Here is a 54,487-nt window from a genome sequence, read left to right as displayed (position 1 = left end):
GCACGCCCAAGCCGGTGGTGGACAAGCTGTCCGCCGCGCTGCAGAAGGCCGTGACCGACCCCAACTTCCGCGCCAAGATGGCCGAGCTGGGCGCCGAGGCGGTGCCGGCCCAGCGCGCCACGCCGGATTCGCTCAAGACCTTCCTGACCGCCGAAATCGGCAAGTGGACGCCGGTCATCAAGAAGGCCGGGGTGTACGCCGACTGAGCCTCCGGCCAGCCGGAATGAAGAAAAGGCCACGCGCGACGCGTGGCCTTTTTGCTTTTGCGCCGCTTCTGCACCGCTCTTGCGCCGTTCCCGCGCGGCCGGCCGGCATCCCGCCGGGTCTGCCGGGCTGGCCCGTTGGCGGCCCGGCCTGTCCGCTGCGCCGCGCGGCGCTCGTCTATATTGGTCTGGTGCCGCCGTCCGGCAGCCGGTCGGGGCGTCGCCGCCGCGGCCCTTGAATTCGTTGCTACCGTCGCCAAGTAGCCCCCAGACATATTCTCGCGAAGGCATCATGGAACAGTATCACGGCACTACCATCGTCAGCGTGCGGCGCGGCAACCAGGTTGCGCTCGGCGGTGACGGTCAGGTCACTCTCGGCAATGTCGTCATGAAGGGTACGGCGCGCAAGGTGCGCCGCATCTATAACGGCAAGGTCCTGGTCGGCTTCGCCGGCAGCACGGCCGACGCGTTCTCGCTGCTCGACCGCTTCGAGGCCAAGCTCGAGAAATACCAGGGCAACCTGACCCGCGCCGCCGTCGACCTCGCCAAGGACTGGCGCTCGGACCGCGCGCTGCGCCGGCTCGAAGCCATGCTCATCACGGCGGACCGCGACACCACGCTGGTCATCACCGGCAACGGCGACGTGCTCGACCCCGAAGGCGGCATCGCCGCGATCGGCTCGGGTGGCGTCTACGCCCAGTCGGCGGCCAAGGCCCTGGTGGAGAACACCGACCTCGGGCCCAGGGACATCGTGGAAAAGTCGCTCGGCATCGCCGGCGAGCTCTGCATCTACACCAACACCAACTTCGTCATCGAGACGCTGGAATAAGCGTCGGCCGGCCCCCGCGCCGCCGCCGGCGCGAGGCCTGCGCGTCTCCTTTCTTGAACGGATACCATGCCGCATACCATGACCCCGTCGGAAATCGTTTCCGAACTCGACAAGCACATCATCGGCCAGAACAAGGCCAAGAAGGCGGTGGCCGTCGCGCTGCGCAACCGCTGGCGCCGCCAGCAGGTGGAAGAGCCCCTGCGCCAGGAAATCACCCCGAAGAACATCCTCATGATCGGGCCGACCGGCGTCGGCAAGACCGAGATCGCGCGCCGCCTGGCCAAGCTGGCCGACGCGCCCTTCATCAAGATCGAGGCGACCAAGTTCACGGAAGTGGGCTACGTCGGCCGCGACGTGGACACCATCGTGCGCGATCTCGCCGAGATGGCGGTCAAGCAGGCGCGCGAGTCCGAGATGAAGAAGGTGCGCACCAAGGCCGAGGAAGCCGCCGAGGACCGCCTGCTCGACGTGCTGCTGCCGCCGCCGCGCGACATCGGCTTCAACCAGCCCGAGGAAAAGGATTCCAACACCCGCCAGGTGTTCCGCAAGAAGCTGCGCGAAGGCCAGCTCGACGACAAGGAAATCGAGCTCGAGGTCTCCGCCGGCACGCCCAGCATGGACATCATGGGCCCGCCGGGCATGGAAGACATGACCGAGCAGATCCGCACCATGTTCGCGGGCCTGGGCCAGGGCAAGAAGGCGCGCCGCAAGATGAAGGTGGCCGAAGCGTTCAAGCTGCTGATCGACGAGGAAGCCGCCAAGCTGCTCAACGACGAGGAGCTCAAGCACAAGGCGGTGGCCAACGTGGAGCAGAACGGCATCGTGTTCCTGGACGAGATCGACAAGATCGCCAGCCGCAGCGAAGTGGGCGGCGGAGAAGTGTCGCGCCAGGGCGTGCAGCGCGACCTGCTGCCGCTGGTCGAGGGCACCACGGTGAACACCAAGTACGGCATGATCAAGACCGATCACATCCTGTTCATCGCCTCTGGCGCGTTCCACCTGTCCAAGCCGAGCGACCTGATCCCGGAACTGCAGGGCCGCTTCCCGATCCGCGTCGAGCTGGAGTCGCTGTCGGTGTCCGACTTCGAAGCCATCCTGACGCAGACCGACGCCAGCCTGACCAAGCAGTACCAGGCGCTGCTCGGCACCGAGCAGGTCCAGCTCGTGTTCGCGCCGGACGGCATCCGCCGCCTCGCGGAGATCGCGTTCTCGGTCAACGAGAAGGTCGAGAACATCGGCGCGCGCCGCCTGTACACGGTGATGGAGCGGCTGCTGGAGGACCTGTCCTTCCACGCCGCCAGGTCGTCGGGCGAGACCGTCACCATCGACGCCGCCTATGTCGATGAGCGGCTCGGCGACCTCGCCGGCAACGAGGACCTGTCGCGCTACGTGCTGTAAGCCGCCGCCCCGGCAGCCAGCCCCGATCGCCCCGCGTGGACACGCTCCACGCGGGGCGATCCGCATTTGGGGCCTGCCTATGCCAACTGTGGGAATCGTCTGACGCGGCTTTCGGAGCCGCACGCCTGCTTGCGCGCGGGCTTGCTGCGTAACCTGTTCATACGGTGTGGGCCAGAGCGGACCGCAGGCCGGAGCCGCCATCCACGCCATGCCGTCACTGAAAAGGAGCATGACATGATGAAGAAATGGCTGATTGCCACAGCATGTTCGATGATGATCGCCGCCCCCGCCGGTCATGCGCTGGCCCAGGGCGCGCCGGGATCCAGGGCGGACTATGACGCCGCCGTGAAGACGGCCAACGCCGGCTACAAGGCCGCGCGGGCCCGCTGCGACAGCCTCAAGGACAACGCCCGGGACGTGTGCGTGAAGGAGGCCAGGCGCGACCAGGACGTGGCCAAGGCCAACGCCGAAGCCACCCGCGACGGCACCGCGAAGGCCCGCGCCAAGGCCGAGAAGGTCAAGGCCGACGCCGACTACGACGTCGCCAGGGAAAAGTGCGACGACCGCAAGGGCAACGACAAGGACGTGTGCGTGAAGGAAGCCAAGGCCGCCCACGAGCAGGCGCTCGGCGCGGCCAAGGTCGACAAGGCCGCCGCCACCGGCACCAGCACCGACGTGGCCGAGGCGCGCCGCGACGCCAGGAAGGACACCGTCGACGCCAGCTACAAGGCCGACAAGGAAAAGTGCGACGCGCTGTCCGGCGACGCCAAGGACAAGTGCCAGGCCAACGTGCAGGCCAGGTACGCCAAGTAACCTGAAACCAACGCTGAAACCGGCGCCGAAACCAGCACCGAAACCAGCAGCAACCGGGCCGGCCAGCCGCGCCGCGGCGCCCCCGTCCACCGCAATCGCGACCAAGGAGCAACCATGAACTGGGATCAGATCGAAGGCAAGTGGGATCAGGCCAAGGGCAAGATCAAGGAGAAGTGGGGCCAGCTCACCGACGACGACCTCACGCAGATCCAGGGCAAGCGCGACCAGCTTGCCGGCCGCATCCAGGAACGGTACGGCTATACCAAGGAACGTGTCGAGGATGAAATGAAAGCGTGGGAGCGTGACACGCGCTGGTAAGGACCGTAAGCATTGGTAAGCGCGCTGGCAAGCGCTGCCGTGCGATGACAAAGTGGCGGCCGGCTCTCCCCCCTGGGGAGCCGGCTTGCCGCTCTCACCAGCCATCCGCGCCGCGCTCCGGCCGGCGGGAACTTGACGGTGTAGCGGCGCAGGTCATCTCCACGGCCCCGCGGCGGGTCGTTCCACGGAGGCTGCCGGCCATGCCGCCGGCGGCCTTCATGACAACAACCGCAAACCGATCAGGCAGGAGGACCGAAATGAAACGCGAGCTGCTGTCCTATTTCGCCGTGCTGGGCGGCATGGCCGCCGCCACCCTGTTCCTGTGCGCGCGCCCCGATGTCGCGCCGCATGCGGCGCTGGCCACGCCCGCCGCGATCCGCGCCGCCGCCGACACACACACCGGCACGCGCACCGACACGCACACTGAAACACGCACTGAAACGCGCACCGAGACACAAGCCGGCACGCGCGCCGCCGCCGTGCCGCCCGCCGCCGAACTGGCGGTCGAGGCCGGCGACCTCGGCTCGCGCGCCGACCGCCATGCCAGCGACGCGCTGCGCGTGGCGCAGCAGCCGGTGCGGGAAGACGATCTCGACTGGGACTACGTCCAGCTGCGGCTCTGACGATGCCGCGCGCGGCCCGCGCGCCGCGCTAGTGCATCAGCGCGCTAGCGCGAGACCGGCCGCTTGCCCAGCTTGCGCTGCAGCGTGCGCCGGTGCATGTTGAGCGCGCGCGCGGTGGCCGAGATATTGCCGTCGTGCTCGGCCAGCACGCGCTGGATGTGTTCCCACTCCAGGCGCGCCACCGACAGCGGCACCGGCTCTTCCATCGCGGCTTCGGCCGCGTCTTCCGATACCCCCGCCATCAGCGCGGTCAGGATCGAATCCACATTGGCCGGCTTGGCCAGGTACTCGTCGGCGCCATGCTTGACCGCCGCCACCGCGGTGGCGATGCTGGCGTAGCCGGTCAGCACCAGGATGCGCGCGTCCGGCAGGGCCGCGCGCAGCGGCCCGACCAGGTGCAGGCCGGATTCCGCCGGCGCGGTGCTGCCGGCCTCGGGCGGCGCGCTCAGGTGCAGGTCCAGCGTGATGTAGGCGAACGGCGTCTGCGCGGCCAGCGCGAGCGCCTGCGCGCCGGTATGCGCGATCTGCACCGCGTAGCCGCGGCGCGTGAGCGCGCGCGCCAGCGCGCCGGCGAACACGGCATCGTCGTCGATGACCAGGAAGGGGCCGGCATCGCCGGTGCCGGGCTGCTGCGTGGCGGCGGGGTCGTGGGAGGCGTCGGTCATGGCTGGCTCGTTGTCGTGGGTGCGGCCGTGGATGGGGCCGCGGGTGAGGCAATCGGTTGGGCTTCGGGCGGCGCGGCGGCAGGCTCGGGCAGGTGCAGCTCGGCCACGGTGCCGCCTTCGTGGTGGTCGTGCCAGGCCAGCCATCCGCCCATCTGCAGCGCGGCGCTCTGCGCCAGGTAGGCGCCGATGCCCTGGCCGCCGTGCATGCTGCTCATGGGCGCCTCGCCGAGCCGCGCGCGCTGCGCCGGCGGGATGCCGAGGCCGCGGTCGGTGACGCGGAAGGTCAGCGTGGGCTGGCCCTCCTGCTTGTCGAGCACGATGGCCAGGCGCAGCGGCACCTGCGCGTGGCCGGCGGCGAGCTGGCTGCGCGCGGCGTTGTCGAGCAGGATGGTCAGGATCTGGCCCACGCGCGCGGCCTCCACCGGCAGCGCGGCGGCCTCGCCGATGGCGCTGGCTTCCAGGCGCGCATGCGGGTGGCGCAACTGCCAGCGCTCGACGAAGCCGTCCAGCCAGGCGTCCACGCGCTGCGGCGCGGCGGTCTGGTGGTCGTCGCGCAGGCGCGCCAGGATCGACTTGCACAGGTCGAGCTGCTGCTCCACGGTCTGCAGGTCGGGCAGGTAGGCGTTGACCGGGGTGGCGCCCAGGCGCGCGTCGGCGGCATCGGCGCGCAGCTCGCCCGCGATCACCGCGAGCGTGGCCAGCGGCGTGCCGATCTCGTGCGCCACGGCGGCGGCCTGGTCATTGAGCGCCTCGATGCGCGCGTCGCGCAGCAACTGCTCGCGCGCGAGGTTGAGCTCGGCGTCGCGCTGGCGCAGCACGTTGGACAGGCGCGCCACGAACACCGCGATCATGGTGGCGCTGACGACGAAGTTCAGCCACATGCCGGCGAGGTGGTAGGTGATGGCGTTGTCCGGGTTGTGCAGGTTCAGCGGCACGTACTCGATCAGCATCACGCTGTAGCAGGCCATTGCGTAGAAGGCCAGCACCACCACGAGGCGCCACGGCAGCACCGCCCCGGCGATGGCCAGGCCGGGCAGGTAGAACGAGACGAACGGGTTGGTCGCGCCGCCGGTGAAGAACAGCGCGGCCGACAGCGCGGTCAGGTCGACCAGCAGCTGGCCCATCAGCTCGGCGTCGCTGGGCCGCGCGCCGCGCCCGCGCTGGTGGCGCAGGCGCAGCCCGGTCAGCAGGTTGAACAGCGTCTGCAGCGTGAGGATGGCCAGCAGCGGGCTGTAGGGCAGGATCACGCCGGCCACCGCCTCGCACGACACCAGCAGCAGCGCCTGCCCGCCGAGCAGCGCCCAGCGCAGCCAGAACAGGCGGCGCAGGCTCACCAGGTTGTGGCGCAGCGGGCCGGTGCGGGCGGAGGTCGCCGCGGCGGCAGCGGCAGCGGCGGACGCGGCGGCGGGAGAGGCCGGGCCGGGCGGCACGGCGGAGGAGGTATCCATGCCGCGAGTTTAACAATGGCGCGGCGCGGGCCCGCATTATGCGACACCGTGCCGCATTGGCCACCCCGCGGCGCGCTGCCAGACTGGTTCGTTGACCGCCGGCGCCGGCCACGCCGCCCGCGCCGGCATGGTCTAATGGCGCCTTTGCGACGCAAGTGAAGTTCAGTGGAGAAGATTCCCATGCAAGCCAGATTCCTCGCCGCCCTGCCCGCCGCCGCTGCCGTGCTGGCCGCGCTCTGTTCGGGCACGGCCTTCGCGCAGGTCGACGTCAGCAACGCCTGGGCCCGCGGCACCGTGCCGGCGCAGACCGCGACCGGCGTGTTCATGACCCTGCACGCGCACGAGACGGCCAAACTGGTCGGCGTGAGCACGCCCGCCGCGGCCACCGCCGAGGTCCATGAAATGAAGATGGACGGCAACGTCATGCGCATGCGCGCGGTCGGCGCGCTGGACCTGCCGCGCATGCAGGACGTGGAGCTCAAGCCGGGCGGCTACCACGTGATGCTGATGGGCCTCAAGGCGCCGCTCAAGAAGGGCGACACCGTGCCGCTGACGCTCAGGATCGAGCAGGGCGGCAAGGTGATCGAGGAGAAGGTGGACGCCGAGGTGCGCGACCTCGGGGCCGGCGCGCCCGCGGCCGGCGCGCACGGCGACCACAAGCACTGAAATTGAAGTCCCGGCTCCGGCCGGCGGTTGCGCGCTCCGGCGGTCCGGTCAGCGGTCCGGCGCGGCTCAGCGGCGCAGGCTGATCGCGTCGCCGGGCTCGTCGCCGGCCGCCACCGCCTTGACGCGCTCGCGCAGCCAGGTCTGGCCCGGGTCGGCGTCGGTGCGGTCGTGCCAGATCAGGCTGAAGGTGAAGCCCGGCAGCGCGAAGGGCGGCTCGAACACCGCGAAGCGCGCGTCGTCCTCGAACGCGGCCAGGCTGCGGCGCGCCGTGGTCAGGACCAGGTTGGTGCCGGCGATCAGCGCCGGCGCCACGCTCCAGTGGGGCAGCACGCAGGCGATCTTGCGCCGCCCGCCGGCCTTGGCCACCGCGGCGTCGATGGCGTCCACGCGCTCGCCGTGGGCCGACACCAGCACGTGCGAGCGGGCCAGGTAAGCCACCTGGTCCAGCTTGCCCTGGCCGCGCACCGTGGCCGCATCCACCATGCAGGCATAGGCTTCCTCGAACAGCGGCGCGCCGCGCATGCCTTCGGGCGGCGCCTCGAACACGCCCAGCGCGAGGTCGATCTCGCCGTCCGCCACCTTGGCCACCATGCCTTCGCGGCTGGCCTGCGAGACCACCAGGTCGATACCCGGCGCGGCTTTGCGCACCGCGCGCAGCAGGCCGGGCAGCAGCGCCATCGCGCCGTAGTCGGACATGGCCAGGCGGAAGCTGCGGCGCGCCGTGGCGGGCTGGAAGCCCGTCGGCCCGAGCAGGATGCGCACCTGCGCCAGCGCCTCGGCCAGCGGCCCGGCCAGCTCGTGGGCGCGCGGGCTCGGCACCAGCCCGCCCTGGCCGCGCACCAGCAGCGGGTCGTCCAGCAACTGGCGCAGGCGGCCCAGCGCGTGGCTGACGGCCGGCTGGCTCAGGTGCAGGCGCAGCGCCGCGCGCGAGATATGTCGTTCGGCCAGCAGCGCTTCCAGCACCACCAGCAGGTTCAGGTCGATTGCACGTAGATCATTCATGGGGCGAATAGTAGCCGCATGAATGGGAAATGGAAATTCGTTGCGCAATATTTTGCGCGGGGCGCCGCGGCAGGCCCGCCGCTCAGGTGGCGCCGGGTGCCGCTTCGGCGGCCGCGCGGCGCCTGGCCAGGCAAGCCGGGCACAGACAGTGCCGGCCCGGCACGATCAGCCGCGCCGGCAGCAGCGGCTGGCTGGCGCACCAGCACTGCGGCAGGCCGGCCGCGTAGCCGCACACGAAGCCGGCGCCGCAGGCGCTGCAATGCTCGACCGGGCGCAGCTGGCCGGTCAGCACGGTGGCCGGGTCGCTCACGGCGCGGCGCCGGGCTTGCCGGCATTGTCTGCGGTGCCCGGGCGGCGCCTGTCGGTGCGCAGGGCACCGGGTTTGTCAGGGTGCAGGCTCTTTGTCATGCCGCTGTTCTAATGTGTAGCGAGACTTGTGCGCGACCGGCGGGCAGATCGCCGGCTGGACTGTTGCGTGGAGGGGACGTCATGGTGCGCCGCAGGACGCATGTGCCGGCCTTGTGCCCCCGCTGCGCCACGGTCCGCTCGCGTGCGCTCCGGTTTCTTGTAAAATCGGCGCCTGCCGCGGCCGGAGGTGGCTTGTCAGGGGCACGATGCCCATGACGCGCCTGCCTGCCGCCGGCCAGAACCGCCATGATACCTGTTGAATCTCACGGATGTCCCTTGCCATGAACGCCGACAACCCCGGGCCTGCCGCAACTGCGGTGGCCGCCATCGCCCCCGCCCTCAAGGCCGAAATCCTTGCCGAGGCGCTGCCCTATATCCGCAAGTTTCACGGCAAGACCATCGTGGTCAAGTACGGCGGCAATGCCATGACCGAGGAAAAGCTCAAGCACGGCTTCGCGCGCGACGTGATCCTGCTCAAGCTGGTCGGCATGAACCCGGTGGTGGTCCACGGCGGCGGCCCGCAGATCGACGAGGCGCTGAAGAAGGTCGGCAAGGTCGGCACCTTCATCCAGGGCATGCGCGTGACCGATGAAGAAACGATGGAAGTGGTCGAGTGGGTGCTCGGCGGCGAGGTCCAGCAGGACATCGTCATGCTGATCAACCAGTACGGCGGCCAGGCCGTGGGCCTGACCGGCAAGGACGGCGGCCTGATCCGCGCCAAGCGCCTGAAGATGCCGGACCGCGAGAACCCGGGCGCCTTCATCGACATCGGCTACGTGGGCGACATCGAGGCCATCAACCCGGCCGTGGTCAAGGCGCTGCAGGACGACGCCTTCATCCCGGTGATCTCGCCGATCGGCTTCTCCGACGACGGCCAGGCCTACAACATCAACGCCGACGTGGTCGCCGGCAAGATGGCCGAGATCCTCAAGGCCGAAAAGCTGGTCATGATGACCAACATCCCGGGCGTGATGGACAAGGCCGGCAACCTGCTGACCGACCTGTCGGCGCGCGAGATCGAGGAGCTGTTCGCCGACGGCACCATCTCCGGCGGCATGCTGCCCAAGATCTCGTCGGCGCTGGACGCGGCCAAGAGCGGCGTCAACTCGGTGCACATCGTCGATGGCCGCATCGAACACTCGCTGCTGCTCGAAATCCTGACTGAACAGGCGTTCGGCACCATGATCCGCTCGCACTGAGCGGCGTCCGCCGGCCGCGCGCGCCGCGCGCTGCCGGTCCTGCCTTCCTTCCCTTCCCGCGTGCCGACACCAACCCAGACCCCGCGCCCCAGCCTGCGCGGTGCGCGCCGCCGCCGCCCCGCCGGCGACAATTCCGGCCGCACCGTCTGGCTGTTCGATCTCGACAACACGCTGCACGACGCCTCGCACGCGATCTTCCCGGCCATCAACCGGTTGATGACGGCGTACGTGGCGCGCGTGATCGGCTGCGACGAGGCCACCGCCAGCGAGGTGCGGGTGAAGTACTGGCAGCGCTACGGCGCCACGCTGCTCGGCATGATCCGCCACCACGGCGTGGACCCGGCCGACTTCCTGCGCGCCGCGCACGATTTTCCCGAGCTGGCGCAGATGGTGCGCGTGCAGCGCGGGCTGGCCGCGCACCTGATGCGCCTGCCGGGCCGCAAGATCCTCGTCACCAACGCGCCCGCGCAGTACGCGCGCGCGGTGCTGCGCGTGGCCGGCATCGCGCACTGCTTCGAGCGCGTGGTGGCGGTCGAGGACATGTGGGTGCACGGCCATCTGCGGCCCAAGCCCGACCGCCGCATGCTGCGCCGGCTGCTGGCCCAGCACGGCGTGGCGCCGCACCGCGCGGTGCTGGTGGAAGACACGCTGTCCCACCTCAAGCGCTACGCCGGCACCGGCATCCGCACCGCCTGGGTGACGGGCTATCTGCGCACGCTGGCGCCGTCGCGCCCGCACGCGGTGCCGCTGCCGGCCGATGCCGCGGTGGCCGGCGTGAGCGGCGACGCCGTGCTGCGCAGCACGCTCGATGCCGAAGACCGCCAGCGCGCCGGCCACGCCGCGCAGGAGCGCTCGGTGACGCTGGTGGCGGCCGAGACGCAGGACCCGCCGGCCGCGGCCGCGCAGGGCGCGGCGGGCGGCACCGCGCCCCAGGCGCTGCCCGCTTCGGCGCCGCGGGTGCGCGCGCGCATCGTAAATCGTCCCGGCTATGTGGACGTAAAAGTACAATCCATGCATCAACTCAAACAAAGAATGCGGGGAATCGGGTCATGATGCAGAGCAATGGGCGCCCCTCGGGCGCCGCTTCAGGCAGCAATGCCGGCACCACCGCGGGCACCACCGCGGCCGCCGGCGCGCCGGCCGCGGGCGCCGACGGGGCGCCGGTGCGCAAGCGGCCGCGCCCCGGCGAGCGGCGCGTGCAGATCCTGCAGACGCTGGCCGGCATGCTGGAAGTGCCGCGCGGGGAGAAGATCACCACCGCCGCGCTGGCCGCCAAGCTGAGCGTGTCGGAGGCGGCGCTGTACCGCCATTTCGCCAGCAAGGCGCAGATGTTCGAAGGCCTGATCGGCTTCATCGAGCAGACCGTGTTCGGCCTCATCAACCAGATCACCACGCAGGAAGAGAACGGCCTGCGCCAGGCGCACGCCATCGTGCGCATGCTGCTGTCGTTCGCCGAGAAGAACCCCGGCATGACGCGCGTGCTGACCGGCGAGGCGCTGGTCGGCGAGCACGACCGCCTGCAGGAGCGCATCAACCAGCTGGTGGACCGCATCGAGGCCTCGCTGCGGCAGTGCCTGAAGGTCGCCATCAGCCAGGGCGCCTTCCCGGCCGACGCCGACGTGCCGGTGCGCGCCGCGCTGATCGTGGCGGCGGTGCAGGGCCAGTGGCACCGCTACGCCAAGAGCGGCTTCCGCAAGCTGCCCAGCGAGAACGCCGACGCGCAACTGCGCGTGCTGCTGGGCTGAGCCGCCGCGATCAGCGCGGTACGTGGATGCTGGCCTTGATGTGCTTGAGGTTGGCCACGATGGTGAAGGTCATCACGATCAGCAGCGACCACGAGCTCCACTTGCCCACGTGCACCGCCGACCACGCGCCGAGCTGGTCGGGATAGCGCCATACCGAGAAGAAGGTGCTGATGTTCTCGGCGATCCAGACGAACAGCCCGATCAGCACGAAGGCCAGCAGCAGCGGCATGCCGCGCTCGCGGTCGAGCGGGCGGAAGCGCACCGTGGCGCGCGCGTAGAGGCCGCAGATGCCGCAGGCCAGGTACCAGCGGTAGTCGCCGATATAGTGGTGCGTGAAAAAGTTGGCATACACCAGCACCGCCATCGCGGCCGCCATCCAGTGCGGCGGATGGTGCCGCACGCTGACGCCGAGGATGCGCCAGGCCTGGATGATGTAGCTGCCCACCGCCGCGTACATGAACCCCGCGAACAGCGGCACGCCAAGCACCTTGGTGTAGGCGAAGTCGGGATAGCTCCACGACTGGATGCCGCCGGAAGTCTTGAACGCCTCCAGCGCGAAGCCCACCACGTGGAACAGGCTGATGGCCTTGAGCTCGTCCACGGTTTCCAGCCGCGCCCACACCATCGCCGCCTGGATGGCGAGCGCCGCGGCCAGCAGCAGGTCGTAGCGCGGGATGCCCAGCCAGCCGCCGCGCGGCACCGCGAACACCGCCAGGAAGAACAGCCCGGCGAACAGGCAGGCGCGCGCTTCCTTGATGCCGAAGGCGAGCAATTCGCACAGCGCGCGCCGCGTGCCCGCCAGCGCCAGCGCCGGGCGCGGCGCGGTCAGGAAGCGGTCGATGCGGTTGGTGGCGGCCAGGGCCGCGCCGGTGGCCGGTCTCATGCGGGCCTCACTTGGCCAGCGCGGGACGCCGCGCCAGCCCCGCGCGCTCCAGCCACAGCCGCAGGCCGGCGCCGAGCGTGCCCGCCGCCAGCAGCGGCAGGCCGATCCACAGGCATTCGAGCCGTAGGCGCGCCACGCCGAACAGGCCCGCCGCCGACAGCGGCAATGGCCGCCACGGCAGGTTCACGCGCCGGTCCGTCAGCGGGTAGAACAGCGCCGAGCCGATGCCGCGGTCGGTGAGCAGGTCCAGCAGCGGATGCGACACGGCGCTCGCCGCCACGAACAGGAACGCGATGCCGGGCCGCCAGCCGCGGCGCCGCGCCGCCAGCGCGGCCAGCAGGCCGAGTGCCAGCGCGAAGCCGATCGAGTGCGTCAGGCCCCGGTGGCCCAGCACCGTGTCGTAGTGCACGCCGGCGTACCAGACGGTGAGCATGTCCAGGTCCGGCAGCACGCTGGCCGCCACGCCGGCGGCCAGCAGGCCGGCCGGCACGCGGCGCGGGCCGAGCGCGGCCGCGAGGGCCAGCGGCGGGGCGCAATGGAGATAGGTCGGCATGAGCGGCGGTTTCCTTTGGGCTCGGCAATGAGAATGCCGCCAGTGTGCCGCCGCCGTGTGAGGCGCCGCGGAAGCCTGTGTGAAGCGAATGTGTGGCGAGCCGAATGTGTGGCGAACCGGCCGCCGCCGGCGCTATGCCGACGGCAGCGTCAGCGTGGCGCAGGCCCCGCCCCGCGCGCCGTTGGCCAGCGCGATGGCGCCCTGGTGCAGCGTGGCGATCTCGCGCACGAAGCACAGCCCCAGCCCGGTGCTCTTGTCCTGGCCGCCCGGGCGCGGCAGCGAGTAGAAGCGCTCGAACAGGCGCGGCAGCGCGTAGTCCGGGATGCCCGGCCCCTGGTCGGCCACGCGCACGGCGGTGGTGGCGCCGGCCTGCTCCACCGAGATGTCCACCGCGCTGCCCGCCGGCGCGAAATCGAGCGCGTTTTCCAGCAGGTTGGCCAGCGCCTGGCGCAGCAGGAACGGGTCGCCTTCCACGGCCGGGTCCGGCTGCGCGGGTGGCAGCAGGCGCAGCGACAGTTCGCGCTGGCGCGCGCGCGGCTCCAGCTCCTGCAGCAGTTGCCCGATCAGCGGCAGCAGCGCCACGCGCTCGCGTGTCTCCAGGCGCTGGCGCTGCTCCAGCGCGGCCAGCGCCAGCAGCTTGCGGATCATCTGTTCCAGGCGCTGCGCCTGGCGGCCGATGTTGGCGGCGAAGCGGCCGCGGTCCGCCGCCGGCATGTCCTCCTGCAGCAGCTCGGCCGCGCCGCCGATGGCCGCCAGCGGGCTTTTCATCTCGTGCGTGAGAGTGTGGATGTAGTGCTCGACGTACTGCTTGTCCTCCAGCCGCGCGCGCATGCCCTGCACCGCGCGGCCCAGCTCGGCCAGCTCGCTGGCGCCGCGTAGCGGCATCTCGGCGCGCTCGCCGGCCGCCACCGCGCGCGCGTAGCGCTGCAGGCGGCGCAGGCCGTGCACCAGCCACAGCGTGCAGGCCAGGCCGATGGCGAAGGCGCCGCCCATCAGCAGCAGGCCGTTGAGCAGGATCTTGCGCTGGCTGCGCGCGATGAACGGCGCCATCGTCACGTTGGGCTTGGCCACGGTCAGCACGCCGATGATCCGGCCGCCGTCGCGGATCGGCGCGGCCACGTGCATGACGGTGCTGGCGTCGTCGTCCGGGTCGGCGCGCGTGCTGCGCGCGCCGTACTGGCCGCGCAGGGTGCGGTAGACGTCGTTCCAGCGCGAGTAGTCGGCGCCTGTCGCGCTTGTCGCGCTTGTCCCGGCGTCGCCGGAGTCGAAGCGCACGATGCCGCGCTCGTCGGTGACGTAGATGCGGTAGCCGACCGCGTCCTTGTGCATGCCCCACACGTTGGCGTCGACCTTGTCCTCGCGCAGCCGCGCCAGGCGCCGCGCGAAGGCGCCGTCGGCGATATGCCCGCTCTTGAGGTCGTCGGCGGCCAGCACCGCGAGCACGTGGGCAGTGTCGACCAGCGTGTCCTCCATCGCCTGCCGCACGCCCGGCTTGACCTCCTGCACGAACACGCGCAGCGTGAGGAAGGCCGCCAGCCCGACGATCAGGAAGAAGCCGAAGAAGATGCGAAGGCCGATGTGCATGCGTGGGCGCGAAGGAAGAGAGAGCGGGATCAGGCCGCGAGCGAATAGCCCATGCCGCGGTGCGTGCGGATCGGGTCGCAGGCGGGATCGAGCGCGCGCAGCTTGGCGCGCACGGTCTTGACGTGGGTGTCGACGGTGCGGTCGATGGTATCGGCGGCATCGTGCCAGACCAGCGCCATCAGCTGCGCGCGCGAGTAGATGCGCCCCGGGTGCCGCAGCAGCAGCGACAGCAGCAAGTATTCGTAGCGGGTCAGGTCCAGCCACCGGCCGCACCAGGCCACGCGCGCGCCGTCGGCATCGAGCGTGAATCCCTGCGCGGCGGCGGCGGCTGGCGGCGCTGGCGGCGGTGTAGCGCGCGTGCCGGCGCGGCGCAGGATCACGCGCACGCGCGCGGCCAGCTCGCGCGGCGAGAACGGCTTGACCACGTAGTCGTCGGCGCCGATCTCCAGGCCCACGATGCGGTCGATCTCTTCATGGCGCGCGGTCAGGAAGATCACCGGCACGTCGGAGAACGTGCGCAGCGTGCGGCAGACCTCGAAGCCGTTGATGTCCGGCAGGCCCACGTCGAGAATCACCAGGTCGGGCACCTGCGCGCGCAGCCGCGCCAGCGCCGCACCGCCGAGCGCGCAATGCGCCACCGACATGCCGTCGGTGGACAGCGCGTAGAGGATGGTGTCCGCGATCGCGGCTTCGTCTTCGATGACCAGGATGCTGGGCGGGTTCGTCAAGGCAAGGCTCGCTGGCAGTAGGGACAACGGCGCGGGGCAGGCGGCGCCGGCGCCGTTTGCTCTATAATAAGCGCGTCGCGCCGATTTGATGACTGGCTTGCGGGCGCGCGGCAGCCACGGTTCCCTTGTCGGGATGTCGCGGCGGCCAATATAAATGCGGCTAAAGAGGTTGGGCCGGTACCCTGCCACGCAAGGCACCGGCAAGCGGCGACAAGGCCCGCGCAAAACCCGATTGGCTGCGCCACCGTTCGTGCAAATGCAAACCGCAACCGCACGCGACGGCCATGCAAATGCCGGTCGGGTTTTTTTACGCCCGTCTCCCGGCGGGCCCACTTCATGACAGACGTAGCTACGCCTCCTGCCACGCTGGCACCGCCGGCCGATTCGGTCGGCATCGTCACGCCGCGGCGCATGCATTTCCCCGAGCCGCTGAAGCTGCGCAACGGCACCTCGATCGCCGACTACGACCTGATGGTCGAGACCTACGGCACGCTCAACGCCGCGCGCTCCAACGCCGTGCTGGTGTGCCACGCGCTCAACGCCTCGCACCATGTGGCGGGCGTGTCGGCGCACGATCCGCACGACGTGGGCTGGTGGGACAACATGGTCGGCCCCGGCAAGCCGCTCGACACCAACCGCTTCTTCGTCATCGGCGTGAACAACCTCGGCTCGTGCTTCGGCTCGACCGGCCCGATGAGCCCCAACCCGGCCACCGGCAAGCCCTACGGCGCGATGTTCCCGGTGGTGACGGTGGAAGACTGGGTCAACGCGCAGGCGCGCGTGGCCGACCAGTTCGGCATCGCGCAGTTCGCCGCGGTAATGGGCGGCAGCCTCGGCGGCATGCAGGCGCTGGCGTGGAGCCTGATGTACCCGGACCGGCTGCGCCACTGCATCGTGGTGGCCTCCACGCCCAAGCTGTCGGCGCAGAACATCGCCTTCAACGAGGTGGCGCGTAGCGCCATCCTGTCGGACCCGGACTTCCACGGCGGCAACTACTACGCGCACAACGTCAAGCCCAAGCGCGGCCTGCGCGTGGCGCGCATGATCGGCCATATCACCTACCTGTCCGACGAGGACATGGCCGAGAAATTTGGCCGCGAGCTCAAGACCGACGACATCCGCTTCTCGTTCGACGTCGAGTTCCAGGTGGAGAGCTACCTGCGCTACCAGGGCGACAAGTTCGCCGAGTATTTCGACGCCAACACCTACCTGCTGATCACGCGCGCGCTGGACTACTTCGATCCCGCGCTGGCCTTCGGCGGCGACCTCACGCGCGCGGTGGCGCAGACCCGCGCCAGCTTCCTGGTGGCCAGCTTCACCACCGACTGGCGCTTCGCGCCGAACCGCAGCCGCGAGCTGGTCAAGGCGCTGCTCGACAACAAGCGCCCGGTCAGCTACGCCGAGATCGACGCGCCGCACGGCCACGACGCCTTCCTGCTGGACGACGCGCGCTACCACAACCTGATGCGCGCCTACTACCAGCGCATCGCCGAGGAGATTGGCGCATGAACGCCGCTGCCAACCCCAACATCCTGGCGCTGCGCCCCGACTTCCGCGCCATCGCGCGCTGGATCGAGCCCGATTCCACCGTGCTGGACCTCGGCTGCGGCGACGGCAGCCTGCTGCGCGTGCTGCAGGACGAGCTCGACGTGCAGGCCTACGGCATCGAGATCCAGGACGAAGGCGTGCTGGCGTGCGCGCAGAAGGGCGTGCACGTGATCCAGCAGAACCTGGAAGGCGGACTGGCGCTGTTCGAGGACAAGAGCTTCGATACGGTGATCCTGTCGCAGACGCTGCAGACCATCCACAACACCGCGCAGGTCCTGCGCGAGACGCTGCGCGTGGGGCGCGAATGCATCGTGTCGTTTCCCAACTTCGGCTACTGGCCGCACCGGCTGTCGGTGTTCCGCGGCCGCATGCCGGTGTCGGAGGCGCTGCCCTACCAGTGGTACAACACGCCCAACGTGCGCGTGCTGACCATCAGCGACTTCGAGGCGCTCGCGCCCAAGGTCGGGCTGCGCGTGCTGGACCGCGTGGTGATGCACGAAGGCGTGACGGTCAACTGGGGGCGGAACTGGCGCGGCAGCCTGGCGGTGTACCGGGTGTGTGCCGCCTGAGGGCGGCGCGACGGTAGCGCGAAGGTAGTGTGACGGCAGCCTGAGCGGGCGCGTCCGGCCCTGGCGGCGCGCGCCGGCAGCGCGCGGCGCTTTGGCGTATTATCGAACGACCGTACTTTTTTCGGCATCGATTCAAACATAATACGCAGAGACATCATGACCGCCACCCAAGCCGCCAGCCAGCCCGTCCACTCGTTCGACCACGCGATCGCGCTGGAGCACGCGGGCGGCAATCTCTTCCACGGCCGCACCACGCCGGAGTACTGGAACATGATCGGGCCGTTCGGCGGCATCACCGCGGCCACGCTGCTGCAGGCCGCGCTCCGGCATCCGGCCCGGCTCGGCGACCCGTCCGCGCTGACCGTCAACTTCGCCGGCCCGATCGTGGCAGGGCCGTTCGTGATCGAGGCGCGCCCGGTGCGTACCAACCGCAACACCCAGCACTGGTCGATCGAGCTGCGCCAGGGCGACGAGGTGGCCACCACCGCCACCGCCTTCTTCGCCGTGCGCCGCGAGACGTGGAACTGCGCCGAGGCGGCATTCCCGCAGGTGCCGCCCGCGCAGGCCGTGCCGCCGATGGCGGGCTTCGCGCCGGTGCGCTGGCTCGACGCCTACGAGCTGCGCCCGGTGCGCGGCGCCAAGCCGAGCGCCGAGCCCGGCACCGAGCATCCCGACAGCCTCACGCAGTTCTGGCTGCGCGACGCGCCGGCGCGCACGCCGGACTTCGCCGCGATGGCGGCGTGGTGCGACACCTTCTACCCGCGCATCTTCCTCAAGCGCGCCGGCTTCGTGCCGGCCGGCACGGTGTCGCTGACCACGTATTTCCATGCCGACGCCGCCACGCTGGCCGCGCTCGGCGACAGCCACGTGCTGGGCAGCGCCCAGGCGCAGGTGTTCCGCCAGGGCTTCTTCGACCAGGGCGCGCAGATCTGGAGCCCGCAGGGCGAATTGCTCGCCACCTCGCACCAGATCGTCTACTACAAGCAGTAAGGCCGGCGGCCCCGCCGTGTCAGGCGGCGGCGCGCGCGCTGGCCTCGTAGCGGTGCACGGTGTTGCGCATCGCCCAGAGCAGCGCCACGCCCGGCAGCGCCACCACCACCGTGCTGAGGTAGAACGCCGGCCAGCCGAATGCCTCCACCAGGTAGCCCGAGCTGGGCCCCACGTAGACGCGCCCGACCGAGGCCAGCGCCGACAGCAGCGCGTACTGCGTGGCCGAGAACGAGCGGTTGCACAGCGTCATCAGCAGCGCCACGAAGGCGGCCGTGCCCATGCCGCCGCACAGGTTCTCCACGAAGATGGTGGCGCCCATGCTCCACAGGTGCGGCGGCGTCACCGCCAGCAGCCAGTAGCCGAGGTTGGACACCGCCTGCAGCATGCCGAACAGCATCAGCGAGCGGTACAGCCCCAGGCGCACCATCAGCGTGCCGCCGAACAGCGCGCCCACGATGGTGGCGGCCAGCCCGAGCGTCTTGTTGACCAGCCCGACCTCGCCGGCGGAAAAACCCACGCCGCGGATCAGGAAGGTGGTCGACAGGCTGCCGGCGAAGGCGTCGCCGAGCTTGTACAGCACGATCAGCAGCAGCAGCCACCACGCGCCCGGGCGCGAGAAGAAGTCGCGCAGCGGGCCGAGGATCGCCTCCTCGATGGAGCGCGGCATGCGCGCCGGCGATTCCGCCTCGGGCGCCCACGACAGCGAGAAGATGCCGATGCCCATCAGGCCGGCCATCAGGATGTACATCTGCTGCCAGCCCATCACGCGGTCGGCCAGCCACAGCGCCAGCCCGCCCGAGACCAGCATCGCCAGCCGGTAGCCCAGCACCTTGACCGCCGCGCCCACGCCGCGCTCGGGCGCGCGCAGCACGTCGGTGCTGTAGGCGTCGAACACGATGTCCTGCGAGGCCGACAGGAAGGCCACCAGCGTGGCCAGCGCCGCCAGCGCCCACAATGCCTCGCGCGGCGGGCAGAAGGCCATGCCGGCGATGCCCAGCACCAGCCCGAGCTGCGTGACCAGCAGCCAGCCGCGGCGCCGGCCCAGCAGCGGCGGCGTGTAGCGGTCCATCAGCGGCGCCCACAGGAACTTGAAGATGTAGGCCTGGCCCACCAGCGAGAAGAAGCCGATGGTCTTGATGTCGAGGCCCTCCACCGTCATCCAGGCCTGCAGGGTCCCGGAGGTGAGCGCCAGCGGCAGCCCGGAGGCGAAGCCCAGCGTCAGCATGGCGCCGATGCGGCGGTTGCGGAAAATGTCGAGATAGTCTTGGAAGGTCATGAATCGGCGGCGATGGGCCAGGCGGGGCGCCGTGTATTATTGCATTACGCTGCGGCCGGGCCGGCAGGTGCCGGGCGCTTTCGCGGCGCGACCGCGCCGCCTGTTGCAAACCAGCCTGCAAACCACGTCCGGCAAACCGCTTCCGGGGAATCCTCCATGTCCGATTGCCAGCATTGTCAGAACCGCCCCCGCCAGGCCGGGCTGGCGATGCCGCGGCAGTTCGCCGCGCTGGCGCTGGCGGCTTCGGCCGCGTTCGGCGCGCCGGCGGCCCTGGCCCAGGACGCCGAGCCGGACGACGGCATCCGCGTGCAGCGCGGCGGCGCGCCGGTGCGGCTGATCGTGCCGGTCGAGGTGATCGAGCAGCAGGCCGCGCAGGAATACGAGCAGATCAAGACCGAGGCGCAGTCCAAGCGCACGCTGGCGCCGGACGGCAACCCGCAGCTGATCCGCCTGCGCGCCATCGCCAGGCGCCTGCTGCCGCAGACCACGCGCTGGAACGAACGCGCGCGGCAGTGGAAGTGGGAGGTCAACCTGATCAACTCCAGGCAGGTCAATGCCTTCTGCATGCCGGGCGGCAAGATCGCCTTCTACTCCGGCCTGCTCGACCAGCTCAAGCTCACCGACGACGAAGTCGCCGAGGTGATGGGGCACGAGATCGCCCACGCGCTGCAGGAGCACGCGCGCGAGCGCGCCGCCAAGTCCGAGATCACCAACCTCGGCGCCAACGTGATCTCGCAACTGTTCGGCTTCGGCAACCTCGGCAACATGGCGATCGGCACCAGCGCGCAACTGCTCACGCTGCGTTTCTCGCGCGCCGACGAGACCGAGGCCGACCTGGTCGGCATGGACATCGCCGCGCGCGCCGGCTTCGACCCGCGCGCCGCGATCTCGCTGTGGCAGAAGATGGGCATGGTGTCGAAGGCGCCGGCGCAGCAGGGCTCCGAGTTCCTGTCCACCCATCCCTCCGGCCGCACCCGCATCGCCGAGCTGGAAAAGCATCTGCCCGAGGTGCTGCCGCTGTACGCGCGCGCGATCGAGTCGAGCATGGCGAAGCTGCCCGAGTACCGAGCCAACATGGCCAACCTGGGCGGCGCCCCCGAGGACAGCGGCGACGACGATCGCCAGAAGCCGCTGAAAAAGTAGGGCGGCAAGGGCCTCCGCCGCGCGGCGCATCGCATAGGATGAAGATGTGCGCGGCCCGCGGCGCGGCGCCGTGCCGCCTTTTCTCGTGATGTCACGGAGCAAGGAGCGGGATATGAAACGATGGATGCGGATCAGCCTGATGGCCGGCGCGCTGCTGGCCGGCGCCAGCGCGCAGGCGGCCGACCAGTTGCTCAACCAGCCGATCGACAAGGCGCTGGCCTCGGCCGAGGCCAAGTCGCGCGTGGATCCGTCGATCAGGCTGCTGTTCGGTTTCAACCGGCTGCCCGACGCGCAGGGCGGCCAGACCTACAAGACCGTCAAGCGCATCCGCCGGCCGGTGGACAACAGCGGCGCCACCGGCGCCGCGCCGCCGCCCGGAGACGAGGAACTGTGCGCCACCACCTTCGTGCAGGCCGTGCAGGAGCTGCAGCAGCGCGCCATGAAGGAAGGCGGCAACGCGGTGGTCGACATCCGCAGCAACTGGAAGAACGACGAGACCGCCAGCGACAGCACCTATGTCTGCGCCAAGGGTGCCGCGTATATCGGCGTGGCGCTCAAGGGCGTGGTGGTCCGCACGGGCAGTTGAGTCCGAGCCATGAAAAAGCCGGCTGAGGCCGGCTTTTTTCATCTACCCCGGACAACCGGACGGCGCCACTCAGGCGCGCAGCCCGGTCGCCTCGTCCGCGCCCACATGCACGTTCATGCATTGCACGGCGGCGCCGGCGGCGCCCTTGCCCAGGTTGTCCAGGCGCGCCATCAGCACGATGCGTTCGGCCGAGCCGAACACGAACAGGTCGACGCGGTTGGTATCGTTGCTGGCCTGCACGTCGAAGAAGCCGCCGTCGAGGTTGGCTTCGTCGCCCACCGGCATCACGCGCACGAACTGCTCGCCTTCGTAGTGCTTGCGGTAGATGTCGGCGATCTGCTCCGGCGTGACCTTGCGCGCGAGGCGGTCCGGGTACACCGGCACCGTCACGGCCAGGCCCTTGAGGAAGTTGCCGACGATCGGGCTGAAGATCGGCGCGTGCGCCAGGCCGGTCTGCACGCGCATCTCCGGCAGGTGCTTGTGCGCCAGGCCCAGCGAATAGGGACGCGGGCTGTTCAGCTTCGGATTACCGCCGGCTTCGAACTCCGCGATCATCTGCTTGCCGCCGCCGCTGTAGCCGGTCAGCGAGAACGCCGAGACCGGGTAGTCGGCCTGCATCACGCCGGCTTCCACCAGCGGGCGCACCGCCAGCACGAAGGCGCTGGCGTGGCAGCCCGGCACCGCGATGCGCTTGCTCGCGCGGACCTTCTCGCGCTGGCCGCGCGTGAGTTCCGGCAGGCCGTAGGCCCAGTTGTCTGCGGTGCGGAACGCCGTGCTGGCGTCGATCACGCAGGTATCCGGATTGGTCACGAGCGACACGGCTTCGCGCGAGGCCACGTCGGGCAGGCACAGGAAAGCGACGTCCGCGGCATTCAGGAATCGTGCTCGCTCGGCCGGGTCCTTGCGCTTGTCATCGGCGATACGCAGCAGTTCCACATCGGAACGGCCGGACAGATAGTCGAGCAACCGGAGGCCGGTAGTGCCTTCCTGACCATCTACGAACACTTTGAAAACCATGGCGGACTCACTCGGAAATACGAAGGTTCCCATGCCGGAATCGGACGGGAACCAGCATTGTAACTAGGTTGGGATGACGCTGCGGTGTCGATGCGGGCCTTGATGGGCTTTGATGGGCCTTGATGCGGCGGCGCAGCGCGAATCCCTTGATCCCGATAACCTAGTAGGTTAAATTCGCATGGAGAAACATAGGCCGCATTGCCGGCTGTCCGTGGTCAGGACGCTGATCGAGGCGGACCAGGTGCGCCTGACGGCCTCTGCCGCGCGTCATGGCCGCCTGCTCGGGTTCGACCGGGACGGAATCGTTGCCGTGGTTGCTGCGCTGACGCCGGCGGACTTCTACAAGAGCATGACGACCTACGCGAATCACACGGTATGGCAGGACGTCTACCGGCCAGTCACCGCGGCGGGCGCGCTCTATCTGAAACTGACCGTGACCGATGCGGTGCTGGTCGTGTCATTCAAGGAGTGGGAATCATGATCTGTCCGGAATGCGGCGCCGCGGAACTGGTGCACGACACGCGCGACGTGCCCTACACGTACAAGGGCGAAACCACGCTCATCCCGGCCGTCTCCGGCGATTTCTGCCCGGCATGCGGCGAAATCGTGCTCGACCGGGGGCAGGAGGACCGCTACGGCGAAGCGGTGGTGGCATTCAACAAGCAGGTCAACGCCGCCATCGTCGATCCCGAATTCATCGCCGGCGTGCGCAAGCGCCTCGCGCTGGACCAGCGCGAGGCCGCCGAGATCTTCGGCGGCGGCGTCAACGCGTTCTCGCGCTACGAGACCGGCCGGACCCGGCCGCCGCTGGCGCTGGTGAAGCTGCTCAAGCTGCTCGAGCGCCATCCGGAACTGCTGGAAGAAGTGCGCGCCGCGTAGGCGCCGCGCGGAGCCGCCTGTTTCTTACAGCGGGAAATCGTAGTCGATCGACAGCGGCGCGTGATCGCTGAACTTCTCGTCCTTGTAGATCGAGGTGGCGCTGGCCGTGTCGGCGATCTTCGGCGTGGCGAGGTGGTAGTCGATGCGCCAGCCCACGTTCTTCGCGTAGGCCTGGCCGCGGTTGCTCCACCACGTGTACTGCTCGGGCCGCGGGTCGAGCTTGCGGAACACGTCCACGTAGCCGTGCACGTCGAACAGTTCCCCGATCCAGCTGCGCTCCTCCGGCAGGAAGCCCGAGTTCTTCAGGTTGCCCTTCCAGTTCTTGATGTCGATTTCCTTGTGGGCGATGTTGACGTCGCCGCACAGCACGATCTCGCGCCCGCTGGCCTTGAGCTGCAGCAGGTGGGGCAGGAAGGCTGCCATGAAGCGGAACTTGGCGAGCTGGCGTTCCTCGCCGCTGGAGCCGGACGGCACGTAGACCGAGATCACGGCCAGGTGCGGATACTGCACCTCCACGTAGCGCCCTTCACTGTCGAACTCGGCGCAGCCGAAGCCCGTGACCACGCGCTCCGGCTTGTGGCGGGTATAGAGGCCGACGCCGCTGTAGCCTTTTTTCTCCGCGTAGTGGAAGTAGCCGTGGTAGCCGTGCGGCGCGAGGAACGCTTCGGTCATGTCGGCGGACTGGGCCTTGAGCTCCTGGACGCAGACCATGTCGGCGTCCTGCTTGCCCATCCATTCGAAAAAGCCTTTCTTGGCCGCGGAGCGGATGCCGTTGAGGTTGGCGCTGATAATCCGTAACATCTCGGGAAATTTGAAATCAGAGAGAAAAGATGACGCAGCAGACGACGCCGCAGCCCGGCGCTGGCGACCTCAGCCAGACTTTCATCCGTTTTGCGCTGGACGCCGGCGTGCTGTCCTTCGGCGAATTCGTGACCAAGGCAGGGCGCAAGTCGCCGTACTTCTTCAACGCGGGCCTGTTCAACCAGGGTGCGATGCTGGGCCAGGTGGCGCAATTCTATGCGAAAACCCTGCTGGCCTCGGGCGTGGACTTCGACGTGCTGTTCGGGCCGGCCTACAAGGGCATCACGCTGGCCTCGGCCACCGCGGTGGCGCTGTCCGGCCTCGGGCGTGACGTGGGCTTCGCCTACAACCGCAAGGAAGCCAAGGACCACGGCGAGGGCGGCACGCTGGTCGGCGCCAAGCTCAAGGGCAAGGTGGTGATCGTCGACGACGTGATCTCGGCCGGCACCTCGGTGCGCGAATCGATGCAGATGATCCGCGCGGCCGGCGCCGAGCCCGCCGCGGTGCTGATCGCGCTCGACCGCATGGAGAAAAGCGGCACCGCCGAGCAGGTCGGCACCCATTCCGCAGTGCAGGATGTACAGCGCGAATATGGCGTGCCCGTCATCTCGATCGCCAGCCTCAAGGACCTGCTCGCCTACCTGGACGCCTCCCGCGATCCCGCGCTGAGCGCCTCGCGCGAGGCCGTGGCTGCCTATCGCCAGCGCTACGGCGTATAGTCTGGGATCTGTTGCCCGCTGCATTGCAAAGCTTTGTCGCAATGCAGCAGATGACGGGAACCGCGCGGAAAATTCGCCGGTCTGACTGATCTCGCCGGCCGGCCGGGACCGCCCGCCGCCAGCGATTCGCCTTGCCGCCCGGCAAGGCGGCGCAGCATCTCTTCAGGAGGTTAGCTGGCATGGACATCAAGACGATCCGCGAGCAGGCATTCGCCATGCCGCTTACCAGTCCGGCCTATCCGATGGGCCCGTACCGCTTCATCCATCGGGAATTCTTCATCATCACCTACCGCACCGATCCCGCGCTGCTGCGCGCGGTGGTGCCGGAACCGCTGGAGATCGCCGACGCGGTGGTCAACTACGAGTTCATCCGCATGCCGGACTCCACCGGCTTCGGCGACTACACCGAATCGGGCCAGGTGATTCCCGTCACCTACCAGGGCAAGCCCGCCACCTACACCCACGCCATGTACCTCGACGACCATCCGCCGCTGGCGGGCGGGCGCGAGCTGTGGGGCTTCCCGAAGAAACTCGCCAGCCCCAGGCTGGAGGTCCACACCGACACCCTGGTCGGCACGCTCGACTACGGCCCGGTGCGCGTGGCCACCGGCACGATGGGCTACAAGCACCGCGAGCTCGACAAGGACGCGCTCGGCCTGTCGCTCTCCACCACGCCGAACTACCTGCTCAAGGTCATTCCGCACGTGGACGGCAGGCCGCGCATCTGCGAGCTGGTGTGCTACTTCCTCAAGGACGTGGAGATGAAGGGCGCCTGGACCGGCCCGGCCGCGCTGTCGCTGTCGCCGCACGCGCTGGCGCCGGTGTCCGCGCTGCCGGTGCTGGAGGTGCTCGGCGCGAAGCATTTCGTGGCCGACCTCACGCTCGGCCTGGGCGAGGTGGTGTTCGATTACCTGGCCTGAGCGGCCCGCCCGCCGGCCTTTCGTCTTTCGTTCCTTTCATTTTCTTTCGCTCTTTCCGATCTTCCGCGCACCGCGGGCCTCGCCCGCCGCGCCCAACCCGCATCAATCACACGAGGTGTCTTCATGAAGCTCCAGGGAAAAACCGCCATCGTCACCGGCGCCGCCAGCGGCATCGGCAAAGCCATCGCCGACCTGCTGGCCAAGGAGGGCGCGGCGGTCGCCATCGCCGACCTGAATCTCGAGGCCGCGCAGAAAGCCGCCGCCGACATCGAGGCCGCCGGCGGGCGCGCCATCGCCGTGGCGATGGACGTGACCAACGAGGATGCCGTCAACAACGCCACCGACGAGGTCGCCAGGGTCTTCGGCCATATCGACATCCTGGTCTCGAACGCCGGCATCCAGATCGTCAACCCGATCCAGAACTACGCGTTCTCCGACTGGAAGAAGATGCAGGCCATCCACGTGGACGGCGCCTTCCTGACCACCAAGGCCGCGCTCAAGTACATGTACCAGGACAAGCGCGGCGGCACCGTGATCTACATGGGCTCGGTCCATTCGCACGAAGCCTCGCCGCTGAAATCCGCCTACGTCGCCGCCAAGCACGCGCTGCTTGGGCTGGCGCGCGTGCTGGCCAAGGAAGGCGCGGAATACAACGTGCGCTCGCACGTGATCTGCCCGGGCTTCGTGCGCACGCCGCTGGTGGACAAGCAGATCCCCGAGCAGGCCAAGGAACTGGGCATCAGCGAGGAAGAAGTGATCCGCCGCGTGATGCTGGGCGGCACCGTCGACGGCGTCTTCACCACCGTGGACGACGTGGCCCAGACCGCGCTGTTCCTGTGCGCGTTCCCGTCGGCGGCGCTGACCGGGCAATCGTTCATCGTCAGCCACGGCTGGTACATGCAGTAGGAAGTCGTCTCAAGAAGATCCTGGCGTCGTTGCGGGGCACGGCAAGTACCAGTCGTACTGTCTGCGGCCCCGCGCCTAGCCAGGACCGCTTCGCTTCATTTTGAAACAACTTCCAGGGGCAGCCGGGCGACGCGGTGCCGCGCCGCCGGCAGCCTGAAGGACGAACCAGAGCAAGGAGAGGCCGTGGCAGTAGGACGTCGGCAGAAAGCGGATCAGATGGCAGCGAAGGTCGGGAAAAACGGCGCGCCCGGAGAATCCGGCGCGCCCGGCGCGGCGGCGGCCGTGGTGGCCGATCCCGCGGCGCCCGCGGTGAAGCGCGCGGCAAAGGCGAAGGCGCCCAAGGCGCCGGAGCCCAACTACCTGCCGCCCGGCGGCTGCGCGCCGCCCGATCTCGCGCCCCAGGGCGCCGGGCAGAAACGCCCGGTGCACCACGAATACACGGTGCGCGCGCTGGTGCTGCAAGGCGGCGGCGCGCTCGGCTCCTACCAGGCCGGCGTGTACCAGGGCCTGGCCGAGGCCGGCGTGCAGCCCAACTGGGTGGCGGGCATCTCGATCGGCGCGCTCAACGCTGCGGTCATTGCCGGCAACGCGCCCGAGCGCCGCGTCGAGCAGTTGCGCGCGTTCTGGGAATACATCTGCCGCCAGCCCTGGCTGCCCAGCCTGCTGCCCTACGAGGCGATCGCCGAGAGCGCCGTGCACTGGCCCGATCCGGTGCGCGTCTTCTTCGACGGCATCGAAGCCGCCCGCGCCGTGCTCGAAGGCCAGCGCGGCTTCTTCCAGCCGCGCCTGTGGCCCACGCTGTTCGAGCACCAGGGCGGACCGGGCACCGCCAGCTACTACGACACCTCGCCGCTGAAGTCCACGCTCGAGCGCTTCGCCGATTTCGACCGCATCAACCACCAACACAACGAGATGCGCGTCTCGGTGGGCGCGGTCAACGTGCGCACCGGCAACTTCGCCTATTTCGACAACACCCGCCGCAAGCTGTCCGCCGAGCATTTCATGGCCTCGGGCGCCCTGCCGCCGGGCTTTCCCGCGGTGGAGATCGACGGCGAGTTCTACTGGGACGGCGGCCTCGTGTCCAACACGCCGCTGTCCGAGGTGCTGACCGCCCAGCCCCGCCGCGACGCGCTGATCTTCCAGGTCGACCTGTGGAGCGCGCGCGGCAAGCTGCCGCACAACCTGCTGGACGTGGCCGAGCGCCAGAAGGACATCCAGTACTCCAGCCGCACCCGCACCATCACCGACTACATGGGCGAGCAGCAGAACTACCGCCGCATGCTCAGCGAAGTGATGGCACTGGTGCCGCAGGCGCAGCGCGACAGCGACTGGTACCGCAAGGCAGCCGAATACGCTTGCGACGCGCGGCGCAACGTGATCCAGCTCATCTACCGCGACAAGACCTTCGAAGGCAATGCCAAGGATTACCAGTTCGGTCTGCTGACCATGAACGAGCACTGGACCAGCGGGCTGGACGACATCCGCGAGACGCTCAAGCATCCGGAATGGCTGGCGATGCCGACGCACGAGCGGCCGTTCGTCACGCATGATATTCATCGGGGGAATGGGGGGGCGTGATTGGTTTTTTGGTTTCCTTGTTCTGGCTGTTGTGGGCTTTGAGGCTCGGGCGGTTGTTGGTGCTTGAACCCAAAGGCCGTATGACATCCCCGCTGCGCGGGGCTGCCAGTCACTTTCTTTTGTCTGAAAAGAAAGTAACCAAAGAAAGCAGACCCCTTGCAGGGGGGCTGGGCGCTCAGACTTTATGGCTGGTGCGGGATTCGTGGTGCGGTCTGTGGCTTCGATGAGGCTGCTGACGCTACCGGTTTGCTCGCCTGCGGCGTCGCAAACGAAATTGGATTCGTGGTGGCGCTGCATGATGGCGTCGGCCCAGGCCTTTCAGGCTGCTGCCGCGACCGGGGCGGATGCCCACGGCATAGGGACGGTGCTGGTTTCGTGGTGGGCACGGTGGCCCCAATGCAAGGGTACCCATTGACACCCGCGCCCCGGTCCACCACGCCCACCACGAAACCATGAGGGTGCTATGTCGGGGTGGCCAAAACCGGTAACGGCAGATGGCCGAACAAGCAGTGCACTCGCCATCATAGGTCTGACCACGAAACCAACACCGCCAGCAAAGTCGTGGCCGCCCGCACCGGTAACGGCAGGATACAAACAGAACCACCGCCCCCACCACGAAACCACCAACAACCAGAAACCCCAACGTTTCTGCCCCTGCCGGCCAGGCAGTCCGCTTTCTTGGCCTACTTTCTTTTCGGACAAAAGAAAGTAGGTCGCTCCGGAGGAGCGAAAGCCTTTGACTTTGAAGTTGACGTTCAGTAGTTGACTTTAAGCCTTTGATTTTAAGCCTTTGACTTTGAAGCTAAAGCCTCTGACTTTAAAGTTAAGCCTTTAGACTTTTAAAGACCTTCAAAAAATCAAACCACCTTCAATTTCCCTAACCCCGGATCCCCTGCCGGATAAGCCGGCTTCAACCTCGAAAAAACATCAAACACAATCTCCGCGACCATCAGGTTCCGATGCGTCTTGGAATTCGCCGGCACGATGTACCAGGGCGCTTCCGGCGTGCTGGTCGCGGCGATCGCCGCCTCGTAGGCGGTCATGTAGCTCTTCCAGTACTGCCGTTCCTCCAGGTCCCGCGGATCGAACTTCCAGTGTTTCTGCGGATCGGCCAGCCGTGACTCCAGGCGGGCTTTCTGCTCGTCCTTGGTAATGTGCAGGAAGCACTTGACGATGGTCGTGCCGGTTTCCATCAGCAGCGTCTCGAACGCGCGCAATTGCTTGTAGCGCCGCTCGCATTCGTCTTCGTCAATCCACTCGTGCACGCGCGTGATCAGCACGTCTTCGTAGTGGCTGCGGTTGAACACCACGATCTCGCCGGCGCGCGGGACCTGCGCGTGGATGCGCCACAGGTAGTCGTGCGCGAGCTCTTCGGCGGTGGGGGACTTGAAGCTGACCACGCGGATGCCCAGCGGGTCGAAGCTGCGGAACACGCCGCGCACGGTGCCGTCCTTGCCGGCGGTGTCCATGCCCTGCAGCACGATCAGCAGCTTGCGCCGGTGCTCGGCGTAGAAGACGTCCTGCTGCAGGTCGAGCTCGGTGCTCAGCTCGGAGATGCGCGCCAGGTCGGCGGCCTTGTCGCCGCTGGACAGCGGCTTGGCGCCTGGGTCGAAGTCGGCCAGGCGGAAGTTCTTGCCGGAGGTGATGCGGAAGTCGGCGAGGGGCATTGGCACTCCATCGGGGGCGCGGCCCGGGCGGGCCGCAATCCCCTATGGTCAGGCAGGCAGCCGCTCCAGGTCAATGCTGCCCTCGAACACGGTGGTGGCCGGGCCGGTCATGCGCACCGGCTCGCCTTCGCCGTCCCAGGCGATGGTGAGGTCGCCGCCGTGGGTGTGGACCACCACCGGCGAGTCCAGCAGGCCGCGGCGGATGCCGGCCACCACCGCCGCGCAGGCGCCCGTGCCGCAGGCCAGCGTCTCGCCGGCGCCGCGCTCGAACACGCGCAGGCGCACGGTGTGGCGCGCCAGCACCTGCATGAAACCGGCGTTGACGCGGTTGGGGAAGCTCGGGTGATGCTCGATGACGGGGCCGTCCTGCAGCACCGGGAAGGCCTCGGTGTCGTCCACCACCTGCACCGCGTGCGGGTTGCCCATCGACACGGCGGAGATCCACGCCGTGCGGCCGTTGACCTCGAGGCCGTACAGCGTGTCGCGGCCTTCGCCGCGCGTGGGCAGGCCCTCGGCGCGGAACGGCACGCGCGCCGGCTCGAGCTCGGGCGCGCCCATGTCGACCGTGACCTGGCCGTCGTCCTGCAGCGTCAGCGTGATCACGCCGTTCATGACCTGCACGCGCACCGAGCGCTTGTCGGTCAGGCCGCGCTCGGTGACGAAGCGCACGAAGCAGCGCGCGCCGTTGCCGCAGTGCTCCACCTCGCCGCCGTCGGCGTTGAAGATGCGGTAGCGGAAATCGACGTCGTCGCGGGTGGGCTTCTCGACCACCAGGATCTGGTCGGCGCCCACGCCGAAATGCCGGCTGGCGAGCGCGCGCCACTGCGCGGGCGTCAGGTTCAGGGTCTGGTGGATGCCGTCGAGCACGACGAAGTCGTTGCCGGCGCCGTGCATCTTGGTGAACTGGAGTCTCATGGTGCGATTGTATGCCTGGCCGGGCGCGCGTGCATGGCGCGCCGCGGGCCGTGTCGGTAGTGTCAGTAGATCTCGGGCTCGCCCGGCGGGCGGTGCTTGAAGCGCTTGTGCACCCAGTAATACTCGGCGATGCGCGGGCGGATGCAGTCCTCGAAGAAGGCGTTCATGCGCCGCGTGTCGTCGGTCACGCTGTCGCCAGGATAGTCTTCCCAGGCCGGCAGGATGTGCAGCACGTAGCCCTGGTAGCCGGGCAGCATCTCGGTGTAGATCGGCACCACCCTGGCGCCGGTCAGCCGCGCCAGGCGCGACACCGAGGTCAGCGTCAGCGCCTGCACGCCGAAGAACGGCACGAACTCGGAGTCGCGCTCGCCGAAGTCCATGTCGGCGATCAGCTGCAGCGCCTCGCCCTTGCGCAGGCAGCGGATGATGTCGCGCGCGCTGTCGTTGCGGGCGATCATGTTGGCGCCGAAGCGCCCGCGCGCGTGCTTGAGGAAGCCGTCGAACAGGTCGTTCTTCTGCTTGGTGTAGAGCGAGGCGCCCGAGCGCCCCACGTGGTCGCGCAGGTGGATGGTCAGGCGGATCGCGCCGGCCTCCACGCCCGACAGGTGCAGCGTGACCAGGATGTGCGGCTTGCCGTCGAGCGCCACCAGGTCGGCGTGGTCCTCGATGCGGACCCAGCGGCGCATCTGCTTCTCGCTGCCGGTCCAGAAGATGCCGCGCTCGGCGAAGCTGCGGAACACGGTGCGGAAGGTCTGGCGCGACAGCGCCTCGATCTCGGCCTCGCTGCGCTCGGGGAAGCTCAGGCGCAGGTTGGTCTGCACCACGCCGCGGCGGCTGCTCGGAAACAGGTAGAGCAGGCTGCCCAGCGCTTCGCCGAAGCGCGCCACCAGCGGATAGGGCAGCTTGCCCAGCACGGTCAGCAGGGCAATGCCCAGCCAGGTAAAGATACGGCTCATCTGTTCTAGTTGGGAAGCGGCGCCGGTGCGGGAGGAGCCTCGGCGCCGCGCGGTTGCTTGTATCGGTTGTAGCCCCACAGGTACTGCGTGGGCGCCGCCTCGACCAGGGCCTCGATGGCCTGGTTGAGCACGGCGGCGGCGGCGGCCGGGTCGGCCGGCAGCGGTTCCTCGATCACCTGCATGTGACCGCGGAAGCCGGCGCCGCGCGGCAGGCGCTCGGCGAAGATCGCCGCGATCGGCGAGCCGGTGTGCTGCTGCAGGCGCTGCACCAGCGTCATGGTGTAGGCCGGCTTGCCGAAGAACGGCGCCCACGCGCCTTCGCCGCCGGGCGGCACCTGGTCGGGCAGGATGCCGACCGCCTCGCCGCGCTTGAGCGCCTTGAGCAGCATGCGCACGCCGCGCGGCTCGGCCGGCGCCATCGCCAGGTTATGGCGCGTGCGCATCTTGAGGATCCAGGCGCGCAGCCACGGCTGGTGCGGCGGCTTGTAGAGCGCGGTGACCGGATGCCGCAGCGCGAACGCCTGCGGCAGCACCTCGAAGCAGCCCAGGTGCGGCACCAGGATGATGAGCCCGCGTTCCTGCGCCATCAGCCGGTCCAGCTCCGGCCACAGCGGGCCGGCAAAGCCGTACATGCGCCCGGGCGGGTTGCGGCGGCACCAGAAATACGGCATTTCCAGGATCATGCGGCCGGTCGCGCGCGCGGCCTCGGCCAGCGTGGCGGCGTCCGCGCGCGGATAGGCCTGGCGCAGGTGGGCGGTCAGCCGGGTGCCGTAGCGTCCCGGCAGGCGCGCCGCCAGCAGGCCCAGCGCACCGCCGGCGGCGTGCAGCCACGACAGCGGCAGGCGGGAAATCAGCCAGAACAAAAAGGTCATCGGATCGCGCTCAGCGGCATCGTGGCCGGGTAAGGGATTAAGGTTTTTGCCCGGTGGCGCCGATATTGGGGCAATCGAAACGAGGCGGGCGGCGTGTTCCGGGCCCGTCTTCGCACCTGCACGGTCCGCGCGGCCGGCGTGGCCGGGGACCCGGCCGCATCCGCCGGCAATGGCCGCGACGGCGCCGCGCGCAGGCAACCCCGATGGCTGTGGGGCCTGCTGCACAGCGGCCGGCAGGCGCGTATAATAGCGCGTATCGCCGAGTTAACTGACAACTTGCGGGGCGATACCGTTCTACCGGAACGGCTTGAAAATACCGCTAAAGCGTCGCCGCCCGGGCTGAACAGGTTGGCGCGCAATAGCCAACCTGGAGAAAAAGTTCGTGGCAAACGACTTCCTGTTCACTTCGGAATCCGTCTCCGAAGGCCATCCCGATAAGGTCGCTGACCAGATTTCCGACGCAGTCCTGGACGCCATCCTGTCCCAGGACAAGTACGCGCGCGTGGCGGCCGAGACGCTTTGCAACACCGGGCTGGTGGTCCTCGCCGGGGAAATCACCACGACCGCCAACGTCGACTACATTCAGGTCGCACGCGACACCATCAAGCGCATCGGCTACGACAACACCGACTACGGCATCGACTACAAGGGCTGCGCCGTGCTGGTGGCCTACGACAAGCAGTCGCCCGACATCGCCCAGGGCGTGGACCGCGCCTCCGACGACTACCTGAACCAGGGCGCCGGCGACCAGGGCCTGATGTTCGGCTACGCCTGCGACGAGACGCCGGAACTGATGCCGTTCCCGATCTACTATTCGCACCGCCTGGTCGAGCGCCAGTCGCAACTGCGCCGCGACGGCCGCCTGCCCTGGCTGCGCCCGGACGCCAAGTCGCAGGTGACCGTGCGCTACGTCGACGGCCGCCCGCACAGCGTGGACACCGTGGTGCTGTCGACCCAGCACGCGCCGGACATCAGCCAGGCGCAGATCCGCGAAGCCGTGATCGAGGAAATCATCAAGCCGGTGCTGCCGGCCGCGATGCTCAAGGACACCAAGTACCTGGTCAACCCGACCGGCCGCTTCGTCATCGGCGGCCCGCAGGGCGACTGCGGCCTGACCGGCCGCAAGATCATCGTCGACACCTACGGCGGCGCCTCGCCGCACGGCGGCGGCGCGTTCTCGGGCAAGGACCCGTCCAAGGTCGACCGCTCGGCCGCCTACGCCGCGCGCTACGTCGCCAAGAACGTGGTCGCCGCCGGCCTGGCGCGCCAGTGCCAGGTGCAGGTCAGCTACGCCATCGGCGTGGCCCGCCCGATCAACGTGACCGTGTACACGGAAGGCACCGGCAAGATCTCCGACGAGGCCATCGCCGCGCTGGTGCAGGAGCATTTCGACCTGCGCCCGAAGGGTATCGTGCAGATGCTGGACCTGCTGCGCCCGATCTACGAGAAGACCGCCGCCTACGGCCACTTCGGCCGCGAAGAGCCGGAATTCTCGTGGGAAGCCACCGACAAGGCCGCCGCGCTGCGCGCCGCCGCCGGCCTGTAAGGCTCGCCCCCGCCGCGCAGAACGCCGCCTCCGGGCGGCGTTTTTCATGGGCGGAGCCTTTGTCGAAGATCAAGCCCGGCCTGGGCCCCGCTGGCGCGCCGGGCGCGCGAGGGTAGAATCGCGGGATCGCGTGGCGGCCCGGCAAGTGGCTGCCGCGCCATCTCGCACAAGCCTGCCGAACGCCGCTGAACACCGCCGAGAGCCGCCGGAATCCGCTGGATTTCCGCCGGACGGGGCTGCGGCCCGCATACCGAGGACGCCCATGTCACAAGACACGACCCATTCGACGCCGGCGCCGGCCGCAGCCGGCCAGGCCGCCATGCCCGGCGCGGATGGCCCCGCCTTCAACCTGATCCGTCCCCAGCCCTACGCCGACTGGGCGCCGCAGGTCGACGCCGCCACCGCGGCCGGGCTGCGCCAGCAGCTCGAGCAGGGCGCGGTGCTGTATTTCCCGAACCTGCATTTCCGCTTCGAGCCGGGCGAGGAACGCTTTCTCGACAGCCGCTGGTCGGACGGCAAGTCCAAGAACATCAACCTGCGCGCCAGCGACCACGCCGTGCGTGGCGCCCAGGGCGGCGAGCAGGACCTCAAGGACCTCTACCGCCTGATCCGCCGCTATGCCGAGTCCAGCGAAAAGCTGGTGCTGAGCCTGTTCCCCGAGTACGGCCCGCACCTCGTGCGCGCCGGCACCTCGCTGCGCCCGAGCGAGATCGCCGGCCGCCCGGTGAGCTGGCGCAAGGACGACACCCGCCTGCACGTGGATGCCTTCCCGTCCAACCCGCTGCTGGGCCAGCGCCTGCTGCGCGTGTTCCACAACATCGACCCGCAGGCGCCGCGCGTGTGGCGCGTGGGCGAGCCGTTCGGCGACTTCGCCCGCCGCTTCGTGCCGCAGACCAAGGGCATGTGGCCGGGCCAGGCGCGCCTGATGGAATTGCTGCACATCACCAAGCGCCGCCGCTCGGAATACGACCACCGCATGCTGCAACTGCACGACCTGGCCAAGGCCGACCTGGCCTACCAGGCCAATGTGCCGCAGCAGGAATTCCAGTTCCCGCCGGGCGCCACCTGGATGGTGTTCAGCGACCAGGTGCTGCACGCCGCCATGCGCGGGCGCGCCATGATGGAGCAGACCTATTACCTGTCGCCCAAGGCCATCGGCGACCACACGCACTCGCCGGAGGCGGTGCTGTCGCGCATGCTCGGCCGGCCGATGCTGGCTTCGTAAGGCGGCCCCGGCCGCTTCAGCGCAGCAGCATGCGGATCATCGTCTCGAAGCGCTTGCCGTAGGGCGGCTTGAGCAGCCCCGCGCCGTTGAGCGCCGACTGCCGGAAGATCGGCTTGAACTTGGAGAAGGTCGCGAAGCCCGCCTCGCCGTGGTACGCGCCCATGCCGCTGGGCCCGACGCCGCCGAACGGCAGGTCTTCCTGGGCGATGTGCAGCAGCGTCTCGTTGATGCTGACGCCGCCGGCCACGGTCTGCGCCATCACGCGGTCGATCGCGCCGCGCTCCCGCTCGAACAGGTACAGCGCCAGCGGACGCGGGCGCGCGTTGACGTAGGCGATCGCGTCTTCCAGCGAGCGGTACGTCACCAGTGGCAGCACCGGGCCGAAGATTTCCTCCCGCATCACGGTGGCGTCCCCGGGCACGTCGAGCAGCAGCACCGGCGCCAGCCGGCGGCGCGCGGCGTCCGACGCGGCCTGCGTCAGCGGCACCACGCGCGCGCCCGCGCGCGCGGCGTCGTCCACCAGGCCGCCCAGCCGCGCGAAGTGGCGCGGGCTGATGATGGTGGTGTAGTCCGGGTTGGTGTCCAGGTCAGGGTAGAGCCGGCCGGCGCAGGCGCGCGCCGACTCGACGAAGCGCTCGCGCATCGTTTCGGGCAGCAGCACGTAGTCGGGCGCGATGCAGGTCTGGCCGGCGTTGAGCAGCTTGCCGACCAGGATGCGCTCCACCGCGCGCTCCAGGTCGGCGCCGGGGCCGAGGATGGCGGGCGACTTGCCGCCCAGCTCCAGCGTCACCGGCGTCAGGTTGGCGGCGGCCGCGCGCATGACGTGGTGGCCGACCTGGGTCGAGCCGGTAAACAACAGGTGGTCGAAGGGCAGGGCGGAGAAGTTGCTTGCCACCAGGGCGTCGCCGTTGATCACGGCGACTTCGTCGGCGGCGAAGGTCTGCTGCGCCAGCGTGGCGAACAGCGAGGCAAAGCGCGGCGTGTATTCGGAAAGCTTGATCATGGCGCGGTTGCCCGCGGCCAGCGCGCCGGCGAGCGGGCCGACGGTCAGGTAGAGCGGGTAGTTCCACGGCACCACGATGCCGACCACGCCGAGCGGCTGCGGCATCAGGCGCGAGCTGGCGGGCCGGAACCAGATGCCGGTGCGCGCGCGCCGCACGCGCATCCAGCGCTTGCCGTGGCGCAGCGCGTCGTCGATGCCGGACACGCTCGGGAAGATCTCCAGCAGGGCGGTTTCCTGGCGCGAGCGGTTGCCGAAATCCGCGCTGATGGCTGCGGCGATCTCGTCCCGGTGGTCCGTGACCAGGCGGCGCAGGCGCCGCAGGCGGTCGGCGCGCACGGCCCAGGCGGGCGCCTGGTCGCTGCGCGAGGCGGCGTGCATGGCGCCGAACACGGATGACATCTCGGGCACTTCTCTCATCTCTCGGTCTCCGGGGCCATGCGCTGCCCCTGGCGCGCATGGCGTTATCGATCCCCGCACCATATGCCATGCCGCTTCCTCGCACAATCGCGGCGCTCCTCTAGCGCGCGGCGCTTCAAACAGGCGTTCAGGCGGACATTCGGGCAGGCATTCGGGCTGGCATTCGGGCGGACCCACCGCAAGGCGCGCCGCGGCCCGCCGGGCGGCCGTCCGCATGCCTTTTCCTGGTGCGCCGGCCGGCGCCTCCGCGCGGGCGCGCCCGCGCGCGGCGGCGGCCGCGGCGGTCTGCGCTTCGTCCTTTTCCCCCTCCCCGCAAAGCGCCTACACTGGTTTTCAGACCGGCTCGGGGATCGCCGTGGCGGGCGCGGCAACGCCGGCGCGCCGGCCACCCGGCCACGCGGGGAGACAGATGGAAACCACCTTTGACTATCTCGTCGTCGGCGGCGGTTCGGCCGGCTGCGCCCTGGCCGGACGGCTGGCCGACAGCGGCAGCGACAGCGTGGCGGTGCTCGAGGCCGGCGGCCACGATCACCACGTGCTGGTCTCCACGCCGGCCGGCGTCGCCGCCATGCTGCCGCGCGCCGGCAGCCACAACTACGGCTACCGCACCGTGCCGCAGCCCGGCCTGGACGGGCGCCGCGGCTACCAGCCGCGCGGGCGCGGGCTGGGCGGCAGCTCGTCGCTCAACGCCATGATCTACACGCGCGGCCGCCCGTCCGACTACGACGGCTGGGCCGCGGCCGGCTGCGACGGCTGGGCCTGGGACGACGTGCTGCCGTATTTCCGCCGCGCCGAATGCAACGAGCGCCTGGCCGGGCGCGACGACGACCCGCTGCACGGCGGCAGCGGCCCGCTCCACGTCGCCGACCTGCGCACGCCCAATCCGTTCGGCCAGCGCTTCATCGAGGCGGCGCAGCAGGCCGGCTACCGCCGCAACGACGATTTCAACGGCATGGAGCAGGAAGGCGCCGGCTGGTACCAGGTGACGCAGCACGGCGGCGAGCGCTGGAACGCCGCGCGCGCCTACCTGCACCGCGGCGATGCCGCCGACCCGGCCGGCAACGGCGGCCGCGCCAACCTGCACGTGCTGACCGGCATGCAGGTGCTGCGCATCGCCTTCGAAGGCCGCCACGCGGCCGGCGTGATGGTGCGGCTCGACGGCCGCGAGACGCTGCTGCGCGCGCGCCGCGAGGTGATCGTCGCGGCTGGCGCGTTCGGCTCGCCGCAACTGCTGATGGCGTCGGGCGTGGGCCCGGGCGCGCACCTGCGCGAGCTCGGCATTCCGCTGGTGCACCACCTGCCCGGCGTGGGCACGAACCTGCAGGACCATATCGACGTCGTCGTGCACAAGCGCGTGGCGGCGTCCGAACTGTTCGGCGTGTCGCCGGGCGGCGCGCTGCGCCTGCTGGCCGAGATGCTGCGCTACCGGCGCGAGCGCACCGGCATGCTGACCTCCAACTTCGCCGAGGCCGGCGCGTTTCTCAAGAGCCGGCCCGAACTGGAAGAGCCCGACCTGCAGCTGCATTTCGTGGTCGGCATGGCCGACGACCACATGCGCCGCCTTCGCTTCGGCCACGGCTACTCGTGCCATGTCTGCGTGCTGCGCCCGCGCAGCCGCGGCGAGGTCCGGCTGGCCTCGCCCGACATCCGCGAGGCCCCGCTGATCGACCCGCGCTTCCTGTCCGACCCGCGCGACCTCGACGACCTCGTGGCCGGCGTGCGCATCGTGCGCCGCATCCTGGCCCAGCCGCAACTGGCGGCGTTCGGCGGCAAGGAACTCTATTCCGCGCACCTGCAGGCCGACGGCAGCGACGACGCCGCCATCCGCGCCATGATCCGCGAGCATGCCGACACCATCTACCACCCGGTCGGCACCTGCCGCATGGGCATGGACCAGGGCGCGGTGGTCGACCCGCAACTGCGCGTGCGCGGCGTGGAGGGTTTGCGCGTGGTGGATGCGTCGATCATGCCGACGCTGATCGGCGGCAACACCAACGCGCCGGCCGTCATGATCGGCGAGCGCGCGCACGACCTGATCCGCCACGGCCCGCGCGTGGTGCTGCGCCTGGCCGAGATACTGGCGGTGTAGCCGGCGCGACCGATGCCGGTTGTTCAGGCCCCGGCCAGCCGGAACGTCGACACCGTGTCGCGCAGCTTGCCGGCCTGGTCGTCGAGCGACTGCGCCGCCGCGGCGGCCTGTTCCACCAGCGCGGCGTTCTGCTGCGTGACCTGGTCCATCTGGCCGACCGCCTGGTTGACCTGCTCGATCCCCGCGCTCTGCTCGGCCGAGGCCGCGCTGATCTCGCTGATGATGTCGGACACGCGCTTCACGGCCTGGCGCACGTCGTCCATCGTCTTGCCGGCGTCCTGCGCCTGCGTGGAGCCGGCGCGCACGGTGCCGGCCGATTCGTCGATCAGGTCCTTGATCTCCTTGGCGGCGCTCGACGAGCGCTGCGCCAGCGTGCGCACCTCGCCGGCCACCACGGCGAAGCCGCGGCCCTGCTCGCCGGCGCGCGCGGCTTCCACCGCGGCGTTGAGCGCCAGGATGTTGGTCTGGAACGCGATGCCCTCGATCAGGCTGGTGATCTCGGCGATACGGCCCGAGCTGGCCGCGATCGCGCCCATGGTCTGCACCACCTGCTGCACCGCGTGGCTGCCCTGCTCGGCCACGCTGGCCGCGTCGCCGGCCAGTCCGCTGGCCTGGCGCGCGTTGTCGGCGTTCTGCCGCACGGTGGTGGTCAGCTCCTCCATGCTCGACGCGGTTTCCTCCAGCGAGGCGGCCTGCTGCTCGGTGCGCGCCGACAGGTCGGTATTGCCCGCCGCGATCTGGCGCGCGGCCACGCCCACCGACTCGGTCGATTCGCGCACCTCGCGCATGGCGCCGCCGACGCGTTCGAGCAGCCGGTTGAAGGCGCTCGCGGTACGGCCGACCTCGTCCATGCGGCCCACCGGCGCGCGGCGCTCCAGGTCGAGGCTGCCGCTGACGTACTCGAGGGTCTGCTCGATCTCGGCCAGGCTGCCGTGGATGCGGCGGTACAGCGCCACGGCCAGCGCGCCCGTGCCCAGCACCGCAGCGGCGATCAGGATGGAAAACACCAGCACCGCGGTGTGGTAGCGCTCGCGGTTGTCCGCGACGGCGTGCTCGCCGAGCTCGGCGTTGTAGGCGATATGTTCGTCGAGCGCCTTGCGCAGCGCGGAGGCCGCCTCGCTCAACTCGCCGCCCAGCAGCATCTGCTGGGCGCCTTGGTAATCGTTGGCATGCGATTTTTCCAGCAGCGCGGGCCGCGCGCTGCGAAAGCGCTTGAAGGCGGCGAGGTCGGCATCGAGCAGCTTGCGGTCGGTGTCGTCGCTGATGTCGTCGCGCGCATACTTGGCCGCGGTGGCCTCGAACTTGTCCTCGGCGCGGGCCAGCGCCGCCTCGTCCTCGGCCTTGGCCTTGAGGTCGTCGCTCATGGTGTGCCGGTACAGCGCGATGCGCATGGCGTTCACGTTGTCCTTCATGTCGCCGAGCGTGCGCACGCTGCCCAGCGTGTTGTCGTTGAAGTATTCGAAGCGCGCTTCGGACTGGCTGAGCTGCCAGATGCCGCCAAGGCCCACGACCAGCAGGGCGAGCAAGGCAAGCGAAAGCGAAAGCAACAGGCGTTGACTGATGTTCATGTTTGATAGGCCCCCGTCGGGAGGCGCGCCACTAGGTCAGGAAAGAGGACCGGCCGGCACTTATGTATGGAATGTATGCCATTTGGGTCAAGGCCTGTTTACGGCAGGTCTCCCGGCACCTGTAGCGGCGCCGGGAGAATATTTCCGGAAGTGACGGATAGGGCGGGCGCGGTGCTGCGCGCGGCGAGCTCAGGCCGGCCACGCGCGCGCCGCCACGCGCGCGAGCGCCGCCGCGTCGCCCTCCAGCGTGCCGAACACGCGGCCGTGCTGGCGGCCCAGGCGGCTCGCCACGAAGCGCTCGGCGTCCTCGGCGTCGGCATGGCCGAGCATCAGCGCTGCCTGCGCGGTCAGCACCAGGCCCTGGGCGAAGCGGCGCGCGCCGGCCTCGAGGTGCTCGGGGGCGTCGCGCAGCATCGCCTGCAGCGAGGCCAGCTCGGCGCGCACGGCCGGATGCCCGCCGGCGCGCTGCGCGAGGTCCTGCAGCAGCCGCGCGCCGTCCTCGGGATTGCGCTGCAGCGCGCGCAGCACGTCCAGGCACATGATGTTGCCCGAGCCTTCCCAGATCGAGTTGACCGGCGCCTCGCGGTACAGCCGCGCCATCGGCCCCTCTTCCACGTAGCCGTTGCCGCCCCACACCTCCATCGCCTCGCCGGTGGCCTCGATCGCGCGCTTGCAGATCCAGAACTTGGCCGCCGGCGTGACGATGCGCTTCCACGCGGCCGCCAGCGGGTCGGCGTCGGCGCGCTCGAAGGCGTGCGCCAGTTCCATCATCAGCAGCGTCGCGCCCTGGCTTTCCAGCGCCAGGTCGGCCAGCACGTTGCGCATCAGCGGCTGCTCGGCCAGCAGGTTGCCGAAGGCCATGCGGTGGCGCGCGTGGTGGAGCGCCTGCACCAGCGCGGCGCGGAGGATGGCGGCGCTGCCGATCACGCAGTCCAGCCGGGTATAGGTCGCCATCTCGATGATGGTCGGGATGCCGCGGCCCTCCTCGCCGATCAGGATGCCGGTGGCGCCGCGGAACTCCACCTCGCTGCTGGCGTTGGAGCGGTTGCCGAGCTTGTCCTTGAGGCGCTGGATCTGCACCGGGTTCTTGCTGCCGTCGTCGCGAAAGCGCGGCACGAAGAAGCACGACAGCGGTCCGTCCTCGGCGCCCATGCGCGCCACCACCAGGTGCGCGTCGCACATCGGCGCGGAGAAGAACCACTTGTGCCCGGTCAGCTCGTACTCGGCGCCGCGCCCCTCGCCGCACACGGCGCGCGCCACCGTGGTGTTGCTGCGCACGTCCGAGCCGCCCTGCTTCTCCGTCATGCCCATGCCGATCATGACGGCGCGCTTGTCGCGCCACGGCAGGTCGCGCGCGTCGTGCTCGGTGGCGAACAGCTTCGGCCCCAGCCCGGCGAACAGCGCGGTCTCCTTTTGCAGCACGGGAATGCTGGCGAAGGTCATGGTCGGCGGGCACAGCGAGCCCGATTCGACCTGCGCCTGCAGGTAATAACCCGCCGCGCGCGCCACCCAGGCGCCGTCGCGCGGCTGCGCGAACGGCAGCGCATGCAGCTGCTGGCTGCGCAGCAGGGCCAGCAGTTCGTGCCACGCGGCGGGGAATTCCACCTCGTCGATGCGCTCGCCGGTGCGGCCATGCGTATGCAGCTCGGGCGTGTGGCGGTTCGCCTCGGCCGCCCAGCGCTGCACGTCGGCCTGCCCCAGGCGCGCGCCGAACACGTCGAGCGCGCCGGCATGCCATCCGCCGCCGAGGCGCTCGAGCGCCGCGCGCAGGGCCGGATCGCCGGCGAACAGGTTGTAGCCGGCAAGGTCCGGCACCTGGTTGAACACGCGATGGGTGGCGGCGTCGGTCATGCGGTCTCCTGGAATGGGCGGCGCGTGGCCGCGTTGTCCTGTTTTCTGCTGTTTTCTGCATGGTAGAGCAAGCCGCGCGCTATGTGACGGCCGGCAAGGTCTGCCGGGTGTGGTGCCCGGGTCCCACCGCGCTCCATCGCGCCCCACGGCTTTTTTGCCGCGCCGCAGCAAGCGCCAGTCCTGACTTGCGCGCACGGCTGTCCAGATTGAAACAAGGGTGGTCAAGCCCCGGCCCTTGTGCTTAAATTCACCCCGTTGGATGAAACAGGGGTGCCACACGGATGGGCCGTGCGGCTGAGAGAGTCCCTTCGAACCCGATCCGGCTAGTACCGGCGTGGGAAGTTTCATGACTACCGAACAGCTCCTGCCTCCCGCGAGGCACATGACCCGGCCATCGCGCCCGGCCCATGCTCAGGGCTCCTGGTTTCGTCCATCCCCGCAAGAGAGAGGACGATACCTATGGCCCGCACAAATTCCGCCCCTGCCGCTTCCTTCGAATCGCTCGAGACCGATCTCGACAAGAAGTTTGCCTATCCGGCTTCCAGCAAGACCTACCTGACCGGCAGCCGGCCCGACATCCGGGTGCCGCTGCGCACGATCCTGCAGACCTCCACGCGCACGGACAAGGGCGAGATGTCCAATCCGCCGATTCCCGTGTACGACACCTCGGGCCCGTACAGCGACCCGGACGTGCACATCGACCTCAAGGCCGGCCTGCCGTCGGTGCGCGGCAGGTGGATCGAGGAGCGCGGCGACACCGAGGTGCTGTCCGGCCTGTCGTCCGAATACGGCCTGGCGCGCGCCGCCGACCCGGCCACCGCGCACCTGCGCTTCGCACAGCTGACCAACCCGCGCCGCGCCAAGACCGGCGCCAACGTGTCGCAGATGCACTATGCGCGCCAGGGCATCATCACGCCCGAGATGGAATACGTGGCGCTGCGCGAGTCGCTCAACCTGCAGGCGCTCTACGACAAGCCCGAGTACAAGGCGCTGCTGCGCCAGCACCCGGGCAACGCGCTCGGCGCCGCGCTGCCGCTGCGCCCCGAGGACATGACGCCGGAATTCGTGCGCCGCGAGATCGCCTCCGGCCGCGCCATCATCCCCGCCAACATCAACCACACCGAGCTGGAGCCGATGGCGATCGGGCGCAATTTCCGCGTCAAGATCAACGGCAACCTCGGCAACTCGGCGGTGACGTCGTCGCTGGCCGAGGAAGTCGAGAAGATGGTGTGGTCGATCCGCTGGGGCGCCGACACCATCATGGACCTGTCCACCGGCAAGCACATCCACGAGACCCGTGAATGGATCCTGCGCAATTCGCCGGTGCCGATCGGCACGGTGCCGATCTACCAGGCGCTCGACAAGACCGGCGGCATCGCCGAGGACCTGACCTGGGAGATGTTCCGCGACACGCTGATCGAGCAGGCCGAGCAGGGCGTGGACTACTTCACCATCCACGCCGGCGTGCTGCTGCGCTACGTGCCGATGACCGCCGACCGCGTCACCGGCATCGTCTCGCGCGGCGGCTCGATCATGGCCAAGTGGTGCCTCGCGCACCACAAGGAAAACTTCCTGTACACGCACTTCGACGAGATCTGCGAAATCATGAAGGCCTACGACGTCTCGTTCAGCCTCGGCGACGGCCTGCGCCCGGGCTGCATCGCCGACTCCAACGACGACGCCCAGTTCGGCGAGCTGCGCACGCTCGGCGAGCTGACCGCCAAGGCCTGGAAGCACGACGTGCAGGTCATGATCGAAGGCCCGGGCCACGTGCCGCTGCAGCGCATCCAGGCCAACATGGACGAGGAGCTCAAGCACTGCTACGAAGCCCCGTTTTACACGCTCGGACCGCTGGTGACGGACATCGCTCCCGGCTACGATCACATCACCAGCGGCATCGGCGCGGCCAACATCGGCTGGATGGGCACGGCCATGCTGTGCTACGTCACGCCCAAGGAACATTTGGGCCTGCCCGACAAGGAAGACGTGCGCGAAGGCATCATCACCTACAAGATCGCCGCGCACGCGGCTGACCTTGCCAAGGGCTGGCCGGGCGCGCAGCTGCGCGACAACGCGCTGTCCAAGGCGCGCTTCGAGTTCCGCTGGGAAGACCAGTTCAACCTCGGCCTGGACCCGGAGCGCGCGCGCTCGTTCCACGACGCCACGCTGCCGGCCGAGGGCGCCAAGATCGCCCACTTCTGCTCGATGTGCGGTCCCAAGTTCTGCTCGATGAAGATCACGCAGGAAGTGCGCGACTACGCCGCCTCGCTCAAGCCGGAGGCCGAGAAGGGCATGCAGGAAAAGTCGATCGAGTTCGTCAAGAGCGGCAGCAAGATCTACTCGTGAGGCAGGGTGCGGCGCGCGCCTGCGTGCGCGCCGCGTGAAGTACCGCGCCCCGCCCGCGGGGCGCGCCATGAATGAAAGGAGGCCGGAGCCCGCCGCGCAGTCGCGGCAGGCACTGGCGCAAACATCCCCATGACAGTGCAGTCGTTTGATGTGGCCGTGCTCGGCGCCGGCCTGGCCGGGCGGCTTTCCGCCTGGCAACTGGTGCGGGCCGGCCTGCGTGTGGCGCTGGTCGAGCGCGCCGGTCCCGATGGCGCCGGCTCGGCCGCGCACGTGGCCGCCGCCATGCTGGCGCCGCTGGCCGAATCCGCGATCGCCGAGCGTCGCATCGTCGAGCTCGGCATCGCCAGCGTCGACCTGTGGCGCGGCTGGCTGGCCGAGCTGCCCGAGCCGGTGTTCTTCCAGGAAGGCGGCACGCTGGTGGTCTGGCATGCGCGCGACCGCGGCGAGATGTCGCTGTTCGCCAGCCGCGTGCGCGCGGTGGCGCCGCCGGCGCTGGTGGCCGAGCGCATGCGCGCGCTCGACGGCGACGGCGTGGCCGCGCTGGAGCCCGCGCTCGCGGGCCGCTTCCCGCAGGGCCTGCTGCTGGCCGGCGAAGGCCAGCTCGACAACCGCGGCACGCTGCGCGCGCTGCTGTCCTGCGCCGTGGCCAGCGGCGTGCACTGCGTGTGGGAAGCCGGCGAAGTCGAGGCGCAGGACCTGCCGGCGCTGGGCATCCGCGCCCGCGTGGTGCTGGACTGCCGCGGCCTCGGCGCGCGCGCCGCGTGGCCCGCGCAGGCGGCCGCGCGCGGCACCATCCCCGGGCTGCGCGGCCTGCGCGGCGAGGTGGTGCGCGTGCATGCGCCCGAGGTCAAGCTGCAGCGCCCGGTGCGCCTGCTGCATCCGCGCTACCCGATCTACATCGCGCCCAAGCCGGGCGACCTCTACGTGATCGGCGCCACCGAAATCGAAAGCGACGACGATTCGCCGATGAGCGTGCGCTCCGCGCTGGAACTGCTGTCGGCGGCCTACTCGCTGCATCCGGCCTTCGGCGAGGCGCGCGTGCTCGAACTCAACGTGCAGCGCCGCCCCACGCGGCCGGACCACCTGCCCGCCATCCGGGTCGACCAGCATGCGCGCATCGTGCGTCTCAACGGCCTGTACCGGCACGGCTTCCTGATCGCGCCGGCCGTCACCGAGGCCGCCTGCGAGGTGGTGCGCGCGCTGCTCGACGGCGACCCGGCCGCGCATGCCGTGCCCGCCGCGCTGCGCTGGCCCGGCATGATCGGCCCGGCGCTCGACACCGTCGCCGGCGGCTCGCCGGTGCTGCACTGAACAGACGCAGACAGACCATGGAAATCCTGCTCAACGGCCGCCCGCTGGCCCTTGCCGACCACGCCACGCTGGCCGACGCGGTGGCCGGCGCCGGCATCGCGCCGCCGTTCGCCGCCGCGCTCAACGGCCAGTTCGTGCCGCGCGCCGCGCATGGCGCAACAGCGCTCGCCGCCGGCGACCGCATCGACCTCGTGCAACCCGTCACGGGAGGCTGAACCGACATGACCCTCGATACCCTCGATCCTCTCGACCAACGCGGCGGCCTGCTCGGCGACCCCTTCGTGCTGTACGGCGAGCGGTTCGCCTCGCGCCTGCTGCTCGGCACCGCGCGCTATCCGTCCCCCGCCACCCTGCAGGCCGCCGTGGAAGCGTCCCGCCCCGCCATGCTGACGGTGGCGCTGCGCCGCCAGGGCGCGGTCGGCGACGGCGAAGGCGGCCAGCCGTTCTGGCAGATGCTCAAGGCGCTCGGCGTGCCGGTGCTGCCCAACACCGCCGGCTGCATGGCGCCACAGGAAGCGATCACCACCGCCATGATGGCGCGCGAGGTGTTCGAGACCGACTGGATCAAGCTCGAAGTGGTGGGCGACGACTACACGCTGCAGCCCGACACGCTCAACCTGCCCGCGGTGGCCGAGACCCTCGTCAAGGAAGGCTTCAAGGTGCTGCCGTACTGCACCGAGGACCTCGTGCTGTGCCGCCGCCTGCTCGACGTGGGCTGCCAGGCGCTGATGCCGTGGGCCGCGCCGATCGGCACCGGCAAGGGCGTGGTCAACCCGCACGCCATGCGCCTGCTGCGCGAGCGCCTGCCCGACACCCCGCTGATCGTCGACGCCGGCCTCGGCCTGCCGTCGCACGCGGCGCAGGTGCTGGAGTGGGGCTACGACGGCGTGCTGCTCAACACCGCGGTGGCGCAGGCCGCCTACCCGGTCGACATGGCGCGCGCGTTCGCGCAGGCCGTCGACGCCGGCCGCACCGCCTACCTGGCCGGCCCGATGCCCGAGCGCGACATCGCCCAGGCCAGCACCCCCGTGGTCGGCATGCCGTTCTGGCACGCCGCGGGCGCGGAGGACCGCGCATGAGCCGCGCCGCCGTGAAAGCGCCCGTCGACGCCGCGCTGCGCGACACGCTGCTGGCGCGCTACGGCGCCACCTTCGGCACCAGCGACCAGCCCTGGCGCGCGCTGGCGCAGGCCGGCGCCGAGGCGCCCGGCAGTGCCGACGTGGTGCTGTGCGACGGCGAGGCCGACGCCGCCACGCTCGCGCGCCTCGCCGCCGCCGGCGTGACCGCCATCGAGAGCGAGCGCGAGGGCGGCCGCTGGATCGACACCGTGCGCTCGCCGATGGGCACCTGGGTGTTCAGCGCCCACGCCGACGGCGACAGCGCGCACTCGCCCGCGTTCACCGCCGTGCTGCTGGCCTGCCTGGCGCTGCATTTCCCCGCGCACGACGCGCTCTGCCTAGCGCGCGCGTGGCGGCCCGGCTCGCTCGACTGGCCGGCCGATTTCGCGCGCTTCCCGCAGGTGCGCCACGCCGCGCTGGTCGCGCCCGAGCAGCCCGCCGCGCCGTTCGCGCCGTGCCCGCCGCTGGGCCTGTACGCCGTGGTGCCGAGCGCCGCATGGATCGCGCGGCTGGTGCCGCTCGGCGTGCCCACGGTGCAGCTGCGCTTCAAGTCCGACGACGCGCAGGCCGTGCGCGACGAGATCGCGCGTGCCGCCGATGCCGCGCGCGGCAGCCGCGCGCGCCTGTTCATCAACGACCACTGGCGCGAGGCCATCGCGCTGCACGCCGGCTTCGGCAACGACAGCGCGCGCAGCGGCATCTACGGCATCCACCTCGGCCAGGAAGACCTCGACGAAGCCGACCTCGGCGCGCTGCGCGCCTCGGGCCTGCGCCTCGGCGTGTCCACCCACGGCTACGCCGAGATGCTGCGCGTGGCCACCATCGGCCCGAGCTACCTCGCGCTTGGCGCGATCTTCCCGACCACCACCAAGGTCATGCCGACCGCGCCGCAGGGCATGGGCCGCTTCCAGTCCTATGCGAAGCTGATGCAGCCGGTGATCCCGTCGCTGGTCGGCATCGGCGGCGTCGACGCCGCGCGGCTGCCGGAGGTGCTGGCGGTCGGCGTCGGCAGCGCGGCGGTGGTGCGCGCGATCACCGAGGCTGCCGACGTGCCGGCGGCGGTGGCGAACCTGCTGGGGATGTTTCCGGCGGGTTGATGCGCGTCTGACCAGCCGGCGCCATGCGGTACGATGGACGCCACTTCCGTCCCCCGCCGCCGCGCCATGATCTCGTCCCAGTTCCTCAGCCGCGTCACCCTGCGCCGCGACATCGTCGAGAGCTTCGCGCGCTACCCGTTCAGCCTGCCCGCGGTGCGCGCGCTCGACGTGCTGGAGCTCCATCCCAAGGTGACGTTCCTGGTCGGCGAGAATGGCTCGGGCAAGTCCACGCTGATGGAGGCGATCGCGGTGGCGGCCGGCTACAACGCCGAGGGCGGCTCGCGCAACTTCAGCTTCGGCACGCGCCGCTCGCACTCGGTGCTCAACGAATACCTGCGCCTGGCGCGCGGCTTCCGGCGCCCGCGCGACGGCTACTTCCTGCGCGCGGAGAGCTTCTTCAACGTCGCCACCGAGATCGAGCGCCTCGATGCCGAGCCCGGCCCGGGCGCGCCGGTGATGCCGGCCTACGGCGCTCGCTCGCTGCACGAGCAGTCGCACGGCGAATCGTTCCTCGCGCTGCTGACCGAGCGCTTCCGCGGCAACGGCCTCTACCTGCTCGACGAGCCCGAGGCCGCGCTCTCGCCGCAGCGCCAGCTTGCCGTGCTGTCGCGCATCCACGATCTGGTGCGCGCCGATTCGCAGTTCCTCATCGCCACGCACTCGCCGATCCTGATGGCCTACCCCGATGCGTGGATCTACCGCCTCGGCGCCGACGGCGTGCAGCGCATCGCCTACGAGGACACCGAGCACTTCCGCGTGACGCGCGATTTCCTGGCCGATCCGCAGCGCATGCTGCGCGTGCTGCTGGAGCCGTGAGCCGCCTGCCGGCGCCATTCGCGCCGGGGTTGGCGCTACCATTGCGGTCGGCGGGCGCGATGACGGCAGCCCAGGCAGCAATCAGACTCGGATAAAGGAAGACAAGCTTTGGAATTTCCCTCGCAGATCGTCCCGGTGGCGCCCGGCACCCCGGAGCAGCCCTATTTCGGCATCGACGTGCCGCTGATGCGCCACCTTGGCCTGCAGCCGGTGCAGATCGAGGAGGGCCTGTGCCGCACGCGGCTGCCGGCCAGCCCGTTCCTGGTCAACAGCCGCGGCGACGTGCACGGCGGCACGCTGATGGCGGCGCTGGACTTCACGCTCAGCGGCGCGGCGCGCTCGCACGCGCCGATGCAGGCCGGCGTGATCACCATCGACATGTCCACGCATTTCCTCGCCGCCGCGCGCGGCGAGCTGCACCTGGAGGCGCGCTGCATGCGGCGCGGCGCGCGCATCGCGTTCTGCGAGGGCGAGGTGAAGAACGCCGGCGGCGAGGTGGTGTGCGTGGCGCGCGCGGCGTTCAAGCTGGTGCCGCTGAGCAGCGGCGGCAACTAGCCGCCCCGGGCGCCGCCGCGGCCGGCCGTCAGGCGGGCCGGTAGACCTGGGCGAAGCGCGCCTGCTGCACGATGCCGTAGTCGCCCGGCGCGTACTGCATCAGCCAGTCGCCGGCCTCGCCACGGAGTATGTCGCCGCCGGCCGAGCGGGCGATGCCGAAGGCGGCTGCCATGCGCTTTGCCAGCACCGTCGCGGGCTTATTGCGGTAGGCGCCGTCGCGCCCGTGCGCGCCGGCTTCCAGCGGCTCGTAGCGCGCGTCGAAGCGGTCGCGCGACACCACCCAGCGGTCGCTGGTGGAGCCGGTGACGAGGGCGTCGCCGGGCTGGTAGCGGTTGGGGCCTTCGAGGCTGGCGAGCTCGCCGGGCACGGCGGCGAACGCCACCTGCACCACTTCGTGTTTCCGGTAGGGCGCGGCGGCGGGGTCGGTGCGCAGGTCGATCTGGGACAGCAGGGTCATGGCGTGGCAAGGATGGCGCTGGCGGCCGGACGCTGGAGAGCCCGATCATACCGCCGCCCGCGGGCCGGTGTGCCGGCCCGCGCGTCATCCCATCGCGCGCGGCGCGAAGGCGTGGTTGAGCGGGCCGTTGCCGGCGCCGAGCTCGAGGTCGGCGCCGGCGACGATGGCCTCGGCCACGTAGTCGAGCGCCGCGTCCACCGCGTCCGCCAGCGCGTTGCCGCGCGCGAGCTGCGCGGCGACGGCGGCGGCCAGCGTGCAGCCGGTGCCGTGCAGGTTGCGGGTCTCCACGCGCGGGTGCGAGAACACGCGCACGGTGCCGTCGGCGGTCATCAGCAGGTCGTCGAGGCCGCCGTCGGCCGGGTCGAGGTGGCCGCCCTTGAGCAGCACGGCGCGGCAGCCCAGCGCCAGCAGGTCGCGCGCGGCCTGTTCCATCTCGCCGCGGCGGCTGATCCTGCGGCCCAGCAGCCACGAGGCTTCCGGCAGGTTGGGCGTGACCAGCACGGCGCGCGGGAACAGCAGGCGCGTCATGGCCTGGCTGGTGGCGTCGTCGGCCAGAGTGGCGCCGGAGGTGGAGATCATGACCGGGTCCACCACCAGCTGGCGGATGGCGTGGCGGTCCACCGCGGCGGCCACCGCCTCGACGATGCCGGCGGTGCCCAGCATGCCGGTCTTGGCGGCGTCCACGCCGATGTCGCTGGCCACCGCGTCGATCTGCGCGGCCACCATCTCCGCCGGGATCGCGTGCACGCCGCTCACGCCGAGCGTGTTCTGCGCGGTGATGGCGGTGATCGCGCTCATGCCGAAGCAGCCCAGCGCGGCGAAGGTCTTGAGGTCGGCCTGGATGCCGGCGCCGCCGCCGGAGTCGGAGCCGGCGATGGTCAGGGTGCGCGGAGGACGGTGTGTGGTCGGGGTCATGTGCGGTGCGAGGCAGGCCGCCGCGGGGCGGCGAGAAACGGCAAAGGAAGCAACAAAACAAGCAGCAAGAAAGAGCAAGAAAGGCGCCAGGGAAAGCACTAAAGACAGCGCCAAAGACAGTACCAACGGAAGCGCCAGGCAAAAAATCACGCGGCGCCGGTGCGCGGCGCCGGCGGTCAGGCTACAATACCGCCACTCCGAGGAGCGTTGCAACGGATGCGACCATTGTGCCCCAGTGCGCGATTGGCCATTCGCCAGGCTCGGACTGTCTCAACGGCGCTCGCTGATCCGTGGCCCCCACGGTGGCGAGTCGACCTATCCGCCCGCTTTGCATGCCCGCGTTGCCCGGCATGCCCGCGCGCCGCGTATCCCCCCGCACTCGCCGCCATCGCGCCACTCTTCACCGGAGTGAAACATGAACGCAGTGACTGACCTGAAGAACGACTACCTGGTCGCCGACATCAACCTGGCCGGCTGGGGCCGCAAGGAAATCGCCATCGCCGAGACCGAGATGCCCGGCCTGATGGCGATCCGCGACGAATTCGCCGCCGCCCAGCCGCTCAAGGGCGCGCGCATCGCCGGCTCCCTGCACATGACCATCCAGACCGCCGTGCTGATCGAGACGCTGGTCGCGCTCGGCGCCGACGTGCGCTGGGCCTCGTGCAACATCTTCTCGACCCAGGACCACGCCGCTGCGGCCATCGCCGCCTCGGGCACGCCGGTGTTCGCCTTCAAGGGCGAGTCGCTGAAGGAATACTGGGACTTCACCCACCGCATCTTCGACTGGAAGGACGGCGGCACCCCCAACATGATCCTCGACGACGGCGGCGACGCCACGCTGCTGCTGCACCTGGGCGCGCGCGCCGAGAAGGACGCCACGCTGATCTCCAAGCCGGGCAGCGAGGAAGAAACCTACCTGTTCGCCGCCATCAAGGACAAGCTGGCCAAGGACCCGACCTGGTACAGCCGCAACCTGGACGCCATCAAGGGCGTGACCGAGGAAACCACCACCGGCGTGCACCGCCTGTACCAGATGGCGCAAAAGGGTGAACTCCGTTTCCCGGCCATCAACGTCAACGACTCCGTCACCAAGAGCAAGTTCGACAACCTGTACGGCTGCCGCGAGTCGCTGGTGGACGGCATCAAGCGCGCCACCGACGTGATGATCGCCGGCAAGGTCGCCGTGGTGGCCGGCTACGGCGACGTGGGCAAGGGCAGCGCGCAGGCGCTGCGCGCGCTGTCGGCGCAGGTGTGGGTGACGGAGATCGACCCGATCTGCGCGCTGCAGGCCGCGATGGAAGGCTACCGCGTGGTGACGATGGACTACGCCGCCGAGCATGGCGACATCTTCGTCACCTGCACCGGCAACTACCACGTCATCACCCATGACCACATGGCGAAGATGAAGGACCAGGCCATCGTCTGCAACATCGGCCACTTCGACAACGAGATCGACATCGCCTCGATCGAGAAGTACGAATGGGACGAGATCAAGCCGCAGGTCGACCACGTGATCTTCCCCGACGGCAAGAAGCTGATCATCCTGGCCAAGGGCCGCCTGGTGAACCTGGGCTGCGGCACGGGCCACCCGTCCTACGTGATGAGCAGCTCGTTCGCCAACCAGACCATCGCCCAGATCGAGCTGTGGCTGGAACGCGATAGCGGCAAGTACCCGGTCGGCGTCTACACGCTGCCCAAGCACCTGGACGAGAAGGTCGCGCGCCTGCAGCTCAAGAAGCTCAATGCGCAGCTGTCCGAGCTGACCGACCAGCAGGCCGCCTACATCGGCGTGAAGAAGGAAGGCCCGTACAAGGCCGACCACTACCGCTACTGATCGCGGCGGGCCGGCGCGCGCGCGCTGCGCGCCGGTTGACCGCGCGCATTGATCGCAGCCGTGGATCGCGGGTACGATCGCACGGCCGGGCTGTCCCGGCCGCGGTGTTCCGCATCCTGTTTCGTCTGACCCGAGCTAAGGAGTCGTCATGAGATTGCTGGCCGTCTGGATCATCAACGCCGCCGCGCTGTTCCTGGTGGGCAACCTGATCAGCGGGATTCACCTGGGCGGCTTCGGCTCGGCCATGATCGCCGCGCTGGTGCTGGGCCTGGTCAACACCCTGATCCGCCCGATCCTGGTCATCCTCACGCTGCCGGTGACGCTGCTCACGCTCGGCCTGTTCATCTTCGTGATCAACGCGCTGCTGTTCCTGTTCGTGGGCAAGCTGTTGTCCGGCTTCGTGGTCAGCGGCTTCGGCGCGGCGCTGCTCGGATCGATCCTGTACAGCGTGATTTCCTGGGCGCTGTCGAGCCTGCTGCTCGGCGAACGCCGCAGCGCCTGACGCACGCCAAACCTTCCAGCGCGCCGCGCCACACGCGGCGCGCCACCATCATGCAAGACCGCTACTTCAGCTTCGAATTCTTCCCGCCCAAGACGGCCGAGGGCGCCGAGAAGCTGCGCAATACGCGCGCGCAGCTCGCTCCGCTGCATCCCAAGTACATCTCGGTGACGTTCGGCGCCGGCGGCACCACCCAGCAGGGCACGCTGGACGCCGTGCTGGAGATCCAGCGCGACGGCATCGAGGCCGCGCCGCACCTGTCGTGCGTGGGCTCCACGCGCGCGAGCATCCGCCAGATCCTGCAGACCTACCGCGACGGCGGCATCCGCCACATCGTGGCGCTGCGCGGCGACATGCCCTCGGGCATGGGCGAGATCGGCGAGTTCCGCTACGCCAACGAACTGGTGGAATTCATCCGCGCCGAGACCGGCGACTGGTTCCACATCGAGGTGGCGGCCTATCCCGAGTACCATCCGCAGGCCAAGTCGCCGCGCGTGGACCTGGAGAACTTCGTGCGCAAGGTCAAGGCCGGCGCCGACTCCGCCATTACCCAGTATTTCTTCAACGCCGACGCCTATTTCCGCTTCGTCGACGACGCGCGCGCGATGGGCGTGGACGTGCCGGTGGTGCCCGGCATCATGCCGATCACCAACTCCTCGCAACTGATGCGCTTCTCCGAGATGTGCGGCGCCGAAGTGCCGCGCTGGATCGCCCGGCGCCTGGAAGGCTTCGGCGACGACCGCGAATCGATCCGCGCGTTCGGCCTCGACGTGGTCACTGCGCTGTGCGAGCGCCTGCTCGCGGCCGGCGTGCCGGGGCTGCATTTCTACACGCTCAACACCGCCGGCGCCACCAAGGCGATCTGGCAGCGTCTCAAGCTCTGAGCGCCGGGCGCTTCACGCATGGCCACCGCGCGCCGCCCCGATCCCTTCGTCGACCATCTGCTCGAGCTGATGGGCCCGCTGGCCGCGCGCATCGGCCCCATCACCGCGCGCCGCATGTTCGGCGGCCACGGGCTGTATTACGACGGGCTGATGTTCGCGCTGGTGTCGGACGGGCGCTGCTGGCTCAAGACCGACGAGCAGACCCGCGCGCGGTTCGAGGCCGAGGGCGGCGAGCCGTTCCGGTATAGCAGCCGCGGGCGTGAAGTCACCATGCGGCATTATCTGAGTCTGCCCGCGGTTTGTCTGGAGTCGGCGGAGGAGATGACGAAGTGGGCGCGGTGGTCGGTGGAGGCTACGTTGAGGTTGGCTAATCAGGTGGGGTGAGTTTTTTGGGGTTTGGGTTTGGGTGGGGGCCTTGTTCTGGCTGTTGTGGGCCTTGAGGCTCGGGCGGTTGTTGGTGCTTGAATCCAACGGCCATATGACATCCCCGCTGCGCGGGGCTGCCAGTCACTTTCTTTTGTCTGAAAAGAAAGTAACCAAAGAAAGCAG

At 69.8% G+C, this 54,487-nt stretch carries 55 protein-coding genes and 2 riboswitches (1 of these 57 cut by a window edge); of the genes, 35 read left to right on the top strand and 20 right to left on the bottom strand.

What is annotated here, in order from left to right:
- The 6 genes from AC3WXD_RS32030 to AC3WXD_RS32005 all read left to right on the top strand — a co-directional run.
- On the top strand, window positions 1-206 hold the final stretch of the coding sequence (locus tag AC3WXD_RS32030; RefSeq protein WP_059414814.1) for a tripartite tricarboxylate transporter substrate-binding protein. The gene continues 781 nt to the left of window position 1, outside the view; 206 of the gene's 987 nt are visible here — the last part of the coding sequence; its start codon lies beyond the left edge, outside the window; its stop codon occupies window positions 204-206.
- Window positions 207-495: 289 nt separating this feature from the next.
- On the top strand, window positions 496-1,032 hold the full coding sequence (gene hslV / locus AC3WXD_RS32025; RefSeq protein ID WP_020205158.1) for an ATP-dependent protease subunit HslV: 537 nt from the start codon (window positions 496-498) through the stop codon (window positions 1,030-1,032).
- A gap of 66 nt (window positions 1,033-1,098) precedes the next feature.
- Entirely contained in the window at window positions 1,099-2,430 is a 1,332-nt protein-coding gene (hslU, locus tag AC3WXD_RS32020; RefSeq protein ID WP_492325442.1) for an ATP-dependent protease ATPase subunit HslU, read from the top strand.
- A gap of 234 nt (window positions 2,431-2,664) precedes the next feature.
- On the top strand, window positions 2,665-3,243 hold the full coding sequence (locus AC3WXD_RS32015; protein WP_492325441.1) for a hypothetical protein: 579 nt from the start codon (window positions 2,665-2,667) through the stop codon (window positions 3,241-3,243).
- 114 nt (window positions 3,244-3,357) lie between these two features.
- Window positions 3,358-3,561, top strand: coding sequence for a CsbD family protein (locus tag AC3WXD_RS32010; protein WP_020205155.1), 204 nt, complete (start codon window positions 3,358-3,360; stop codon window positions 3,559-3,561).
- Window positions 3,562-3,818: 257 nt separating this feature from the next.
- Complete coding sequence (locus AC3WXD_RS32005; protein ID WP_492325440.1) at window positions 3,819-4,184, top strand: hypothetical protein; 366 nt, start codon at window positions 3,819-3,821, stop codon at window positions 4,182-4,184.
- 44 nt (window positions 4,185-4,228) lie between these two features.
- Here the strand turns inward: AC3WXD_RS32005 and AC3WXD_RS32000 are convergent, their stop codons facing one another.
- A complete protein-coding gene (locus AC3WXD_RS32000; protein ID WP_020205153.1) occupies window positions 4,229-4,849 on the bottom strand; it encodes a response regulator transcription factor in 621 nt (206 codons plus the stop codon).
- On the bottom strand, window positions 4,846-6,297 hold the full coding sequence (locus AC3WXD_RS31995; protein WP_020205152.1) for an ATP-binding protein: 1,452 nt from the start codon (window positions 6,295-6,297) through the stop codon (window positions 4,846-4,848). Before AC3WXD_RS31995 ends, AC3WXD_RS32000 begins: the two co-directional genes overlap by 4 nt.
- Window positions 6,298-6,477: 180 nt before the next feature.
- Between AC3WXD_RS31995 and AC3WXD_RS31990 the strand changes: the two genes are divergently transcribed.
- Window positions 6,478-6,963, top strand: coding sequence for a copper chaperone PCu(A)C (locus AC3WXD_RS31990; protein ID WP_492325439.1), 486 nt, complete (start codon window positions 6,478-6,480; stop codon window positions 6,961-6,963).
- Window positions 6,964-7,029: 66 nt separating this feature from the next.
- On the opposite strand, the gene AC3WXD_RS31985 is transcribed toward AC3WXD_RS31990, so the two are convergent.
- Together AC3WXD_RS31985 and AC3WXD_RS31980 are read right to left on the bottom strand one after the other, a co-directional pair.
- Window positions 7,030-7,965 carry a LysR family transcriptional regulator gene (locus AC3WXD_RS31985; RefSeq protein WP_020205150.1) on the bottom strand — a complete coding sequence of 312 codons (936 nt, stop codon included), beginning with the start codon at window positions 7,963-7,965 and terminating at the stop codon, window positions 7,030-7,032.
- 82 nt (window positions 7,966-8,047) lie between these two features.
- Entirely contained in the window at window positions 8,048-8,275 is a 228-nt protein-coding gene (locus AC3WXD_RS31980; protein ID WP_492325438.1) for a cysteine-rich CWC family protein, read from the bottom strand.
- A gap of 367 nt (window positions 8,276-8,642) precedes the next feature.
- Here AC3WXD_RS31980 and argB point away from each other — a divergent pair, with 367 nt between their 5' ends.
- The 3 genes from argB to slmA are packed head-to-tail and all read left to right on the top strand — an operon-like array spanning window position 8,643 to window position 11,317.
- Entirely contained in the window at window positions 8,643-9,572 is a 930-nt protein-coding gene (gene argB / locus AC3WXD_RS31975) for an acetylglutamate kinase (protein ID WP_369796926.1), read from the top strand.
- Window positions 9,573-9,632: 60 nt separating this feature from the next.
- Window positions 9,633-10,625, top strand: a complete 993-nt coding sequence (locus tag AC3WXD_RS31970; RefSeq protein WP_020205147.1) for a pyrimidine 5'-nucleotidase — start codon at window positions 9,633-9,635, stop codon at window positions 10,623-10,625.
- Window positions 10,622-11,317 carry a nucleoid occlusion factor SlmA gene (gene slmA, locus AC3WXD_RS31965; protein WP_020205146.1) on the top strand — a complete coding sequence of 232 codons (696 nt, stop codon included), beginning with the start codon at window positions 10,622-10,624 and terminating at the stop codon, window positions 11,315-11,317. Before AC3WXD_RS31970 ends, slmA begins: the two co-directional genes overlap by 4 nt.
- A gap of 10 nt (window positions 11,318-11,327) precedes the next feature.
- Here slmA and AC3WXD_RS31960 read toward each other — a convergent pair whose 3' ends face one another.
- From AC3WXD_RS31960 to creB, 4 genes are all read right to left on the bottom strand, one after another.
- Entirely contained in the window at window positions 11,328-12,200 is an 873-nt protein-coding gene (locus AC3WXD_RS31960) for a DUF817 domain-containing protein (RefSeq protein WP_492325437.1), read from the bottom strand.
- A 7-nt stretch (window positions 12,201-12,207) separates the two neighbouring features.
- Entirely contained in the window at window positions 12,208-12,753 is a 546-nt protein-coding gene (locus AC3WXD_RS31955; protein WP_492325436.1) for a metal-dependent hydrolase, read from the bottom strand.
- Between the two features lie 132 nt (window positions 12,754-12,885).
- A complete protein-coding gene (gene creC / locus AC3WXD_RS31950; protein ID WP_492325435.1) occupies window positions 12,886-14,337 on the bottom strand; it encodes a two-component system sensor histidine kinase CreC in 1,452 nt (483 codons plus the stop codon).
- A 29-nt stretch (window positions 14,338-14,366) separates the two neighbouring features.
- Window positions 14,367-15,065, bottom strand: coding sequence for a two-component system response regulator CreB (gene creB, locus AC3WXD_RS31945; protein WP_492325434.1), 699 nt, complete (start codon window positions 15,063-15,065; stop codon window positions 14,367-14,369).
- A 336-nt stretch (window positions 15,066-15,401) separates the two neighbouring features.
- Between creB and metX the strand changes: the two genes are divergently transcribed.
- From metX to AC3WXD_RS31930, 3 genes are all read left to right on the top strand, one after another.
- Entirely contained in the window at window positions 15,402-16,574 is a 1,173-nt protein-coding gene (metX, locus tag AC3WXD_RS31940) for a homoserine O-succinyltransferase MetX (RefSeq protein ID WP_029044061.1), read from the top strand.
- Entirely contained in the window at window positions 16,571-17,182 is a 612-nt protein-coding gene (metW, locus tag AC3WXD_RS31935; RefSeq protein WP_020205140.1) for a methionine biosynthesis protein MetW, read from the top strand. The genes metX and metW overlap by 4 nt, the downstream gene beginning before the upstream one ends.
- A gap of 156 nt (window positions 17,183-17,338) precedes the next feature.
- Window positions 17,339-18,172: an acyl-CoA thioesterase gene (locus AC3WXD_RS31930; protein WP_059414838.1), complete on the top strand. Its 834-nt coding sequence runs from the start codon at window positions 17,339-17,341 to the stop codon at window positions 18,170-18,172.
- Between the two features lie 19 nt (window positions 18,173-18,191).
- Here the strand turns inward: AC3WXD_RS31930 and AC3WXD_RS31925 are convergent, their stop codons facing one another.
- Complete coding sequence (locus tag AC3WXD_RS31925) at window positions 18,192-19,448, bottom strand: muropeptide transporter (RefSeq protein ID WP_020205138.1); 1,257 nt, start codon at window positions 19,446-19,448, stop codon at window positions 18,192-18,194.
- Window positions 19,449-19,655: 207 nt separating this feature from the next.
- Between AC3WXD_RS31925 and AC3WXD_RS31920 the strand changes: the two genes are divergently transcribed.
- Together AC3WXD_RS31920 and AC3WXD_RS31915 are read left to right on the top strand one after the other, a co-directional pair.
- A complete protein-coding gene (locus tag AC3WXD_RS31920) occupies window positions 19,656-20,591 on the top strand; it encodes a M48 family metallopeptidase (protein WP_020205137.1) in 936 nt (311 codons plus the stop codon).
- 112 nt (window positions 20,592-20,703) lie between these two features.
- On the top strand, window positions 20,704-21,177 hold the full coding sequence (locus AC3WXD_RS31915; RefSeq protein WP_231586627.1) for an excinuclease ATPase: 474 nt from the start codon (window positions 20,704-20,706) through the stop codon (window positions 21,175-21,177).
- 69 nt (window positions 21,178-21,246) lie between these two features.
- Here the strand turns inward: AC3WXD_RS31915 and argC are convergent, their stop codons facing one another.
- Window positions 21,247-22,194: an N-acetyl-gamma-glutamyl-phosphate reductase gene (gene argC / locus AC3WXD_RS31910; RefSeq protein ID WP_029044059.1), complete on the bottom strand. Its 948-nt coding sequence runs from the start codon at window positions 22,192-22,194 to the stop codon at window positions 21,247-21,249.
- Window positions 22,195-22,372: 178 nt separating this feature from the next.
- Here argC and AC3WXD_RS31905 point away from each other — a divergent pair, with 178 nt between their 5' ends.
- Window positions 22,373-22,675: a type II toxin-antitoxin system MqsR family toxin gene (locus tag AC3WXD_RS31905; protein WP_029044058.1), complete on the top strand. Its 303-nt coding sequence runs from the start codon at window positions 22,373-22,375 to the stop codon at window positions 22,673-22,675.
- Window positions 22,672-23,073, top strand: coding sequence for a type II toxin-antitoxin system MqsA family antitoxin (locus AC3WXD_RS31900; protein ID WP_020205133.1), 402 nt, complete (start codon window positions 22,672-22,674; stop codon window positions 23,071-23,073). The genes AC3WXD_RS31905 and AC3WXD_RS31900 overlap by 4 nt, the downstream gene beginning before the upstream one ends.
- A 24-nt stretch (window positions 23,074-23,097) precedes the next feature.
- On the opposite strand, the gene AC3WXD_RS31895 is transcribed toward AC3WXD_RS31900, so the two are convergent.
- A complete protein-coding gene (locus tag AC3WXD_RS31895) occupies window positions 23,098-23,874 on the bottom strand; it encodes an exodeoxyribonuclease III (RefSeq protein WP_020205132.1) in 777 nt (258 codons plus the stop codon).
- A 29-nt stretch (window positions 23,875-23,903) separates the two neighbouring features.
- Between AC3WXD_RS31895 and pyrE the strand changes: the two genes are divergently transcribed.
- The 4 genes from pyrE to AC3WXD_RS31875 all read left to right on the top strand — a co-directional run bounded on the left by pyrE (window position 23,904) and on the right by AC3WXD_RS31875 (window position 27,997).
- Window positions 23,904-24,593 (top strand): orotate phosphoribosyltransferase, encoded by a 690-nt coding sequence (gene pyrE / locus AC3WXD_RS31890; protein ID WP_020205131.1) that lies wholly within the window; start codon window positions 23,904-23,906, stop codon window positions 24,591-24,593.
- A gap of 179 nt (window positions 24,594-24,772) precedes the next feature.
- Complete coding sequence (locus tag AC3WXD_RS31885) at window positions 24,773-25,513, top strand: acetoacetate decarboxylase (protein WP_492325433.1); 741 nt, start codon at window positions 24,773-24,775, stop codon at window positions 25,511-25,513.
- 123 nt (window positions 25,514-25,636) lie between these two features.
- Window positions 25,637-26,419, top strand: coding sequence for a 3-hydroxybutyrate dehydrogenase (locus tag AC3WXD_RS31880; RefSeq protein ID WP_020205129.1), 783 nt, complete (start codon window positions 25,637-25,639; stop codon window positions 26,417-26,419).
- Between the two features lie 216 nt (window positions 26,420-26,635).
- Window positions 26,636-27,997: a DUF3734 domain-containing protein gene (locus AC3WXD_RS31875; protein WP_020205128.1), complete on the top strand. Its 1,362-nt coding sequence runs from the start codon at window positions 26,636-26,638 to the stop codon at window positions 27,995-27,997.
- A gap of 857 nt (window positions 27,998-28,854) precedes the next feature.
- On the opposite strand, the gene AC3WXD_RS31870 is transcribed toward AC3WXD_RS31875, so the two are convergent.
- The 4 genes from AC3WXD_RS31870 to AC3WXD_RS31855 form a co-directional block, all read right to left on the bottom strand.
- Entirely contained in the window at window positions 28,855-29,664 is an 810-nt protein-coding gene (locus tag AC3WXD_RS31870) for a polyphosphate kinase 2 family protein (protein ID WP_020205929.1), read from the bottom strand.
- A gap of 48 nt (window positions 29,665-29,712) precedes the next feature.
- Window positions 29,713-30,579, bottom strand: coding sequence for a diaminopimelate epimerase (gene dapF, locus AC3WXD_RS31865; RefSeq protein WP_020205930.1), 867 nt, complete (start codon window positions 30,577-30,579; stop codon window positions 29,713-29,715).
- 62 nt (window positions 30,580-30,641) lie between these two features.
- On the bottom strand, window positions 30,642-31,535 hold the full coding sequence (locus AC3WXD_RS31860; RefSeq protein ID WP_059414857.1) for a lipid A biosynthesis lauroyl acyltransferase: 894 nt from the start codon (window positions 31,533-31,535) through the stop codon (window positions 30,642-30,644).
- A 5-nt stretch (window positions 31,536-31,540) separates the two neighbouring features.
- Window positions 31,541-32,407, bottom strand: coding sequence for a lysophospholipid acyltransferase family protein (locus tag AC3WXD_RS31855; RefSeq protein ID WP_020205932.1), 867 nt, complete (start codon window positions 32,405-32,407; stop codon window positions 31,541-31,543).
- A gap of 382 nt (window positions 32,408-32,789) precedes the next feature.
- On the opposite strand from AC3WXD_RS31855, the gene metK reads away from it, so the two are divergent.
- Together metK and kdoO are read left to right on the top strand one after the other, a co-directional pair.
- Window positions 32,790-33,953 carry a methionine adenosyltransferase gene (gene metK, locus AC3WXD_RS31850; RefSeq protein ID WP_020205933.1) on the top strand — a complete coding sequence of 388 codons (1,164 nt, stop codon included), beginning with the start codon at window positions 32,790-32,792 and terminating at the stop codon, window positions 33,951-33,953.
- Between the two features lie 319 nt (window positions 33,954-34,272).
- Window positions 34,273-35,178, top strand: coding sequence for a Kdo hydroxylase KdoO (gene kdoO, locus AC3WXD_RS31845; protein WP_059414908.1), 906 nt, complete (start codon window positions 34,273-34,275; stop codon window positions 35,176-35,178).
- A gap of 16 nt (window positions 35,179-35,194) precedes the next feature.
- On the opposite strand, the gene AC3WXD_RS31840 is transcribed toward kdoO, so the two are convergent.
- The gene (locus tag AC3WXD_RS31840; RefSeq protein ID WP_492325432.1) at window positions 35,195-36,598 is read right to left on the bottom strand and encodes a coniferyl aldehyde dehydrogenase; all 1,404 of its coding nucleotides are present in this window, start codon (window positions 36,596-36,598) and stop codon (window positions 35,195-35,197) included.
- 409 nt (window positions 36,599-37,007) lie between these two features.
- Here AC3WXD_RS31840 and AC3WXD_RS31835 point away from each other — a divergent pair, with 409 nt between their 5' ends.
- Window positions 37,008-38,687 carry a GMC family oxidoreductase gene (locus AC3WXD_RS31835; RefSeq protein ID WP_492325431.1) on the top strand — a complete coding sequence of 560 codons (1,680 nt, stop codon included), beginning with the start codon at window positions 37,008-37,010 and terminating at the stop codon, window positions 38,685-38,687.
- Between the two features lie 23 nt (window positions 38,688-38,710).
- Here the strand turns inward: AC3WXD_RS31835 and AC3WXD_RS31830 are convergent, their stop codons facing one another.
- Complete coding sequence (locus tag AC3WXD_RS31830) at window positions 38,711-40,255, bottom strand: methyl-accepting chemotaxis protein (protein ID WP_492325430.1); 1,545 nt, start codon at window positions 40,253-40,255, stop codon at window positions 38,711-38,713.
- A gap of 189 nt (window positions 40,256-40,444) precedes the next feature.
- Window positions 40,445-42,106 (bottom strand): acyl-CoA dehydrogenase family protein, encoded by a 1,662-nt coding sequence (locus AC3WXD_RS31825; RefSeq protein WP_492325429.1) that lies wholly within the window; start codon window positions 42,104-42,106, stop codon window positions 40,445-40,447.
- Between the two features lie 256 nt (window positions 42,107-42,362).
- Window positions 42,363-42,464, top strand: a riboswitch (TPP riboswitch).
- Window positions 42,465-42,565: 101 nt separating this feature from the next.
- Here AC3WXD_RS31825 and thiC point away from each other — a divergent pair.
- The 7 genes from thiC (at window position 42,566) to AC3WXD_RS31790 (ending at window position 49,349) form a co-directional block, all read left to right on the top strand.
- Complete coding sequence (gene thiC / locus AC3WXD_RS31820; protein ID WP_492325428.1) at window positions 42,566-44,452, top strand: phosphomethylpyrimidine synthase ThiC; 1,887 nt, start codon at window positions 42,566-42,568, stop codon at window positions 44,450-44,452.
- 129 nt (window positions 44,453-44,581) lie between these two features.
- Complete coding sequence (locus AC3WXD_RS31815; RefSeq protein ID WP_020205940.1) at window positions 44,582-45,763, top strand: FAD-dependent oxidoreductase; 1,182 nt, start codon at window positions 44,582-44,584, stop codon at window positions 45,761-45,763.
- Between the two features lie 17 nt (window positions 45,764-45,780).
- The gene (thiS, locus tag AC3WXD_RS31810; RefSeq protein WP_020205941.1) at window positions 45,781-45,978 is read left to right on the top strand and encodes a sulfur carrier protein ThiS; all 198 of its coding nucleotides are present in this window, start codon (window positions 45,781-45,783) and stop codon (window positions 45,976-45,978) included.
- A gap of 6 nt (window positions 45,979-45,984) precedes the next feature.
- On the top strand, window positions 45,985-46,842 hold the full coding sequence (locus AC3WXD_RS31805; protein ID WP_020205942.1) for a thiazole synthase: 858 nt from the start codon (window positions 45,985-45,987) through the stop codon (window positions 46,840-46,842).
- Window positions 46,839-47,978, top strand: coding sequence for a thiamine phosphate synthase (locus tag AC3WXD_RS31800; protein WP_492325427.1), 1,140 nt, complete (start codon window positions 46,839-46,841; stop codon window positions 47,976-47,978). Before AC3WXD_RS31805 ends, AC3WXD_RS31800 begins: the two co-directional genes overlap by 4 nt.
- 66 nt (window positions 47,979-48,044) lie before the next feature.
- Window positions 48,045-48,794 (top strand): AAA family ATPase, encoded by a 750-nt coding sequence (locus AC3WXD_RS31795; RefSeq protein WP_020205944.1) that lies wholly within the window; start codon window positions 48,045-48,047, stop codon window positions 48,792-48,794.
- Between the two features lie 108 nt (window positions 48,795-48,902).
- Window positions 48,903-49,349: a PaaI family thioesterase gene (locus AC3WXD_RS31790; protein WP_492325426.1), complete on the top strand. Its 447-nt coding sequence runs from the start codon at window positions 48,903-48,905 to the stop codon at window positions 49,347-49,349.
- Between the two features lie 28 nt (window positions 49,350-49,377).
- On the opposite strand, the gene AC3WXD_RS31785 is transcribed toward AC3WXD_RS31790, so the two are convergent.
- Window positions 49,378-49,806, bottom strand: a complete 429-nt coding sequence (locus AC3WXD_RS31785) for a PGDYG domain-containing protein (protein WP_492325425.1) — start codon at window positions 49,804-49,806, stop codon at window positions 49,378-49,380.
- An 84-nt stretch (window positions 49,807-49,890) separates the two neighbouring features.
- Window positions 49,891-50,721 carry a bifunctional hydroxymethylpyrimidine kinase/phosphomethylpyrimidine kinase gene (gene thiD / locus AC3WXD_RS31780; RefSeq protein WP_492325424.1) on the bottom strand — a complete coding sequence of 277 codons (831 nt, stop codon included), beginning with the start codon at window positions 50,719-50,721 and terminating at the stop codon, window positions 49,891-49,893.
- A 193-nt stretch (window positions 50,722-50,914) separates the two neighbouring features.
- Window positions 50,915-51,010, top strand: a riboswitch (S-adenosyl-L-homocysteine riboswitch).
- Between the two features lie 126 nt (window positions 51,011-51,136).
- Between thiD and ahcY the strand changes: the two genes are divergently transcribed.
- From ahcY to AC3WXD_RS31760, 4 genes are all read left to right on the top strand, one after another.
- Window positions 51,137-52,555 carry an adenosylhomocysteinase gene (gene ahcY, locus AC3WXD_RS31775; protein ID WP_020205948.1) on the top strand — a complete coding sequence of 473 codons (1,419 nt, stop codon included), beginning with the start codon at window positions 51,137-51,139 and terminating at the stop codon, window positions 52,553-52,555.
- Between the two features lie 148 nt (window positions 52,556-52,703).
- Window positions 52,704-53,057, top strand: a complete 354-nt coding sequence (locus AC3WXD_RS31770; protein ID WP_029044232.1) for a phage holin family protein — start codon at window positions 52,704-52,706, stop codon at window positions 53,055-53,057.
- Window positions 53,058-53,107: 50 nt separating this feature from the next.
- The gene (gene metF, locus AC3WXD_RS31765; RefSeq protein ID WP_020205950.1) at window positions 53,108-53,938 is read left to right on the top strand and encodes a methylenetetrahydrofolate reductase [NAD(P)H]; all 831 of its coding nucleotides are present in this window, start codon (window positions 53,108-53,110) and stop codon (window positions 53,936-53,938) included.
- An 18-nt stretch (window positions 53,939-53,956) separates the two neighbouring features.
- Window positions 53,957-54,322, top strand: coding sequence for a TfoX/Sxy family protein (locus AC3WXD_RS31760; protein ID WP_492325423.1), 366 nt, complete (start codon window positions 53,957-53,959; stop codon window positions 54,320-54,322).
- The last annotated feature ends 165 nt before the right edge of the window (window positions 54,323-54,487 follow it).

It is taken from the genome of Cupriavidus sp. FW216-B1 (assembly GCF_058789195.1).
The sequence above is the reverse complement of the archived record's forward strand: the minus strand, read 5'-3'. Positions and strand labels throughout refer to the sequence as shown.

Coding starts and splice junctions, on each gene's coding strand:
- dapF (WP_020205930.1), bottom strand. CDS start 30,579: ATGAGACTCCAGTTCACCAAGATGCACGGCGCCGGCAACGACTTCGTC.
- AC3WXD_RS31835 (WP_492325431.1), top strand. CDS start 37,008: ATGGAAACCACCTTTGACTATCTCGTCGTCGGCGGCGGTTCGGCCGGC.
- hslU (WP_492325442.1), top strand. CDS start 1,099: ATGCCGCATACCATGACCCCGTCGGAAATCGTTTCCGAACTCGACAAG.
- AC3WXD_RS31885 (WP_492325433.1), top strand. CDS start 24,773: ATGGACATCAAGACGATCCGCGAGCAGGCATTCGCCATGCCGCTTACC.
- argB (WP_369796926.1), top strand. CDS start 8,643: ATGTCCCTTGCCATGAACGCCGACAACCCCGGGCCTGCCGCAACTGCG.
- AC3WXD_RS31860 (WP_059414857.1), bottom strand. CDS start 31,535: ATGAGCCGTATCTTTACCTGGCTGGGCATTGCCCTGCTGACCGTGCTG.
- pyrE (WP_020205131.1), top strand. CDS start 23,904: ATGACGCAGCAGACGACGCCGCAGCCCGGCGCTGGCGACCTCAGCCAG.
- metF (WP_020205950.1), top strand. CDS start 53,108: ATGCAAGACCGCTACTTCAGCTTCGAATTCTTCCCGCCCAAGACGGCC.
- slmA (WP_020205146.1), top strand. CDS start 10,622: ATGATGCAGAGCAATGGGCGCCCCTCGGGCGCCGCTTCAGGCAGCAAT.
- AC3WXD_RS32000 (WP_020205153.1), bottom strand. CDS start 4,849: ATGACCGACGCCTCCCACGACCCCGCCGCCACGCAGCAGCCCGGCACC.
- AC3WXD_RS31995 (WP_020205152.1), bottom strand. CDS start 6,297: ATGGATACCTCCTCCGCCGTGCCGCCCGGCCCGGCCTCTCCCGCCGCC.
- AC3WXD_RS31895 (WP_020205132.1), bottom strand. CDS start 23,874: ATGTTACGGATTATCAGCGCCAACCTCAACGGCATCCGCTCCGCGGCC.
- AC3WXD_RS31825 (WP_492325429.1), bottom strand. CDS start 42,106: ATGACCGACGCCGCCACCCATCGCGTGTTCAACCAGGTGCCGGACCTT.
- AC3WXD_RS32010 (WP_020205155.1), top strand. CDS start 3,358: ATGAACTGGGATCAGATCGAAGGCAAGTGGGATCAGGCCAAGGGCAAG.
- argC (WP_029044059.1), bottom strand. CDS start 22,194: ATGGTTTTCAAAGTGTTCGTAGATGGTCAGGAAGGCACTACCGGCCTC.
- thiS (WP_020205941.1), top strand. CDS start 45,781: ATGGAAATCCTGCTCAACGGCCGCCCGCTGGCCCTTGCCGACCACGCC.
- thiC (WP_492325428.1), top strand. CDS start 42,566: ATGGCCCGCACAAATTCCGCCCCTGCCGCTTCCTTCGAATCGCTCGAG.
- AC3WXD_RS31795 (WP_020205944.1), top strand. CDS start 48,045: ATGATCTCGTCCCAGTTCCTCAGCCGCGTCACCCTGCGCCGCGACATC.
- AC3WXD_RS31840 (WP_492325432.1), bottom strand. CDS start 36,598: ATGAGAGAAGTGCCCGAGATGTCATCCGTGTTCGGCGCCATGCACGCC.
- metW (WP_020205140.1), top strand. CDS start 16,571: ATGAACGCCGCTGCCAACCCCAACATCCTGGCGCTGCGCCCCGACTTC.
- AC3WXD_RS31805 (WP_020205942.1), top strand. CDS start 45,985: ATGACCCTCGATACCCTCGATCCTCTCGACCAACGCGGCGGCCTGCTC.
- ahcY (WP_020205948.1), top strand. CDS start 51,137: ATGAACGCAGTGACTGACCTGAAGAACGACTACCTGGTCGCCGACATC.
- AC3WXD_RS31915 (WP_231586627.1), top strand. CDS start 20,704: ATGAAACGATGGATGCGGATCAGCCTGATGGCCGGCGCGCTGCTGGCC.
- creC (WP_492325435.1), bottom strand. CDS start 14,337: ATGCACATCGGCCTTCGCATCTTCTTCGGCTTCTTCCTGATCGTCGGG.
- AC3WXD_RS31815 (WP_020205940.1), top strand. CDS start 44,582: ATGACAGTGCAGTCGTTTGATGTGGCCGTGCTCGGCGCCGGCCTGGCC.
- AC3WXD_RS31990 (WP_492325439.1), top strand. CDS start 6,478: ATGCAAGCCAGATTCCTCGCCGCCCTGCCCGCCGCCGCTGCCGTGCTG.
- AC3WXD_RS31920 (WP_020205137.1), top strand. CDS start 19,656: ATGCCGCGGCAGTTCGCCGCGCTGGCGCTGGCGGCTTCGGCCGCGTTC.
- AC3WXD_RS31875 (WP_020205128.1), top strand. CDS start 26,636: ATGGCAGCGAAGGTCGGGAAAAACGGCGCGCCCGGAGAATCCGGCGCG.
- hslV (WP_020205158.1), top strand. CDS start 496: ATGGAACAGTATCACGGCACTACCATCGTCAGCGTGCGGCGCGGCAAC.
- AC3WXD_RS31960 (WP_492325437.1), bottom strand. CDS start 12,200: ATGAGACCGGCCACCGGCGCGGCCCTGGCCGCCACCAACCGCATCGAC.
- AC3WXD_RS31955 (WP_492325436.1), bottom strand. CDS start 12,753: ATGCCGACCTATCTCCATTGCGCCCCGCCGCTGGCCCTCGCGGCCGCG.
- AC3WXD_RS32005 (WP_492325440.1), top strand. CDS start 3,819: ATGAAACGCGAGCTGCTGTCCTATTTCGCCGTGCTGGGCGGCATGGCC.
- metX (WP_029044061.1), top strand. CDS start 15,402: ATGACAGACGTAGCTACGCCTCCTGCCACGCTGGCACCGCCGGCCGAT.
- AC3WXD_RS31985 (WP_020205150.1), bottom strand. CDS start 7,965: ATGAATGATCTACGTGCAATCGACCTGAACCTGCTGGTGGTGCTGGAA.
- AC3WXD_RS31855 (WP_020205932.1), bottom strand. CDS start 32,407: ATGACCTTTTTGTTCTGGCTGATTTCCCGCCTGCCGCTGTCGTGGCTG.
- AC3WXD_RS31870 (WP_020205929.1), bottom strand. CDS start 29,664: ATGCCCCTCGCCGACTTCCGCATCACCTCCGGCAAGAACTTCCGCCTG.
- AC3WXD_RS31905 (WP_029044058.1), top strand. CDS start 22,373: ATGGAGAAACATAGGCCGCATTGCCGGCTGTCCGTGGTCAGGACGCTG.
- AC3WXD_RS31925 (WP_020205138.1), bottom strand. CDS start 19,448: ATGACCTTCCAAGACTATCTCGACATTTTCCGCAACCGCCGCATCGGC.
- AC3WXD_RS31800 (WP_492325427.1), top strand. CDS start 46,839: ATGAGCCGCGCCGCCGTGAAAGCGCCCGTCGACGCCGCGCTGCGCGAC.
- AC3WXD_RS31760 (WP_492325423.1), top strand. CDS start 53,957: ATGGCCACCGCGCGCCGCCCCGATCCCTTCGTCGACCATCTGCTCGAG.
- kdoO (WP_059414908.1), top strand. CDS start 34,273: ATGCCCGGCGCGGATGGCCCCGCCTTCAACCTGATCCGTCCCCAGCCC.
- AC3WXD_RS31880 (WP_020205129.1), top strand. CDS start 25,637: ATGAAGCTCCAGGGAAAAACCGCCATCGTCACCGGCGCCGCCAGCGGC.
- AC3WXD_RS31785 (WP_492325425.1), bottom strand. CDS start 49,806: ATGACCCTGCTGTCCCAGATCGACCTGCGCACCGACCCCGCCGCCGCG.
- AC3WXD_RS31830 (WP_492325430.1), bottom strand. CDS start 40,255: ATGAACATCAGTCAACGCCTGTTGCTTTCGCTTTCGCTTGCCTTGCTC.
- AC3WXD_RS32015 (WP_492325441.1), top strand. CDS start 2,665: ATGATGAAGAAATGGCTGATTGCCACAGCATGTTCGATGATGATCGCC.
- AC3WXD_RS31900 (WP_020205133.1), top strand. CDS start 22,672: ATGATCTGTCCGGAATGCGGCGCCGCGGAACTGGTGCACGACACGCGC.
- AC3WXD_RS31770 (WP_029044232.1), top strand. CDS start 52,704: ATGAGATTGCTGGCCGTCTGGATCATCAACGCCGCCGCGCTGTTCCTG.
- thiD (WP_492325424.1), bottom strand. CDS start 50,721: ATGACCCCGACCACACACCGTCCTCCGCGCACCCTGACCATCGCCGGC.
- AC3WXD_RS31930 (WP_059414838.1), top strand. CDS start 17,339: ATGACCGCCACCCAAGCCGCCAGCCAGCCCGTCCACTCGTTCGACCAC.